The organism is Mycobacterium dioxanotrophicus (genome assembly GCF_002157835.1).
Lineage (GTDB): Bacteria > Actinomycetota > Actinomycetes > Mycobacteriales > Mycobacteriaceae > Mycobacterium > Mycobacterium dioxanotrophicus.
Genome location: NZ_CP020809.1, coordinates 458,084 through 515,754, shown reverse-complemented (window position 1 = coordinate 515,754; position 57,671 = coordinate 458,084). Strand labels below are relative to the sequence as shown.

Here is a 57,671-nt window from a genome sequence, read left to right as displayed (position 1 = left end):
CACAGCGGGCACCACGACGACCGCGACGGCCACTGCCACCGGCCGCTGGGCGATGAGTCGACTCACGGCGGAAGGTGCTGATGGCTCTGCGGTTTTCGCTGGCGCCGGGGCCTGCCGCGACGAGCACAGGAAGGCCGGTATGACGACGACGAGGTAGCCGACCCACGCCAGCACCTGCAGCACGGTCATCCGCGGGGTCAACTGCGTGATGCCGGTGATGATGGTGACCCCCCACGAATCGGCCGAGATGTGACCGCTGAGGTCGAACGCGTACCAGGACCGGCCCGGGAGCCAGCCCGCGGTCTGCAGATCGCCGATGCCGTAGGCGAGGATGCCCGCGGCGATGACGATGAGCACCACGGCCGTGCGGGTGAAGAAGGTCTTGAGGTTCATCCGGACCGAGCGCCGGTACAGCAACCAGCACAGCACGACGGCGATCGCGAGGCCCACGGCGCCGCCGATGATCGGGCCGATCGATTCTCCGGCGGCCTTGGCCGCGGTCCAGAAGAACAGCGTGGTCTCCAGGCCTTCGCGGGCGACCGCCAGGAAGGCCGTCAGCGCCAGCGCCCCGGACCCGAGCATCAGGGCCTCGGCAACCTTGCCGCTGAGCTCGCCGGACAGGTGGGCCGCCGTCCGCGACATCCAGAAGATCATCGCGGTGACCAGCACCACCGCCAGGATGCTCAGCAACCCGCCGACGATGTCCTGGCCCACGCCGCCCAGCGAGCTCGTCGTCGCGCTCAGCACTGCCGCAAAGCTGGCGGACACCGTCAGTGCCCCCAGCAAACCCAGCCAGACGGGCGCGGTGGGCCGCCTGGCACCGTCGGCAAGCGGGGATTTGTGCACGGCGGCCAGCAGGATGCTGACCACCAGGCCCGCTTCCAGGCCTTCCCGCAAACCGATCAGCAGGTTCGGCACGGCGTCGGATAGCACCACCTAATTAAGGTAAGGCACACCAACTGAGAGGCCGCTGTGGATGCGTCAGTGCGGCGGCCCCAGGTACGGGAACACCTGCAGCGTGTCGGTGTGCGGGCTCAGGCCCGAGGGCGGGCAGTCGCCCTTGGTCAGCGACGCCAGCCGGTAGTCGATGACGTCGTCGGTGAACACCCGCCCGTTCGGATACCTGGCCGGCTTCGACGGGTCGAACGTCAACATGTCGGGCAGGATGCCCTCGGCGTCGATGGCGGCGACCGCCTCGTCGTCCGAGTAGCCACCGGTGTGCCCCAGCAGGTGGACGAACTGGGCCATCCAGCGCTCCCGGTCATGGATCGGCACGCTGGCGTTGTACTCCAGCTTGGTGTCGTCGGTGTTGAAGAAGCTGCTCACCGACGGATGCCCGGCCCGGTCCACGTGCTGCAGCTCGCCGTCGACGCGCACGCTGCACCGACCCCAGATCCGGATGTCCGGGTTCGCTCCTAGCTGCTCGGTGGGCAACTCCAGGACCATCGAACACACATTGGCCTCGGTGTTGGAATCCACTCCCGTCCAAGGGTATTGGCCGCTGAGGTGCAGTGCGGTGAAGTTGCGGCCGCCGCGGATGTCGAACAGGTTCTTGATGCCGTCGAAGTCGAAGAAGAAGGCGTCGCTGCGCGCACCCGCGAAGAACGTGTAGGCATCCGTGCGGGCGATCACCGGTTCGCGCCCGAACGACACCTCGACGCCTCCGAAGATACGCTCCCCCACGGCCTCGGGCGATTCCGCGTCGTCACCGGAGGCCAGGTACACGTCCACGGTCTGGCGGCCGTCGACAGGCTCGGAGAACACGTAGCTGAACGCGATGTCATTGCGCAGGTCGCTGTTGTTGTCGATGGCCAGGCGGTAGATGGCGTCCGGGTGCAGGAAGTCGGCCTGGGGATTGGCGTTGAGGATCAGCACCGTGCGTGCCGGGTCCGCCGGTGACTGGAACGCATACAGATCGCACAGATCGAGTCGCTGATCGCCCAGCGGTGGCCCGAGGCTCAGCCCGGTGAAGTGGTTCGACATGGTGCCATCCAACCGCTATACCCGTGCGTAGACCACCCGAGTGCCCAAAACGATGTCCTGCAACGACCTTCGCCGTGCGTCGACGGCGACCCACAGCAGGCCGACGGGGAACAGCACATAGGCCACCGCTCGCAGCAGCGCCACCACCGGCCCGAGTCGCTCAGACCGCCGGCTGACCACCCGAAGCCCCATGACGACCGCGCCTGCCGTGCAACCCGACACCGCCCAGCAGCCCGCCAGGTACAGGATCGACACGACGAACATCACCAGCGACGAGAAGATCGCCGACAGGGTCGGCAGGCTGAATGTGGTGGGGCCGAACATCAATCGCGTCAGGATCAGGCCGACGTACAGCGCCGAAAGCACGATGCCGACGACGGCAAGGTCGATGACCGCGGCCACACCCCGGCTCACGATTCCGGCCGGGCGGGTGCCCTGACTCACGACTGGTCCCGGTCGCGGCCCAGTAACCGGTCGACGAAGCCGGACACCATGTCGTCGGCCCGCTCGCCCTGGCTGCGGACGTCGGTCATCACCTCGGCGGTCACGGAGTCGGTCGACTTGCGGATGATGGTCGGCAGGTCGATACCGTCGACCACCTCATTGGCCAGGCCGACCAGGTCGACGCGTTGGCGCACCAATTCGTTGAGGTCGAGTTCGTCCAGGACCATGTCGACGACCTGCACGGCGACGGCGGTCACGACGGCTTTCACCGGTTCGACGCCTGCGGCGATCACGCGCTCGCCGCGTGCGGACAGATCCCCGCGCACCTGCTTGAGCAGACCACCCAGCACGGGCAGTCGCTCGGCGCCGCGATAGACCGCGACCACGCCGCCGACAGCGGTTGCTGCCACGCCCGCGGCAACCGTCACCGCGGGATGCTCCTCGAGGCCTGACACGGTTCGAATGGTAACCGCGCAGTGGTTGGCCGAACTTGGGATCGGTAAGTGAGCGGGTGCACTCTACTGACGACCATGACGACACGATCCACGCTCATCGCGACAGCAGCAGCATTCGCCACCGTGTGCGTCGTCTCCCCCGCGGTCGCCGCGGCCGATACGCGGGTGCACCTGCAGACCCCGTCCGGCAACATCCGTTGCGTGCTTGACATCTCGTCCGCCACCGACGCGCCGGTGGCTCTCTGCCAGATCAGCGACCACACCTATGTCGCGGGGCCGGCGCGGGACGAGATCACCGGGGCGGCCTGCCCGTCCGGTAATGCGGGTCGCGACTTCCGGCTCGACACGGGCCGCCCCGGATTCCTCCGGTGCTCGTATGCCGCGCTCGACGGCGGCGCCGGTGGGTGGGAGACGGCCGACGACGGTCAGTCCACCTCTTTGGGCCCGATCACCTGTGTCAGTGAAGTCGCGCGCATGACGTGCACCGACACCGACAGCGGACACTTCTTCCGGGTGTCACGCGAGAGTTATCAGCTGGGCTGACCGGGCTCTCGGCAGGTTGATGGTGAACGTGGTCTGCCCGGGGACACTGTGCACAGAGACAGTTCCCTTGTGGGACTTGACAAGCGAGGAGACGATCGCCAGACCGAGACCTGTGCTGCCAGCGCGGCGGGACCGCGACGAGTCACCACGGGTGAAGCGTTCGAAGATCTCGGGCAGGTGGTGTTCGGGGATTCCGGGTCCGTTGTCGGTGACGGTCAGCACCGCCATCGCACCGCCGGGACACGTCAGCGTGGTGTTGACGTGGGTGCCCGGCGGGGTGTGAATCCTGGCGTTGGTCAGGAGATTGGCGAGCACCTGATGCAGCCGCAGGCTCTCCCCGGAGACGATGACGGGCTCGTCGGGCACGTTGACCGACCACTGGTGATCCGGTCCGGTGACCCGCGCATCCATGACGATGTCAGCGGTGAGCACACACAAGTCGACGTCGCTGCACTCCAGTGGGCGTCCGGCATCCAGCCGCGCCAACAACAACATGTCCCCGACGAGTTGCGTCATGCGCTTGGCTTCCGCGTCGACGCGTCCGATGGCGTACGCCAGGTCCTCCGGCAGCGTGGAAGGCGCACGCAGAGCGACCAATTCGGTGTAGCCGCCGATGCACGCCAGCGGTGTGCGGAGTTCATGACTGGCATCGGCGACGAACTGCCGTACGCGCATCTCGCTGGTATGCCGGGACGACAACGCATCTGCTATACGGTCCAGCATCTGGTCGAACGCCATGGCGAGCTGACCGACTTCGGTGTACGGGGACTGCGGCCCGGTGCCGACAAGCACTGTCGGGAAACGCACTTCACCTCGGTCGAGCTCAAGCTGCGCGATGCGTCGGGCCGCGAGGGCGACACGCGACAGCGGGGCGAACTGCCTGCGGATGACGACCACACCGGCCACCGTCGCCACGATCAAGGCCACCGCTGCGACACCCCAGAAGATGCCCATCAACGACACCAACGTCTGGTTCACGCCGTCGCGCGACAGACCGGCCACCACCAGGTTGCCGTCGGAAGCGCGGGTGGCGATCAGTTCGTATTCGCCGACACCGTCGAGGAATTTGCGCACCGGATGGCTGGTGGGCACATCGACGAGCTGACTTGCGGAATCCGCCGACAACTCGTTTCGCGAACCGTCGGTGGTGATGACCGCGGCCTCGGTGATACCACCTCCGACGACGACCGCGCCGACGGTGCCCGTCGATTGTCCAGGCGCGTCGAGGAATACCGGACCCGGTCCGGCGATGTGGACGCCCGGTGGCGGACCGAGGTCATAGAACGTCACCGAGCGTGAGGCCGCGTCGCGCACCTGGTTGTCGAGCTGGCACAGCAGGAATCGTTCTGTCGCCAGCAGGGTTCCCGCGCCGACGACCGCACACACGCAGGCCAGCAGCACCACCAGCACCACCACCAGCCGGGCCTGCAGCGACCAGGTACGCGGGCTGCGGACCCGGGCCAACAGCGGAAGGTCAGCGCGGCGGTTTGAGGACATAGCCGACTCCCCGGACGGTACGGATCAAGGGGGTGCGTCCCGCGTCGATCTTGCGGCGCAGGTAGGAGATGTACAGTTCGACGACGTTGGACCGCCCGTCGTCGTCATGATTCCAGACCCGTTGCAGGATCTGAGCTTTGGTCAGCACCCGGTGCGGGTTGCGCATCATGAACCGGAGCAGTTCGAATTCGGTTGCGGTCAATTGGATCTCGTCGTCACTGCGGGTCACCTCATGACTGTCCTCGTCGAGGATCAGGTCGGCGACGATCAGCCGGGCGTCGCCGGTGTCCGCCGCCACGCCACTGCGGCGCATGAGCGCACGCAACCGCAGCACCAACTCCTCGACGCTGAACGGTTTGGTCACATAGTCGTCGCCACCAGCCGCGAGCCCCGCGATGCGGTCCTCCAGCGCCTCCTTGGCCGTCAGCAGCAGCAACGGCAGGTCCGGACGCGTGCCGCGCAGCTTCTGCAGCACGTCAAGGCCGGACATGTCGGGCAGCATGACGTCGAGGACAACCACGTCGGGTGGGTCCTGCTGGGCCAGCCGGATCGCGGTGGCGCCGTCGCCGGCCGTCGTCACCTTCCAGCCTTCGTAGCGCAGCGCCATCGAGACCAGTTCAGCGAGCCCGGGCTCGTCGTCGACCACCAGGACGCGGATCGAACTACCGTCGGCACGCGTCATCACGGATCTGGCCGCTACGGAAGTCTGCACCATCCGATCGTCGTGGCACCTGTTAGCCGTCGCCTGTGGGGTCGATGTGCGCGAGCTATGGATTTGTTGCGGGGGGCGTGCGGTGCGCTGACCCGCACCGCACGCCCGACTGCACCCGTCAGCGTCCGGGACCGGGCGGGCCAGGTTGCGGTGCGGGAGGTCCGGGTTGGCACGGCTGCAACGGTGGGCACGGAGCCGGGGCGGGCCCGGGTGCTCCTGGGCCCGGCGGCGGTGGCGGCGGATCCGCGCTGGCGACTCCGGCACCAAAGCCCAACGCCGCCAACGACAAGCCGGCGGCGACCGCGAACGTTCCCATCAGGCTACGTGTGACAATGCTCGACAATCATCTCTCCCTTCATGACGAAATGTTCATTGCGGGAACGACGTTAGCGACGGACGTTATCCGAGTTCTGGCAAAAGAATATGCGTGAGCTATGTATCCTTTTCTGCGCGAGCAGACGCAAAAGTCCGCGACACGCCGCGTTTGGCGAACTTTCACGCCTGCTCGCGCAGGTTAACGGGCCAGATGCTGCAACGCGAGCTGCGCTGCGTTGGCGCCACACATGCCGTGCGCGCCCGGTCCGGGTGGCGTCGCCGCCGAGCAGACGTACATCCCGGGAACGCCAATCCGATAGGGCTGCAACGTCGTCCGTGGTCCGAACACCAGCTGCCGGATGTCCTTGGCACCCGTGCAGATATCGCCACCGACGTAGTTGGGGTTGTAGACCGACATCTCGGTGGTGGTGCGGACAGCCATCCCGACGACACGGTCCCGAAAGCCCGGCGCGAACCGTTCGAACTGGGCGATGACGGACTCGGTGGCGTCGCCGGTATATCCCTGCGGCACATGGGCATAGGAGTAGATGGGGTTGATGTCGCCGACCGATCGCTGCGGGTCGGCCAGATACTGCTGGCCCACCAGGACGAACGGTCGCTGCGGCATGCGCCCGGCGTGGATGTCCCGCTCGGTGCCCGCGATTTCGTCGAAGCTCCCACCCAGGTGCACGGTGCCGGCCTTGCCGACCTGGGGATTGCGCCACGGTACCGGGCCCTGCACGGCGAAATCCACCTTGAACGCGCCCGGACCGTACCGGAACCTGTTGAACTGCTTGGCGACTCGACGCGGCAGTCGGTCGCCGAGGATCTCGGCGATGGCCGTTGGCGCGAGATCGAACATGGTGATGTCGGCGGCGGGCAGCTGCGCAGCCGAGGTCACCCGGACCCCGGTCTGCACCTTGCCGCCGAGATCGGCGAGCACTGCGGCCAGCGCATCGGTGATCGACTGCGAGCCGCCCGCGGCCACCGGCCAGCCGTGCCGATGGCCTGCGGTGATGATGCCAAGGCCGATCGCCGAGGTCAGCGGGCGGTGCAGCGGCTGAAAGGTGTGTGCCGCAACGCCTCCGAACAGTGCCCTGGCCTGCGGGGTGCGGAACAGCCGGCTCAGCGCCGAAGCGGGCAGGACTGTCGGCGCCCCGAACCGGGCCAGCGCGATCGGGTGTTTGGGCACCCGCAGCAACGGGCCCATGATGTCCTGAGCGAGCGTGTCGAAGCGGGCCGACGGGCCGCCGAACAACGCCTTCCAGCGGCTGCCGTCGGCGCCCAGCCCGGCGGCGGTGTCCTCGACGCTGCGCCACAGCAGGCCCGCGCCACCGTCGTCCAGCGGGTGGGCGCAGTCGATTTCGGGCAGGCGCCACTCGACCGGCAGGTCCAGCCCGGACAGGAATGCCGAGCCGACGGCCATCGGGTGGATCGCGGCGCAATGGTCATGTATCAAGCCGGGCACGATCCCCTCGCCCGACCGCACGCCGCCGCCGATCTCGTCCTTGGCCTCCAACACCGTGACGTCGACGCCGCGGGCCGCCAGGGTGATGGCGGCCGCGAGCCCGTTGGGCCCGCTACCGACCACGACTGCGGTAGTCATGCCTGCACCCCGGCCCGGCGCCACGTCACGTTCAGCGGGATCGGGCCGTTGGGCAGCCACGGCTGCTCCTCGACCAAATCCGCGACGTTCCAGGTGCCTCGCTCGATGACTCCGAGGGCCGCGTCGATCACCTTGTACTCCTGGGTCTTCTTGTGGATCGGCTGCGACTCGACCCACGCGATCACGAACTCCCCGGGCTCGAACTGCGCTTCGCTCTGGATGGCCCGGATCAGATCCTCATTGTGCAGGTGCCCGTCACCGAAGTTGAACCCGATGATGGTGTTGCAAGACATCTCGCCTTCCCGCACGGTGCGGATGTCGATGTCGGGCAGGTTCTTCAGCAGCACCGAATACAGGCCGCGGCCCTGGCTGTGCATGGCCCGCCACGCCGTCACCTGCTGGGTGAACACCTCGGCGGCCACCGGGTCCCAGCCGAAGTTGATGTACTGGTCCACCGTGTTGGGCGCGGACCGGGTCACGCGGTTGAGCTTCTGTTCGGCGCCCGGGGTGAACGTCCACACCGCCGACGCCCAGTTGCCCGCGTACTGCCGCATGGCCGGCAGGAAGGACACCAGGTCGGGGCGCAGGTTGCCCAGGACCGGGAAGAAGCACAACCCGATGAGCAGCGCGATGGTGAGCCACGGTGAGGACATGTCCCAGATTGCATACCCGTTCCAGTTCGGGAAACCCACGAACAGGAACACGGTGACGTAGGCGAACAGCACGTTCCATTCCACCGGCACCGCGAGCGGGAACGTCGAGATGATGAACAGGTGGAAGCACACCATGACGGCGGCGGCGCAGAACGTCAGCCACGGCCACGGTGACAGCAGCAGCGCCAGCGGGGCGACGATCTCGACGAAGCTGCCGGGGCCGTGCGCCATGAACGTGGACAGGTGCGACGGGCGCAGATCGTGCGGGAAGTTGCGGTAGTGCGCACGTTTGAGCCACGTGAACGGAAGCGTCGGGCTGTTGCTCACCATGGGCGGGATGACGTTGGTGAAATGCAGGCCGAACTTCGAGATGCCTGCCCAGATCCACACCGTGCCGATCAGCAGCTTGCCCGCGATGATCATGTCGACGAACGGCAGCGTGGTGAAGAACAGCAGCGCAGGCAGATACTGTTCACCGCGGGCGGCCAGGAAGATCGTCTTGTCCCGCAGCCCGATCAGCACCAGCAGCACCATCGGTACGATCAGCAGGGCCGGACTGACCAATCCGGATGTGTTGTCCGGCAGCACTTTCGACAGTGAGGCCGTGGGCACGCCGGGCGCCACCAGCGCCACCGCCACGCTGATGATCAGCGCCAGGTAGACGGTGACGTCGAACCACGTGCGGCGATCACCGTCGGTGAACGGCACCGCTTTCCACGGCCGCAGCCGAATCGTGTTGACCTTGGCCCAGAATCGGTAGCCACCGGTCATCGGCTTGGTCTTGCCGGCCAGCGGGCCCCACGATCCGGCCAGCCCGATGAGCTCGAGCAGGATGGTCCACAGGATGACCTTCTGGTACATGATCGGTTGGTTCCACCAGGCCGACACGTGCCAGAACGCAGGCAGATGCGATGTGGCAGTGGCGATCACGACGCCGCCGAGGGCGTAGAAGAACACCAGCTTGACGATGTAGAGGACATGGATCATGCGGGGCACACCGAGACCGTGATCGGCCCACTTGGTGGTCATGATGCGGATGCGCTCCATCAGCGGCCGGCGCAGAAAGTCTTCCAGGTCGACGTCGGGCAGGGTTGGCGTGACGAATCCCACGATGAGCTCCTTCGCTGGGTCAGGTTAGTTTTGCGGGGCAGCGGCGGTGAGGGTTTTGCGCAGTGACGGCTTGTCGATCTTGCCGACGGGATTTTTGGGCAGCTCGTCGAGCATCGTGATCGACACCGGCAGTTTGTATTTCGAGAGGGACACGCGCAGGTGTGCGGCGATGTCGTCGGCACTGACGCCGGCCCCGGTGTGCAGTGAGGCGAACAGCACCGGCTCCTCGCCGTACAGTGCGCTGGCCCGCCCGACGACGGCGGCCTCGGCGATGCCGGGGAGCTGATAGACGACGGTCTCGATCTCCTTGGGGTAGATGTTTTCTCCACCGCGGATGATCATGTCCTTGGCCCGGTCGACCAGCACCAGGTAGCCGTCCTCGTCGAAACGGCCGACGTCGCCGGTGTACAGCCAGCCGTCGATGACGGTCTTGGCGGTCTCCTCCGGCCGGTTCCGGTAGCCCCGCATCACGTTCGGGCCCTTGATCACCACTTCGCCGACCTCGCCGTGCGGCAGCGTCGCACCCGACGCGTCGACGACACGAATCTCCTGCCCCGGCAACGGGATTCCGACGGTCCCCGGCTTGCGCCTGCCGTGCAGCGGGTTACCGGTGCTGGCGCACGAGCCCTCGGAGAGCCCGTAGCCCTCGATGAGCCCGATACCGAAGCGGCGTTCGAAGCGCTCCAGCAGTTCGACGCTGGCCGGGGCCGCGCCGCACACCGCGAACCGCACCGAGCTGGTGTCGGGCGTCACCTCGGCCGGCAGGCCGGCGAGCATGGTGTAGATGGTGGGCACCGCGGAGAAGTAGGTGGCCCGGCTGGCCTCGACGCGGTCGAAGAACGTGGTGGGGTTGAATCGTCCGGCGATGGTGGCCCGGCCACCCGCGATGAGCGGTGACAGGATGCTCACCACGATGCCGTTGACGTGAAAGAGCGGCAGGACCAGCAGGCTGTGGTCGGCCGGGGTCAGCTCGAAGCCCTCGATCACCATGGCGCACATGGCATTGACGTTGCCGTGATCGAGCATCACGCCTTTGGGCCTGCCCGTGGTGCCGCTGGTGTAGATCAGCAGCGCCAGCGCGTCGGCGGGGTTGTCGACCGGGTCTGCGTCGTCGGGTTCGCCGGTGAGGTCGTCCACGTGCAGCACCGGGATCTCGGCCTCGACGTCGCGGTCGGCAATCAGCACGACCGAACCGGCGTCGTCGGCCTGGTAGGCCACCTCCGCGGGCACCAGAGTGGGGCTGATCGGGGTGACGGCCGCCCCGAGCCGCCACGCTGCGAACAGCACGACGACGAATTCGGTACGGTTGGGCAGCATCTGGGCCACCACGCTGCCGGGGCCGACACCGTGGGCCCGCAGGGTTGCGGCGGCGCGGCGGACCGCGTCGAGAAACGCGGTGTTGTCCAGGTCGAGGTGGTCGTCGGCGACGGCGGGAGCGTGCGGCGCGGCGGCGGCACGCAGGTCGGGCAGCAGGGCGAGATTCATGTCATGACAGTAGAAATTTGTGGTCCCCACCACACCGTCGTGCGCCGATGAACTTGATTTGCCGGTTTGTTGTCCGGAAACAAATCCGCGTTCTACGGTCTAGGCATGAATCCGGCGGTCAGCGAGGCCACCGCACTCGTGATGACCCGGCTGATAAAACGCCAGGCCGAGGTCGCCCGCGCCGTCCAACGGCACCTGGCCAGCGATATCGCCGATCTGCGGGGCGACCCCGAGATCCTGGAACTGCTGGCGTCGAGCGTCGAGGGCAACGTCGACACCATCTTCCACGCGTTGCGTCACAACATATCGCTGGAGAACATCGAGGCACCGACCGCAGCGCTGGAGTACGCCCGGCGCATCGCCCAGCGCGGGGTGCCGATGAACGCATTGGTCCGCGCCTACCGACTGGGCCACGGCATGGTGCTCGACGTCGCGGCCGAGGAGATCAGCCGGGCCGGGCTGGACCCGGAGACCGGCTTTGCGGTGTTCGAACGGATGACCACGGTGACCTTCCGGTACATCGACTGGATCACCCAGCAAGTGGTGGTGGTCTACGAGGATGAACGCGATCGGTGGCTGACCAACCGCAACAGTGCCCGCGCGCTGCGGGTGCGGGAGGTGCTGGCCACCGATGCGGGCGCGCCGGATGCGTTGACCACCGCGCTCGGCTATCCCATGCGGCGCACGCATCTGGCGGTGGTGTTGTGGTGCCCGTCCGAGTCCGGTTCTGAGGACGGCCTGGCCCGCCTGGAGCAGTTCCTCCGCGAAGTCGCCGAAGCTGTTGGTGCGCAGGGCGATCCGTTGTTCGTCGCGGCCGACCGTACCACCGGCTGGGGGTGGATTCCCTTGTCCCCCAACACCGCAGCTGCTGTGGCCGGCAACGTCAAGCAGTTCGTCGCCGCGCATTCGACCGCGCCGCGGATCGCGCTGGGCACCCCGCTGCCCGGCGTCGACGGCTTCCGGCGCTCGCACCGGCAGGCCCGGCGCGCCCAGGATGTGGCGATCGCGGGCGACACCGACGGAGTCACAGCAGCCGGCGATCCCGGGCTCGCGGCCGCGGCCCTGCTCGGGGGCAACCTGGACGAGGCCCGCGACTGGGTCGCCGACGTGCTCGGGCCGCTGGGCTGCGACACCGACAACGACGCCCGGCTGCGCGACACGCTGCGGGTGTTCCTGCGGCACGGCAACAGCTACAAGTCCGCGGCCGAGGAACTCAACCTGCACTTCAACTCCGTCAAGTATCGCGTGCTGCGCGCGGAAGACCGCCGCGGGCGCCCGATCGGCGACGACCGGCTCGACGTGGAACTCGCTCTGCTGCTGTGCCATTGGTACGGCACGGCCGTGCTAACCCCGGGCTGACCGGGTCACCGTCACCGGGATCCCGTTGAGCGCCCCGTTGCCCGACGGCTCGTCGAGAAAGTCCGGCGGTGAGAGCACATTCGTGTTCACCCCCGGCGACGCGTTGGCCACCGACAGCTGCGTGCCGGGCACACCATGACCCCACCCGTGCGGCATCGACACCACGCCCGGCTTGATGGCGTCGGTGATCTCGACCGGCACCTCGATGCTGCCGCCGGCCGAGGTGACCGTCACGATGTCGCCGTCGGCGACCCCGTTGGCGTCGGCATCGGCGGGGTGGACCAGCAGCGTGCAGCGGTCCTTGCCCTTCATCAAGGCAGGCACGTTGTGCAGCCACGAGTTACACGAGCGCAGATGGCGCCGACTGACCAGCACCAGGTCGGCCGGGTCACGCCGCAGCCGCTCGGCGAGCCGGGGCAGGTCGTCGATCAGGTACTGCGGCGCCAGCCGCACCTTGCCCTCCGGCGTCGACACCACATCGGTCAGCCGTGACTGCATCGGCCCGAAGTTGATGCCGTTGGGCTGTGCCTTGAGCTGCTCGAGCGTGATACCGCCGGGGTTCTCGCCGTAACGGTCACCGAACGGTCCGGTACGCAGGGTCAGGTCGAGAATCCGTTCCGGACCGCCCTTTTCGTAATGCGTGCGGATCTCGGCGCCGTCGAGACCCTGCGTGAAGCACAGGTAGTCGAACCAGCCGTCGTCGATCGCGGTGACGTCGACGTCCTCGGCCGGGGTGCCCGTGCACAGGCCCGTCAAGCGGATCATGATCTCCCACTCCTCGGGACGATCCGGATCCTCGGGGGCGAACACCGGCGGTGAGTAGTTCGCGAAACTGTTGACCGCGTTGTTGAGCAGCAGATCGTCGTGGTGTGGCTGCTCGAACGGCGACAGCCCCGGCAGGATGACGTGCGCGTGGCGCGTGGTCTCGTTGAGCGCGTTGTCGATGCAGATCATGGCATCGAGGCCGGCGAGGGCCTCGCCGAGCTTGTGTCCGGCCGGGGTCGACAGCACCGGATTGCCCGCGACGGTGATCAGGGCCCGCACCTGGCCTTCACCGGGGGTGGCGATCTCTTCTGCCAGGCACGACACCGGGGCTTGTCCCAGAACCTCTTTGGCGCCGCGAACCCGGGTGCGCCACCGGCCGAACTCGGGCTTGCCGCCTTCCAGACCCGGCTGGGGTTGCACCGTCAGTGACCACGCCGCGGCCTGCGGGAACATGCTGCCGCCGCGGGTGTCGAAATGCCCGGTGAGGATGTTCACCACGTCGACGAGCCAACTGGCGAGGCTGCCGAATTCCTGGTTGCACGTGCCGATCCGGCCGTACACCACGGCCCGTTCGGTGCCGGACAGTTCGCGGGCCAGTTCGCGGATGCGCTCGGCGTCGATGCCGGTGGCGGCTGCGACGCGCTCAGGAGCCCACTGGGCGGCGATGGCGCCGACCGTCTGGACGCCGTCCACATACGGTTCGGTGTGCCCCAGCGTGACAAGGCCTTCCGCGAACAACGTGTGCACGACGCCCAGCAGAAGGGCCGCGTCGGTGCCCGGAGTGATGGCGAGCCATTCGTCGGCCTTGGCAGCGGTCGCGGTACGCACCGGGTCGATGACAATCACCTTGCCGCGCTGCCGGATTCGCGCAATGGCGCCCATGACGTCAGGGGCGCTGAGGACCGAACCCTGCGAGGCTGCCGGGTTGGCGCCCATCACCACCAGCAGGTCGGTGTGCTCGATGTCGGGCACCGGGAAACTCCACCAGCCGCCGTACATCAGGTGCGACGTCAGGTTTTTGGGCCACTGGTCGACAGTGCCCGACGAGTAACTGGTCGGGATACCCGAAAGCCCTAGCAGGACACCGATGTAGCGACCCAGCGAAAACGTGTGCGCACTCGGGTTGCCGATGTAGCTCGACACCGCGCCGATGCCGTACTGCTGGATGACGGGGGCCAACAATTCGGTGCACCGGCGAAATGCGGTGTCCCAGTCGACTTCCCGCCACTGCCCGGCCACCTTGATCATGGGTCTGCGGATGCGGTCCGGATCGTCGTGCAGGGCCGCCAGTGAGGCACCCTTGGGACAGATGTGTCCGCGACTCCAGACGTCGTTGCGGTTGCCCCGGATGTGCGCGACCCGGCCGTTCTCGACGTGAATTTCGAGGCCGCACATCGCCTCACACAGTGGACAGGTACGCAGGTGCAGGCCGTCTTCGCCGATGGCAGCCAGCGGCAGGGACACTCCAGCGGTCATCAGCCCACGCTAATGACAAATTTGACGTTTCGGACCGCATTGGCCCGCTCAGCGGGACGCCGTTCGGTGGGGCACGTTCGGTGGCCGCCAACCCTGCCGAACAGTCCCCCGCAAGCGGGAGGCTGGGGAACCTAGATGGGCAGCAATCCGTGCTTGCGCTGCACGCGGCCGTGCTTCTGCTTGTCGCGCAACAGGTGCAGCGATTTGCGCAGCAGCAACCGGGTCTCGTGCGGCTGGATGACCGCGTCGATGAACCCACGCTCGGCGGCGATCCACGGCGTGGCCATGTTCTCGTTGTAGCCCTGGATGAAGTCCGCGCGGATCTTCTGCACCTCGGGTGCGGTGGGGTCCGGGAAACGCTTCACGAGCAGCTGCGCGGCACCCTCGGCACCGATCACCGCGATACGTGCGGTCGGCCAGGCGAAGTTCAGGTCGGCCGAGAGCTGCTTGGAACCCATCACCGCGTAGGCGCCGCCGTAGGACTTGCGGATGGTGATGGTCACCTTCGGCACGTCGGCCTCCACGACGGCGTTGAGGAACCGGCCGCCGCGCTTGATGATGCCGCCCTTCTCCTGCTCGACGCCAGGCAGGAAGCCCGGGGTGTCGACCACGAAAACCAAAGGCAGGTTGTAGGAGTCGCAGAACCGGATGAACCCGGCCGCCTTGTCCGACGCCTCGTTGTCGATGGCGCCGGACATGTGCATCGGCTGGTTGGCGATGACGCCGACCGGATGCCCGTCGACGCGTGCGAACGCGGTGATCATCGCCTGCCCACGCTGCGCGGCCACGTCGAACACGTCACCGTCGTCGAAGATCCGCAGCAGGATCTCGTGCATGTCGTAGGCCGTGTTGTCGGCATCCGGCACGATGGCGTCGAGCTCGAGATCGTGCGGCGTGACCTCGGGCTCCATGCCCGGGTTGATGATCGGCGGATCGTCAAAAGTGTTGGCGGGCAAGAAGCTCAGGTAGTCCCGCACGTACTGGAACGCCGCGGCCTCGTCCTCGACCACCTGGTGGATGTTGCCGTAGCGGGCCTGCGCGTCGGCGCCGCCCAGCTCGTCGAGCGTCACATCCTCACCGGTGACGTCCTTGATGACGTCCGGGCCGGTGACGAACATGTAGCCCTGATCGCGCACCGCGACCACCAGATCGGTCTGGATCGGCGAATACACCGCACCACCGGCACACTTGCCGAGAATGATCGAGATCTCGGGGACCATGCCGCGCAGCAGCTCGTGGCGACGGCCGAGTTCGGCGTACCAGGCCAGCGAGGTCACGGCGTCCTGGATGCGGGCGCCACCGGAGTCGTTGATGCCGATCATCGGGCAGCCGACCATGGCCACCCACTCCATCAGCCGGGCCACCTTGCGGCCGAACATCTCACCGACCGTGCCCTGGAACACCGTCTGGTCGTGGCTGAACACACCCACCGGGCGGCCGTTGATGGTGCCGTGACCGGTCACCACGCCGTCGCCGAACAACGCGTTCGGGTCACCCGGTGTCTTGCACAGCGCACCGATCTCCAGGAAGCTGCCCGGGTCGAGCAGCGCATGGATGCGCGCACGGGCACTTGGGATGCCCTTCTTCTCTCGCTTGGCGATGGCCTTCTCGCCGCCGGGTTCCTTGGCGACCTCGAGCTTCTCGCGGAGGTCGGCCAGCAGCTCAGCGGTGGTCCTCGGTGGGTGGACGGGTGATGTTTCGGTCGTCACTTGCTCTCGCTCTCAGCTTCGATACGGTTGAGCGCCTCGCTCATGTGAGCACCCACTTTCGCAATGTACGGCTCATCGATGGCCTGGATGTGCTCGCCCCCGATGGGCACGACCTCGAGATCCTTGGCGAACTCGCCCCAGCCGCCGTCGGGCTTGCGGGTCGCGTACGCGGGCTCGAAGACGATCGCGTCATCGTGGTAGCGGTCGGCCATGTACAGCGTGACGTGCCCGTCGTACGGCTGGATCTCGATGGTGTCCAGCGCGCGGTTGTCCAGGTAGGACGTGCGCTGGTGCTCGATGATCCCGCCCGGGATCTGCACGCCGCTCTGTGCGACGACGTCCAGCACGAACTTCACCTGGCCCTCGTCGTCGAGCTTCTCGAGCTCCTCGTAGGGAATCTCGGGAACCTCCACGTTGAAGGTGCGCTCGGCGAACCGGGCGTAGCGGTCCCACCGGGCCCGCATCCCCGCCTGGCTCTGGTCGATGGGCTCACCGGGCCGCACGCAGTCGATCAGCCCGACGTAGCGAACATCGGCACCGGCTTGCTTGAGCCCGATGGCACACGCGTAGGCCAGGGCCCCGCCCAGCGACCAGCCCGCCAGCACGAACGGGCCCTTGTGCATCTCCAGCAGCTTGGGCACGTACTCGGCCGCGCGCTCTTCGATGGAACCCTCGACCCGTTCGAACCCGTAGATCGGGGTGTCGGCGGGCAGCCGCTTCATCAGCGGTTCGTAGACCACCGTGGAACCACCGGCCGGGTGGAACACGAACAAAGGTACGTGCGACGAGCCTTCCTTCGGAGCCCGCAAGGTGCGGACGAAACCGTCCACCACACCTTCCTCGAGCTGGTCGCGCACGATCGTGGACAGCGCCTCGATGGTCGTGGCCGTCTTGACGTCCTCGACGGTGATGGTGCCCTCGGCGCGTTCGGACAGCCGCTCGGCCACCTTGGTCGCCGTCGCATCGTCGATTGCGGGCAGCTCGTTGAAAATGCCGCCCGGTGACTTGCCGGTGACGATCGCCCACGTCGCGAACGTGACCCGTTCCGCGGCGTCGCGCGGCGGCACATCGGCACCGAGCGCCTCGGTCACGGCTTCCTGCGTGAGCACCTTGGCTGCCGCCGCGGCCGCGGTGGCCTTGGAAGGACCAGCAGGTCCGGCAGGGCCCGACGGATCCGTGGGCGGCGGCGGCACAGCCGGTCCGCTCGGATCGGTGGGCGGCGCGGGGACGTCCACGCTCGCCTCGGCCAACTTGGCTTCGAGCTCGGCAACCGTCGACGCCCCACCCAGCAGCTCGGACTGCTCCGCGGCGATCTCCTCGGCCGTCTTGCCCTTCTGGGACTCGGCGATCTGATCGACCTCGTCGCGGTGCTCGATCGCGTACTTGATGAGCTCCTCGACGTTGTACAGGTTGGCGTCGCGCACCGCGGTCAGCTGGATGGGCGGCAGGTCGAAGTCGTACTCGACGCGGTTCTTGATCCGCACCGCCATCAGCGAGTCGAGACCCAGCTCGATCAGCGGCACCTCCCACGGGAGATCCTCGGGCTCGTAACCCATTGCGGCGCCGACGATCGTGCCGAGACGTTGCGCGACGGTCTCACCGGACTCCGGCGACCACTTCTCGAAGCCGGCGCCCATGCCGGCGCCCTTGGTGAGATTGTCGGAAAGAATCTCCGCATCGTCCTCGGGCTCCGGCTCGGCCACGGCCGGCGCGGCCGAAACCTGCTCGGCCACAACACCGGTGCCCACGGCGGTCGGCAACGCGGTCGCGGCACCACCGCGGGTGACGATGGCGTCGTAGACCAACGTGAAGGACTCGTCGATCCTGGCGTGCACCTGCACCGAGGCACCCCCCGGATGCCGGGTCAGCGTGGTGACCAGCCGCGATCCCTCACCGGGCACCGCGCGCTGCTCGGATGCCGTCAGCTTGGCATCCGGAAGCACCTGTGCGGCAGCGGCTTTCACCAGAGCGGCCAGGTCGATGGCGCCCTTGGGCACGAACTCCCACACGTGCTTGCCGTCGGGGGTCGCGACATGGTTGCCGGGCATGACCGCCGAGCTGTCACCGGTGAAGTGCGCGTCGAGCCAGTGCTGCTTGCGCTTGAACCGGGTCGGCGGGATGTCGGCGAAGTCCAGTGCCCCGGCCAGACCGCTGGACTTGCGCGGGAACAGCGTCCGGATGTCCAGATCGTGCCCGTGCACGAACAGGTGCGCCATGGCCGTGACCATCGACGCGACCTCGTCCTGCTTGCGGGCGAGCGTCGGGATCAACTGGGCGTCATGAAGCCCGGCGGTAGCCGTCGTCAGACCAACCTGCATGAGCGCCACCGGATTCGGTGCGAGCTCCAGGAACGTGGTGTGCCCGTTGTCGACCGCGTTGCGGATGCCGTGGGTGAAGTAGACGCTGTGCCGCAGCCCCTTCTTCCAGTACTCCACGTCGTGGATCGGCTCGGCGCCGGCCCGGATGAACTTGCCCTCGTGCACGGTCGAGAAGTAACCCGTGGCGAGCGGATGGGGTTCGATGCCCTGGATCTCGGCAGAGAGCTCACCGAGCAGCGGGTCCATCTGCTGAGTGTGGCTGGCGCCCTTGGTCTGCAGCTTGCGGGCGAACTTGCCCTCGGCTTCGGCCCGGGCGATGATCGCGTCGATCTGCTCCGGCGGACCGCCGATGACGGTCTGGGTCGGGGCGGCGTAGACGCACACCTCGAGGCCCGGGAAGTCGGCGAAAACCGTCTTGATCTCGTCGGCCGAATACTCGACCAGCGCCATCAGCCGGATGTACTCACCGAACAGCATGGCCTCGCCCTCACCCATCAGGTGCGCGCGCGAGCAGATGGTCCTGGTGGCATCGGCCAGCGACAGACCGCCGGAGAAGTACGCGGCGGCCGCTTCACCGAGCGACTGTCCCACCACCGCACCAGGTTTGGCGCCGTGGGACTTGAGGAACTCACCGAGCGCGATCTGAATGGCGAAGATCACCGTCTGGACCACTTCGATGGGGTATTCGCAGGTCTCGTTGGTGTAGTCGATCGCGTCGTCGAGGATCAGCTCGACGACCGAATATCCACGCTCATCCTGGATGTGCGCGTCGACCTTGTTGATCCACTCGGCGAAGACCGGTTCCCGCAGGTACAGCTCTTTGCCCATCTTGCGGTGCTGGGCACCGAAGCCGGCCAGCACCCACACCGGCCCGTTGGTGACCGGGCCGTCGGCGGTGATCACGCTCGGATGCTGCTTGCCCTCGGCCACCGCGCGCAGGCCCTTGACGGCCTCGTCGTGGTCGTGCGCGAGAACGATTGCGCGGGACCGGCCGTGGTTGCGCCGGGACAGCGAGCGGCCGATCGATTCCAGCGACGACGCCCGGCCCTGCTCGCTGTCGATCCAATCCGCCAGCTCGGCCGCGGCGGCCTTCTTGCGCGACGTCAGGAACGCCGAGATCGCCAGCGGGACAAGCCTCTTGGTGGGCTCGGCAGCCTCTGCGGCGGCCAGCTCCTCGCGTGCTTTCTCGATCAGGCGCTTGGCCTCGTCGGTCAGGCCGGGCAGCTCGTGTGTGGCCTCGTCGTACGCCGGGTACTCATCGGCCCCGGATTCATCGTCGTGAACGAACTCGCCGTACTCGTCCATCCGGACACCACCCACGTAGACCGCGTTGGCATCGTCGGAGGCCGACTTGTCCTCGACGGCTTCAGGTTCCGGCTCGGGCTCGACGAGATCCGACGGCAGCACCTCACGCAGCACCAGGTGGGCGTTGGCGCCACCGAAGCCGAAGCCCGACACACCGGTGATGGCGTGCCCGCTGTAGCGGGGCCAGTCCGAGACGGTGTCGTTGACCTTGAGGTGTTCTTTGTCGAAGTCGATGTAGGGGTTCGGGCCCGCGTAGTTGATGGACGGCGGGATCTTGTCGTTGGCCAGCGCCAGCGTCATCTTGGCCAGGCTCGCCGCGCCGGCCGCCGACTCCAGGTGTCCCACATTGGATTTCACCGCGCCCAGCAGGGCGGGCTTGTCGGCGTCGCGGCCGCGGCCGACCACGCGGCCCAGCGCATCGGCCTCGATGGGGTCACCGAGGATGGTGCCGGTGCCGTGCGCCTCGATGTAGTCGACGGTCCGCGGGTTGACCCCGGCATCCTTGTACGCCTTGCGCAGCACCGCTTCCTGCGCATCGGGGTTCGGGGCGAGCAGGCCGTTGGAGCGCCCGTCGTGGTTGATGGCACTACCGGCGATGACCGCCAGGATGTGGTCGCCGTCGCGACGCGCGTCGGACACCCGCTTGAGCACGAGCATGCCGCCGCCCTCGGAGCGGGCGTAGCCGTCGGCGTCCGAGGAGAACGACTTGATGCGGCCGTCGGAGGCCAGCACGCCGCCGACCTCGTCGAATCCGACCGTCACCAGCGGGGTGATCAGCGCGTTGACGCCGCCCACCACCGCGACGTCGGCCTCACCCGACCGCAGCGCCTGCACACCGTGGTGCGCGGCAACCAACGAGCTCGAGCACGCGGTGTCCACCGCGACCGAGGGGCCGCGGAAATCGTAGAAGTACGAAACCCGGTTGGCGATGATGGAACTCGCCGTTCCGGTGATGGCGTATGGGTGCGCGACCGACGGATCGCTCATGGCCAGGAAGCTGTAGTCGTTGGTCGAACTGCCGATGTACACCCCGACGCTCGTGCCACGCAGGCTCGACGCAGGAATCCTGGCGTGCTCCAACGCTTCCCACGTGAGCTCCAGCGCCATGCGCTGCTGCGGGTCGATGTTGTCGGCTTCCATCTTCGACAGCGCGAAGAATTCGGAGTCGAAACCCTTGATGTCCTTGAGGTATCCGCCCCGGGTGCGGGCCTTGGCGACGCGCTCGGCGATGCGCGGCTCGCCGAGGAACTCTTCCCACCGGCCCTCGGGCAGATCGGTGATGGCGTCGCGGCCCTCCAGCAGCGCGGTCCACATCTCGTCGGGGGTGTTCATGTCCCCCGGGAAACGGGTCGCGACACCGACAATGGCGATGTCCTCGACGTCGCGGTCGCGCGACCAGTCCTCGTCGCCGGTGTCCTCCGGTTCGGGCTCACCTTCGATGATCACGGTCGCCAGCGACTCGATGGTCGGGTGGCGGAACAGCACCGTGGCCGTCAGGGTGACGCCGGTGAGATCCTCGATGTCGCTCGCCATCGCGACCGCGTCCCGCGAGGACAGGCCGAGCTCGATCAGCGGCGTGGTCTCGTCGATGGCGTCGGCCGACTGCCCCGTGGCCGTGGCGACGGCCTTGCGCAGCCATTCGCGCATTTCCGCGACGGTCATGTCAGGGCGCGACGCCGGCTGGCCGGCAGACTCGGTGCGGGCTGGAAGATTCGAATCGTTCTGTGTTTCATCCATTTTCAAGTCACCTTTGTCTCAGACCGGCCAGCAGTCGGCGGTATCGGTCGAAAGTCCGATCAGTGCCGTCTCTTCTTCGCGCGAGCGCTCATCAGTCTGTCTCGTCGGGGAACGCGTTGGCGATCTTGCCGCTGCGCAGGCTGCCGTCCAGGTAAGCAGCCCGGCAGGCGCGGCGGCCGATCTTGCCGCTGGAGGTGCGCGGGATCGCGCCGGCGGCGGTCAGCAGCACGTCGCGGACCGTGACGCCGTGCCGCACCGCGATGGCGGCGCGGATGTCGTCGGAGATGGGGCCGACCTCGAGCTTGTGGGCGCCGGGCGCGCGCTCGGCCACGATCACGAGCTGTTCGGAGGTGTCGTCGGCGTCGCGCTTGATGCCGGCGTGGGCGTTCTCGAAGACCTCGTCGGGCAGCTGGTTGGCCGGCACCGAGAAGGCTGCGACGTACCCGGTGCGCAGCGCCTTGCTGGCCTCCTGCGCCGAGTACTCCAGGTCCTGCGGGTAGTGGTTGCGGCCGTCGATGATGACCAGGTCCTTGACGCGACCGGTGATGTAGAGGTCACCGTCGTAGAAGGCGCCGTAGTCGCCGGTGCGCACCCAGGTGGCGTCGTCGGCCGCGCCCTCGGCGTGCGACGGGCTGGTGCGCGACTTGAGGGTGTTCTGAAAGGTCTCGCGGGTCTCGTCGACCTTGCCCCAGTAACCGGTGCCCATGTTCTGGCCGCTGATCCAGATCTCGCCGACCTGGCCGTCGGCCAGCTCGGTCGCGCTCTCGGCGTCGACGATGACCGCCCACTCGGCGATGCCGACCTTGCCCGCCGAGGCCTGGGCCACGGCCTTGGGTGAATCCTCGGGCACCTCGACGATGCGACCGCTGTTGAGCTCGTCGCGGTCGACGGTGATGATCTTGGGCTCCTCGGCCGACGGCGTGGTCGACACGAACAGCGTGGCCTCGGCCAGGCCGTACGAGGGCTTGATGGCCTTGGGAGGGAAGCCGAAGGGTTCGAACGCCTCGTTGAACCGGCGCACGGTGGCCGCCGAGATGGGCTCGCTGCCGTTGAGAATGGCCTTGACATTCGAGAGGTCGAGCGGCTCCGAGCCCTCCTTGGGCACGCCGCGGGCCGCCGCATGGTCGAATGCGAAGTTGGGGGCGACCGAGATGGTGCCGCCGGTGTCGCCCTCCTTGCGGGCGAGCTCGCGGATCCAGCGTTCGGGACGACGCACGAAGGCGGCAGGCGTCATGAAGGTGAAGTAGTAGCCGATCATCGGCGCGAGCAGCGCGGTGATCAGGCCCATGTCGTGGAAGAACGGCAGCCAGGACAGGCCACGGTCACCGTCTTCGCCTTCCAGCGCCTCGACCACCTGCACCACGTTGGTGGCCAGGTTGAGGTGGGTGATCTGCACGCCGGTGGGGATGCGAGTGGAGCCCGAGGTGTACTGCAGGTACGCGATGGTGGTCTCGTCGGGCTGATCGGGCTTGACCCATGTGGCGGCGACGTCATCCGGGACGGCGTCGACGGCGATCACGCGCGGCCGCTGGTTGGCGGGCCTGCTGCGGAAGAACTTGCGCACCCCCTCGGCCGCCTCGGTGGTGGTCAGGATGGCCGACGGGTGGCAGTTGTCCAGCACCGCGTGCAGGCGGCCGACGTGGCCCGGCTCGGACGGGTCGAACAGCGGCACCGCGATGCGGCCCGCGTAGAGGGCGCCGAAGAAGGCCACCAGGTAGTCGAGGTTCTGCGGGCAGAGGATCGCGACGCGGTCGCCCGGCTGGGTGACCTGCTGCAACCGGGCGGCGACGGCCTTGTTACGGGCACTGAACTGCGCCCACGTCAGGTCACGGGCCACGCCGTCACGTTCGGTGGAGAAGTCGAGAAACCGGTAGGCGAGCTTGTCGCCGCGCACCTTCGCCCAGCGCTCGACGTGTTCAACGATGCTTGCGCCGTCAGGAAACTTGATCTGTCCGTCCTTGATGAACGGATTGTGGAACGGCATATCTCTTCTCCCGTCAGAGCCGCACTCGTGGTGAAGCCTGTTATCGCACGTCATTCACGGTGCGCCTCAGCCAGTCCACCGACCGCGCGTACCCAAACCCCGAAGATCGTACGCGCGATCGGACTCGCGACTCACCTTCGTGAAGCCCTTACTTTTCTCTTAATATTAAGGGAGTCCAGCGGTCCCATCCAAATCCGGCACGCTCGTGGCCGAACCGTTATCCATGTGCCGGATGCGGCGCATTCTCGATGAGGTTCTGCGCCCACGCCAGGGTCCACTGCGTGGCCGTCTGACCATTGAGAACCCAGAACTGCGGAGTGTTGTAGAGGGCGTGGACCGGACCGGCGGCGCTACCCGACAAGGTCTCCAGCGTGGCAGGCAGGTTGACGATCGAGAACGCCCCCTGCGGGGCCGAACAGATCAGGTCACCCGTGCCACAGATCTCATTGGCGCGGTCGTTGAGGGCACCGAACCCGCCCGGGCGAGGTCCCGTCATCGTCAAACCCAGCGCTGAGAGCGTCGGCACCTCGTGCAAGGTCACTTCGGCGCCCTGGCCGACGGGGTTGGGGCCGACGTCCTGGCCCACACCCATCTGCCGGCGCCCGTCGGCGATCAACGTCACACCGAGCACCAGGTCCTCGTCCACCGGACCGCGGCCGTTGCCGATGTCGCTGGCGATGTCGCCGCCGATCACCGCGCCCTGCGAGAAGCCCATGATCACGTAGCTGGTCAGCGGGCAGCGGTTGTTCATGTCCGTCAACGCCTTCACCGCGACGCGGGTGCCCTCGGCGCGGCTGTCGTTGTAGGACATCTGCTTGTCCGCGGCGAACGGATTGTGGAACTGCGCGGTATAGGGAACCGTGTAGATCTCCATCCGCGAGCTGTCGAACTGCGCACGCAGCGGATTGGTCACGTTGAGCAGCAACGCCAGCGGGAACTGCACCGGGTTGGCCGGGTCCAGCTGCACCGAGGACTCCCAGGTGCCGGGGATCGACAGCACGAACACGTCCGGGCAGTCGGCGCTCTGGAACGCCGGGCGCGGCTTACGCGTCGTCGGCGGCACCTGCACCCCGGGGGACGGCTGGGCGCTGGGCGGGGCCGACGGCGTCTCCGGCCTGCGCATCACGATCACCACGATCGCCACCACCAGCACCACGACAAGTGCCATCGCACCGGCAGCGATGAGGGCCAGGATGCGATGCCGCTTCCGTCGAGAATTTTTCGCCATGTCTCCTGCTAGCAGAGTTGTTCGGTTGCGATGCGGATGTAATCGGAGGCCGCGGCGGCGACTTCACCGTTGGATTCGTCCCCGACTGACGCGCTGCCGTCCACCACGTGGTTGGCGCGCACATCGCTGCGCACCAGAGGTAGCACAAGATCCCACACCGCCTGATCATTCTGCTTCGCGGCCCGCGCCTGACAGACGTAAGACCCGATGGTCAGGGCTTGAAGATCGCTCGACGGCTTCACACCGGCAGCGGCCAACGCGTCGAGGTACGACCGCTGCGCAGCGGTGACGACCGGGGCGGTCGGTACCGGCACGAGGTCACCCGACTGGGCGTGTGCGTCGTTGATCTGCGATGTCGGCAACGCCAGTGGTTCCATCATGTCGCTGCCCGCGCCGCAGCCGGTCAGCAACGACGAAGCGGACACCGCGAGAACCAGGGTGGCCGACCGTACCGAGCGTTGCACGTCTCCACGGTACCGGCTGCCAAAAGTTGCCCCGGTACAACCGAATTGGCCGCAGCTACTTGATGGTGGCCACCAATTCACCGGACATCTGGGCCAGCTGCGGCGCCCAGCTGCCCCAGTCATGCTGGCCGCCACCCTGGAAGTCGAAGTGCCCGTTGCTGCCGCCCACGCCGCGGTAGTGCGAGTAGAACGCCCGGTTGCTGCCCTGCGCCTGGTCGCAGACACCGATCATCGCGGCCGGATCACTGCACGTCATGGTGTTGGGGGTGTACACCCACAGCCGGGTGTTGGCATCGGCGAGCAGCTGCACGTGCACGTCGGGATCGCGCCACTTCCAGCGGCCCAGCTGCGGCGCGCCCCACATGCCGTAGCTGTCGACGCCGCCGTACTGCGCAAGCCCGGCCGTGATCGCGCCGTTCAGCGTGGTGGCCGACGGCGTGAGGAAGCCCGACAGCGAACCCGCGAACCGGAAACGGTCCGGGTGAAATGCGGCGAGCGTCACTGCCGCGGTCCCGCCCTGCGAGACACCGACGATGCCGTGCCCGCCCGGGGCCAGGCCCTTGTTGGCGGCCAGCCAATTCGGCAGCTCGTCGGAGAGAAAGGTCTCCCACTGCTTACTGCCGTCCTGCTCCCAGTTGGTGTAGAGGCTCCACGCGCCACCGGCCGGGGCGGCGACCGAGATGCCGCGGCCCGCCAGCGTGCTCATGGCATGCCCGGCGTTGACCCAGTTGCTCACGTCGGGAGCGGCGTTGAAGGCGTCGAGGAGGAACACCGCGTGCGGCCCACCGCCCTGGAACGCCACGGGGATGTCGCGGCCCATTGCCGCCGAGGGCACCATCAGGTACTCGACCCCGTCAGCTCGGGCCGGGGTTCCGGAGAGGACCGACGAGGTCCACAGCCCGGCCGCCAGAACCGCGGTCAACAGCACCGCTCGCACGGCAATCAACCCACGCCTCATCCTCAAACCCCTCCTGTCGCCGGGAACTCCCGGAGAGCCATCGGACCCCGTTGCTGAAAAGTGCCCCCGCACAGACCCCCGCGCACGCGAGGAGCACAGAACCCGTTGTAGTGAACCACATCGGATGCACAGGTGGCGATGGAAACGGCTGACGGCGGCGACCCCAGAGGGATCGCCGCCGTCAGCGTCAATATCGTGTTCGGCCGCTACCGGCCGCCTGATCAGGCGGTCGGAGTGGCACCCAGCACGCGCTGCAGGTCAGGCTTCATGGCCTGCAGCTGCTGGCCCCAGTAGACCCACGCGTGGGTACCGCTCTGGGGGAAGTTGAACACCGCGTTCTGGCCGCCCGCGGCGAGGTACTTCTCCTGGAACGTGGTGTTGGTGCGGCACAGGAAGCCCTCGAGGAACTTCGCGGGGACGTCGGTGCCGCCGGACTCGTTCGGCTTGCCGTTACCGCAGTAGATCCACAGGCGGGTGCCCTGGGCGGCGATCTTGCCGACGTTCACGGTCGGGTCGTTGGCCTTCCAGGCGTTGTTCGGGTCGCCCGTCGAACCCCACATGTCGTCGGCCTTGTAGCCACCGGCGTCACCCATCGAGACGCTGATCAGCATGGGCCACCAGCCCTCGGAGGGGTTCAAGGTGCCGGACAGAGAAGCGGCGTAGATGAACTGCTCGGGGTGGTTCATCGACAGGATCAGCGCGGACGAACCGGCCATCGACAGACCGACGATGGCGCTACCGGTCGGCTTGACCTGCCGGTTGGCCTGCAGCCATGCCGGAAGCTCCGAGCTCAGGAAGGTTTCCCACTTGTAGGTCTTGCAGCCGCCGTCCTTGCTGCCACACGCCGGCTTGTACCAGTCGGTGTAGAAGCTGGACTGGCCGCCGACGGGCATCACGACGGAGATGCCGGAGTTCAGGAACCATTCGAACGTCGGGAGTTCGATGTCCCAGCCGTTCTGGTCGTCACGTGCGCGCATACCGTCGAGCAGGTACAGCGCAGGCGCACCCGGGCCACCGCTCTGGAACTCCACGCGGATGTCACGTCCCATCGCTGCCGACGGAACATCGAGATACTCGACCGGCAGACCCGGGCGAGAGAAAGCCCCAGCAGTCGCCGAGCCACCCGCGACGCCTACCAGGCCAGGCAGTAGGGCCGCTGCCGCGACCGCAACCGTCAGCCGGCGCGACAGACCTGCCGCTGCGCCGCGCATCTTCCCAACGAACTTCATACCGCTCCCTATCTCATCTGTCGTATGCCGCACGTCAATTCAGCGGACGTAACCGGCTCACGTGCCCGTGTAGTCAACCACACCAAGGCCATTTTCTTCTTTTCAGCAGATGTCTGCCCTGGTCACACTCAGTGGTCCGAAGTGCGATCAGGGCAGACCATCGGGCACACCGCAAGCGGACGCACGGCGGCCCAATTACGTATCGGGCCATGACGGCCTAGCGTTACCCAAACAGACCAACCCGCTGACAGCCAAATCCCAGGTTTGTGGTCTAACGCCGCGACACCGCCCCCGCGCAAACTACGGACCGGTTGCGGGCATGCCCGTGTACGGCGGCACCTTGGTCGGCGGCGGTTGCAGCCCACACCGGTTGATCTCGTACAACGGCACGCGGTCGATCCGGTATTTGGTGAATTCGTAGGCGTGCGTGAGGTTCGACAGGAACCGTCGCGGACCCATCTCGGCACGCACAGAATTCAGCATGGCGTCGGTGTCCGGACACGTCAGCGCCACCCCGGCTTCGGTGATCCAGTCCTCGTCCAGATACGGCGGGACATACGGGTGTTCCTTGAGGAACGGTCCCTCGGCCACCGCCCAGTCCGGGAACAGGTTCTTGTCGTGGCCGATGCGGCCGTCGGTCAGGCGTCGGGTGTGCATCGCCATGGGGTTTGCCAGCCCGATCTGATCGATGACCCGTACGTTGAGCCCGGTGTTCATGCTGACCATGCCGAGATTGGTGAAAAACACTGTGTGCGGCGTTGTCAGCGCCCTACGCTCCGACGGTGTGAGGCCCGCCGGCGGCGGGAGCGCGGGCACCACGTCCCACACGTCGTAGTTGCCGGACGGCAGCAGCAGGGCACCGTCGGGAGTGTTGTTGATGGCCGTGAGGACCGCCCGCATGCGGGGGTAGTCCAGATAGTCGGCAGCGGTCAGCGGATGCGCGTGACCGGTGGCCTGCGAGTAGAACCGCCGCTCGTCGACGATGCCGGAATAGGTGACCCGCGTGGCATCGGCGCCGAGCCCCGGCGAGTTGGCCGCCCAGACCGACCAGCCGACCACCGCAGCCCACAGCACGCTGGTGGCGGCGGCCAGCAGATAACCGGTCTCCCGGGTGAACTTGGTGCCGTCGGGCAGCACCACCGGGATCACCGCGACCGGGGCCAGCATGCAGAACACCGGAGCCAGCAGCACCCGGCCGTGCATGAAGTCACCGCCTTGGCGCACCCAGTACACCGCCTGCAGGAAGCCGCTGGCCACCATGAAAATGACGATGGCAGGCGGACTTTGGATGGTGCGCGGCAGCCAGCCATAGCCCCGCGGCACCTGCCGCCGGACCCACCACGGCCGAGTCCTGGTGGCCAACAACACCATTCCGAGCAGCACCAGCAGCACCGCAGGCACCCACAGCAGGTAGGGGTGGTTGAAGTTGGTCAGGTAGATGAAGCCCTGGGCCCATTTGGACCCCGAGGCGTCCTTGGCCACCGCGGTGCCGGGCACCAGCAGGCCGTAGTAGCCCATCCGGAAGATCTGGTAACCCACCGGCAGCAATCCACCCGCGACGAGGATCAACGTCCGGCGGCGCCAACCGCGGGCGGCCACCAGCATCATGACCAGCAGACCGCCGCCGAGCAGAGCCAGCTCCGGGCGCATCAGCACGCTCAGCCCCGCGACGAAGGCCAGCGACGCCTCGAACACCGAGCCGGTGATGTTTTGTTGTCCCCGCTGCTGATCGGGATGGGCCCGCAGCGCCTGCGACCAGCACACCATCATCCACCACAGCAACCCGAGATAGGCCAGCACCAAACCACTTTCGAGCCCCGAGGTGGCGAAGTCGCGGGCCGGTGGGATCGCGATGTAGACCAGCGCGCCTGCCGGCAGCAGCAGCGCGCGACGGCCCCGCAGGCTGGGCGCATAGAGGCGGCCGGTACCCAGCATGACCAGCGCCACGCCGAGCACGCTCAGCACCAGGGCCAGCGCCAGCACGACGTACTCCAGCCGCAGCGGGCCGCCGATCCAGGCGCCGAGGGTCACCAGGTAGGTCCACGCCGTCGAGGTGTTGGCCTCCACGCGCTCCCCGGCATTGAAGACCGGGCCGTTGCCCGCCAACAGGTTTCGCACCGTGCGCAGCACGATCAGGCCGTCGTCGGCGATCCACCGGCGTTGCCAGGCGCCCCAGCCGAACAGCCCGGCGATCACCACGACGCCGACCCACAGGCTGATGCGCACCGACGGGTGGTACGGGAAGGCAGGCCAGTTCTCGAACCGCTCGCCCAGGCCGCCGGCCCGCCTGCGCAGGTCGGTCACGCCGGGCCACCGGCGGGCGTTGACGGGGTCAGCTGAAAGCGATGGCAGCACCGATGGTCCCGATCCATGCCACAGCCAGCAGCTGCAGAACCCGGTCCCGCAGTGCGATCTCCTCGGGCTCGCCGGCGATGCCGCCATCGACGTCGACCGCATAGCGCAGGATGGCGATGGTGAACGGGATCATCGATATGGCGAACCACGACGAGCCGACCACCCGGTCACGCTCGAAGGCCCACAGTCCGTAGCAGACCACCACCGCGGTGGCCGCCAGCGTCCAGACGAAGCGCAGGTACGTGGTGGTGTAGCTCTCCAGCGACTTGCGGATCTTGGCGCCGGTGCGCTCGGCCAGCTGCAGTTCGGCGTACCGCTTGCCCGATGCCATGAACAGGGAACCGAACGCCATGACGAGCAGGAACCACTGTGACAGCGGGATGCCGGTGGCCACACCACCGGCGATGGCCCGGATCAGGAATCCGGACGACACGATGCAGATGTCCAGCACCGCTTGATGTTTCAGACCGAAGCAGTAGGCCAGCTGGATGGCCACGTAGATCGCCATCACCAGGGCCAGGTTCGGGGTGAGCGACCAGGAGATGCCCAGCGACGCCGCGGCGAGCACCACCGCCAGCAGATAGGCCAGCCACTCGGGCACGACGCCTGCCGCGATCGGCCGGAACCGCTTGGTCGGGTGCGCCCGGTCCGCCTCGACGTCGCGGGCGTCGTTGATCAGGTAGATCGACGACGACGCCAGGCAGAACACCACGAACGCGATCGAGACGTTGTAGGCCAGGTCGGCGTAGTTGTAGTGCACGCCGCCGCCCAGCGCCGCCATCGGCGCGGCCAGCACCAGCAGGTTCTTGACCCACTGGCGGGGGCGCATCGCCTTGATGGCACCGGTCACCACGTTCTTGGGCGGACCGGAAGTCGGCTGGGCTTCCTCACTCATCCGGGCTGTGCTCATCGCTCATCAGTCTCCTTCGACCCCAGAATCCCGGTTCACCGCTGTCCCGACCGCCTTTCCCACCAGGGCACCGACGGCCACGCCGGTGAGCACATCGGTCGGGTAGTGCACGCCGAGCACCAGGCGCGACAGCGCCATCGGCGGCACCAGGACCACGGGCAGCGGCAGACCGGTGGTCTGGGCCAGCAGCACCGCGGCCGCGGTGGTCGAGGTGGCGTGCGCGGACGGGAAACTCAGCCGGCTCGGGGTCCCCACGTTCACCGCGATGTCGGGGTGGTGTGGACGCTCGCGGCGTACCACCCGCTTGATCACCACCGCGGCGGCGTGTGCCAGGAAGGCACCGGCGCCCACCGCAAGCCAGGACCGGCGCTTGGACGGCTGCACCAGCGCACCCGCCGCGGCCAGGCCGACCCAGCCCAGGCTGTGCTCCCCGAAGTGGGACAGCGCACGCGCCCCGGCGAGTACGCCGGTGCGGCCTGCCAGTGCCGACTGAACGGCTACCAGCACGGCGTCCTCGCCGCGCGGGGCGTCGGCCATCTCAGGCCTTCTCGCCGGATTCGGCGAGCAGCACGGTCTCCCACTTCTGGGTGCTCGACAGGGTCGGCAACGCATCGCGGTACACCTTGCGCATGCGGTCGAACTGACGGGCCAACCGCAGCTGCTGGCGCAGCGAAGCACGCAGCAGCGCAAACATTTTCGCGCGGTCGCGCTGACGGTAGACGACACCGCGGCCGTCGGCGGTGGTGACGGTGACACCGTCGACCATGCACAGCGAGAACCACCGGGCGTCCTGGGTCGCCACGTTGATCTGCGGCCGGACGTGGGTTTCGGGATCGGCCTCGCGCAGCTGGTTGGCGACGCCGCGGGCCAGCCGGATCGCGATGGCGGCCTTGGAGACCGGGATGCGGACCTTCTTGCGCTTCAGGTCCGACGCCGGCGGCAACGCGGTGGCACCCGGGAGCACCACGGCGTCCGGGTACTGCGAGCGCAGGGCCCGGATGTCCGGCAGCGCCGATTCCAGCACGGAGAAGATGTGCTCCGGCCCGCCGAGGAAGTCCTCCATCGCCTGGTTCTGGATCGCCACCGTCGAATATTCAAGGCAGAGAAGGTGTTTGAACGTGGCCTTGAGGTGGCTGGCCAGCAGGCCGCGGACGTCGCCGTCCCAGTGCAGCGCGGCCACCACCAAGCGGTTGCGCAGGTGGAAGTAGGCCTGCCAGTCGATCGCGTCGTCCTTGTCGCTCCAGGCCATGTGCCAGATCGCCGCGCCCGGCAGGGTGACCGTGCGATAGCCGTGTTCCGCGGCGCGCAGCCCGTATTCGACGTCATCCCACTTGATGAACAGCGGTACCGGCTGGCCGACCTCTTCGGCGACCTGGCGCGGGATCATGCACATCCACCAGCCGTTGAAGTCGACGTCGATGCGGCGGTGCAGCAGCTTGCTGCGGTAGGCATCGACGTCGTCGAGGGCGTACTTGGCGAAATCGTGGTCGTATTCGGCGTTGGGCGCGGCCGACCACATGAAGTTCGCGCGGTCGACCATCTCACCCATGATGTGCAGGTGCGACGGCTCCTGCAGGTTGAGCATCTGGCCGCCGACCAGCGTCGGCTCCTTGGCGAACCGGTTCATCGCAAGGGCCCGCAGGATCGAGTCCGGCTCGATACGAATGTCGTCGTCCATGAACAGGATCTGCTCACAGTCGGTGTTCTTCAGCGCCTCGTACATCACGCGGCTGTATCCACCGGAACCGCCGAGGTTCGGCTGGTTGTGAATCGAGAGCCGGTTGCCCAGTGCCGCAGCGGCCTGCGTGAATCCGGGATGGTCCTTGGCCTTGCTGGTGCCCTGATCGGACACGATGACCGCGCAGATCACCTCGTCGACGAGCGGGTCGGAGGTGAGTGCGGCCAGCGCGTTGACGCAGTCTGCGGGCCGGTTGAAGGTCGGGATGCCGACGGCGACGTTGGCCCGGCCGGGGGCGGCGGTCGGCGCGTACCAGCCCGCGCTGTGCATGGTCACCTTGGAGTCGGTGGTGATGTCGAACCAGATCCAGCCGCCGTCTTCGAACGGGGTCAGGTCGATCTCGAACTCGACGCTCGCGGGCTCATCGGAGTCGCCGCTGGAGACGGGTGCGCCTCCGACGGTGATGCGCGCACCGGTGGCCTTGGAGCGGTACACGTCGACGCGGGCGCTCCCGGTCAGCTCGACGCGGAGCACCACAGATTTCAGCGTCGACCAGCGTCGCCAGTAGCTGGCCGGAAACGCGTTGAAGTAGGTCGCGAACGATATCCCGGATTCCGGGCCGATTTCCAGCGTCGTGCGGCTGGGCGCGTGTGCGCGACGCGCGTTGGTCGGATCCTCGTCGAGGTAGAGCTTGCGGACGTCGAGCGGCTCGCCCGGTCGCGGCAGGATCACGCGGGCCAGCAGACTGACGGCCCGGGATTCTCCGGCGTCGAGTGCGCCGGATGGGATGTCACTCATGCTTTGCTGCTTTCCTTTTCGGGTTCGGTGACGAGCGGCGCACCGTCGGCCAGATGCGGCGCCAGCGTGTTGTCGTACATGCTCAGTGCGCTGGCGATGGCCATGTGCATGTCCAGGTATTGGTAGGTGCCCAGGCGGCCACCGAAAAGCACCTTGGCCGAGGCTGTTTCGGCCTTGGCCAGGGACCGGTAGGTGGCCAGCAGGGCACGGTCGGCTTCGGTGTTGATCGGGTAGTACGGCTCGTCGTCGTTCTCGGCGAACCGGGAGTACTCGCGCATGATCACGGTCTTGTCGGCCGGGTACACCCGCTCGGGGTGGAAGTGCCGGAACTCATGGATGCGGGTGTATGGCACGTCGGCGTCGTTGTAGTTCATGACGGCGGTGCCCTGGAAGTCTCCGGTGTCCAGCACATCGACCTCGAAATCGAGTGTGCGCCAACCCAACCGGCCTTCGGAATAGTCGAAGTAGCGGTCCAGCGGCCCGGTGTAGACCACCGGCGCGTCCGGGTTCTGCGCCCGCAGGCTCTCGCGCACGTCGAACCAGTCGGTGTCGAGCACCACCTGGATACGGTCGTCGGCGGCCATCTTCTCCAGCCACGCGGTGTAGCCGTCGACCGGCAGCCCCTCGTAGGTGTCGTTGAAGTACCGGTTGTCGAACGTGTAGCGCACCGGCAGCCGGGTGATGTTGGCCGCGGGCAGTTCCTTCGGATCGGTCTGCCACTGCTTGGCGGTGTAGTGCTTGACGAACGCCTCGTAGAGCGGGCGGCCGATCAGCGAGATGGCCTTTTCCTCGAGGTTCTGGGCGTCCTTGGTGTCGATCTCGGCGGCCTGTTCGGCGATCAGCGCCCTGGCCTCGTCCGGCGTGAAGTAGCGGCCGAAGAACTGGGACACCAGGCCCAGGCCCATCGGGAACTGGTAGGCCTGCCCGTTGTGCAGGGCGAACACCCGGTGCTGATAGCCGGTGAAGTCGGTGAAGTTCCGGACGTAGTCCCATACCCGTTGATTGGAGGTGTGGAACAGATGGGCACCGTACTTGTGGACTTCGATACCGGTCTGCGGTTCGGGTTCGGAGTAGGCGTTACCGCCGATGTGCGGACGTCGCTCGATGACAAGTACGCGCTTGTCGAGTTGCGTCGCCACGCGCTCGGCGATCGTCAGGCCGAAGAAACCGGAACCAACGACAAAGAGGTCGAAATGACCTGTGGGCTGGACCGCGCCGACCCGGGGAGATAAGGACGTCATCGGCAGCCAGGGTATCCGACCGGCCCGCTACAGCCCGAATTCGATAGCGGGCGTAGGTCGCAATTCGCTCACAATTCAATATCGTCACTCTAGACCCATTAGTCACACAAGTACCATCGATCACGTTGGCACTCATGGGCTTCGCACGTTTCGTCCTTAGCTGCTGACAGACCTGAGCAGTACAGATATGCAGTCCAATTTGAGGAGACTTCCGTGCCGAACCGACGTCGACGCAAGCTCTCGACAGCCATGCGTGCAGTCGCTGCAGTGGCAGTCGCAAGTCCAGCAGCATTGGTTGCGGTCACCCAGCTTTCCCCTGAGCCTCAGCAGCGCGAATTCACCCAGGCCGCCATGATCACCGACCTGCCCACCGAGCTGATGTCCGCGCTGTCCCAGGGGCTCTCCCAGTTCGGCATCAACCTGCCGGGCGGGTTGCTCGGCGGCACCGGGGCGTCGCCCTCGCTCGCCTCGCCGACGCTGACCTCCCCCGGCCTGGGCGCGCCCGGGCTGACCAGCCCTGGCCTCACCTCCCCCGGCCTGACCAGTCCCGGCCTCACCTCACCTGGGCTCACCAGCCCCGGGCTCACCAGCCCCGGGCTCACCAATCCGGGACTGACCAGCCCCGGTCTGACGGCGCCCGGTGGTGCCGGCCTGCCCGGTGCCGCTCCGGGGGCGACGCCGAGCCTGACCGCGCCGGGTGCGCTGACCGATCCCGCGCTGAGCAACCCGGCCCTGAGCAACCCGGCGTTGACCAACCCTGCGGGCGCCCTGCCCGGTGGGCTGACCAACCCGGCCGGAGCCGTGCCCGGTGGGCTGACCACGCCGAGCCTCGGCGCTCCCGCCACGCCGGGCCTGACCACGCCCGGTCTGGGCACCGACCCGTCGCTGATGCCGATCTCCAACGGCGGCGCCCTGCCCGCCCCGGGTGAGGTTCCGATCGCCGGCGACCCGGGCCTGGGTGGCACCTACCCGATCCTCGGTGGCCCGCTGGGGACCGACCCGTCGCTGAGTGCGATGCCCGCCACCAGCAGCACTGGTGGGGGTGGCCTCTTCGGCGACCTGTCCAGCGCAGCCCAACAGCTCGGCGCCGGCCAGGCGATCGATCTGCTCAAGGGCATGGTGATGCCTGCCATCACCTCGGCGATGAAACAGGGCATGCCTGCGGCCGCACCCGCGGTGCCGGCACCGCCCGTACCGGCACCGCCGCTGCCGACGCCCTGACGGGCCCAGGCAGGAAAGGCTTGTTACGAAACGGCACCGCAGAAGCCAGTGGAGGCTCTGCGGTGCCGTTGCGTGCCGGCTGAGAATCGCGTGTCGAAACATTCGTAACAACAGACACATACGTAACATCAGTCCGTGCTGTCCCGCCGTACCGCGCCGCCACTACTCTTCACTGCGCTCGCGGCAACGGTCGTCATCCTGCCCTGGGCGGTCGACGGCGTGCCCGGTAGCAATCGCACCGATCCAGTCGACGCTGCACCGATACTCACTCAGCAACCGCTGGACAATCTGAGCGGCGGCGACAGCGTCCGGGAGGTCCACCAAGACACCCCGTTCTCGATGGTCGCGCTCACCGCACAGGACCTCAGCGGCACCTCGGCCAAGGTCCGGGCGCAGAAAGCCGACGGCTCCTGGGGACCCTGGTACGAGGCGGAGAACCTCGACGGGGTGGGCAACGAGGGCGGCTCCGGGCCGCGCGGCACCGAACCGGTGTTCGTCGGGCGCACCACCACCGTGCAGATCGCCGTCAGCCACGCCGCGACACCCAGACCCCCCGGACCCCGGCAGCCCGGCCTCGGCTACCGGCCCGCGTCCGTCGAACAGCCCCTCCCCCAGACGGTCACCGCGGTCCTCATCGCCCCGCCCAAGGCCCCGGTGGACACCGGACCGCTGCCCACCGCCGCCACTCCGCCCGGCGTGCCGCCCAACGTCATCACGCGCGCCCAGTGGGGCGCCGACGAGTCGATGCGATGCGGAAACCCGGTGTACGACAGGAGTGTTCGCGCCGCCGTCGTGCACCACACGGCCGGCAGCAACGACTACGCACCGGAAGACTCAGCCGGGATCGTCCGGTCGATCTACGAGTACCACGCCCGCACGCTCGGCTGGTGCGACATCGCCTACAACGCGCTGGTCGACAAGTACGGCCAGGTCTTCGAGGGCCGGGCAGGCGGCATCAACCGGGCCGTCGAGGGCTCGCACACCGGTGGGTTCAACCGCGACACCTGGGGTGTGGCGATGATCGGCGACTTCAACGATGTGCCACCCACCGAGATTCAGCTGAACACGGTAGGACGGCTGCTGGGCTGGCGGCTCGGCCTCGACCACGTCGACCCCAAGGGCACCGTGGTGCTCACCTCCGCCGGCGGCTCGTTCACCCACTTCCCGCTCGGTGCCACCCCCACCCTGCCGACGATCTTCACCCACCGCGACGTCGGCAACACCGAGTGCCCCGGCAATGCCGCCTACGCCGAGATGGACCGCCTCCGCGACATCGCCGCCCGGTTCAACCAGCCGCCGGGCCCGGCGGACCTGGCCGAACAGATGCGAGGCGGGGCCATCTACGCCCGCTGGGAATCCCTCGGAGCCTCCGGCGGGCTGCTCGGCAACCCGACTTCGCCGGAGACCGCGGCGGAAGGGTCCGCGCGTTACGCCACCTTCGAGCGCGGCGCGATCTACTGGTCACCGGAGAGCGGGGCCCAGCCCGTCACCGGAGCCATCTACGAAGCCTGGGGCTCGCTCGGCTTCGAACGCGGCATCCTCGGACTGCCGACCAGCGGCGAGATCCCCGAACCGCTGTGGATCGGGCAGAACTTCCAGCACGGCACGCTGAACTTCGACCGCGAGAAGGGCACCGTGACCCGCGTGGTCGACGGGGTTCCGCAGGAACTCCCGCCGCCGCCGGCCGACCAGCAGCCAGTTCAGCTGGAGCGGTTCACCCCGATCACCTAGTGATCACCTAACGATCGCCCCACCAGCGTTCCAGCACCCGCGCCACGCCGTCGTCGGCGTTGGTCACGGTCACCTCGTCGGCAGCCGCCAAGGCCTCGGGGTGGGCATTGCCCATGGCCACGCCGCGCCCGGCCCAGCTCAGCATCGGCACGTCGTTGGGCATGTCGCCGAACGCGACGACGTCGACGGCGCTGAGCCCGAGCGGGCCTGCGAGCTGCTCCACCCCGGTGGCCTTGCTGATGCCCACCGGCACCACCTCGATCAGACCGTTGTTGGTCGAGTAGGTGATGTCGCCGAGCAGGCCGACGTGCTCGACGAGCGCGGCTGCCATGTCGGAGCTGCGTGCACCCGCCTTGCGGACCAGCAGTTTCACGGCGGGCTGGGACAACAGGTCCTCGACGGACACCTCGGTGTTGTCGGGGTTGAGCCACGCGTGCTCGTAACCCGGCGAGCTGACGAACTGCGGGGTGGCCGCATCGTGCGCCGAGGTGCCCACGCGCTCGACCGCCAGACCCGCGCCGGGGATCACCCGGTTCGCGATCTCGGCGAGTTCACCGAGGGCATCGGGCAGCAGCGTGTTCGCCGAGACGATCCGGTCGGTCTGCGGGTCGTAGATCACCGCGCCGTTGGCGCACACCGCGAGCGGCGCCAGCCCCAGCCCCTCGACCACGGGCGTGATCCAACGCGGCGGCCGGCCCGTCGCCAGTACGAACACCGCGCCAGACGCGACGGCGGCCTGCACGGCTGCGCGCGTGCGGGGGGTCACCTTCTCGTCTTCGTCGAGCAGCGTTCCGTCAACGTCCGTGGCGATCAGCCGCGGTCTCGGATCGATCGCCATCAAATATGTTTTCCTGTCGATTTGCCCGCGCGCTTACGCGCGCGCTCGGCCAACTCGGCCTCATCGAGGCGCTTGGCCTCCTCCGGTGTCGGCGCCGACCCGCCCAGTCGGCGCGGCACCCAGTACTCTCCCGGGGGCGCCGGGTACTCGCGCTGCACCCGGTCCAGCAGATCCGTCATCGAGGTGCGCAGCCGCGCATCCAGTTGCTCGACCGTGCCGGCCGGCGCGATGGGCGGGCCCAGCTCGACGGTCACGGGAAACTTCTTGCGCCCCAACGTCCTCGGATGGTCCTTGGTCCAAATCCGGTGTACGCCCCAGACGATCAGCGGGACGATCGGCACGTCAGCCTCCAAGGCCATGCGCACCGCCCCGGTCTTGAAGCCCTTGAGTTCGAAGCTGCGGCTGATGGTGGCTTCCGGGTATACGCCGACCAGTTCGCCGTGGCGCAACGATTGCACCGCGAGGGCATAGGCCCCGGCCCCGGCCTCGCGATGCACGGGAATCGTCCTGGTGTGCCTGATCAGGAAATTGACCGGCTTCACCTGCTGCATCTCGGCCTTGATCATGAAGCGCATCCGGCGGCCGCGTTCCTTCGCGGCCAGGGCGGCGGGCAGAAAGTCCACATAGCTGGTGTGGTTGATCGCGACGACGGCGCCGCCCGTCGCCGGCAGATTCTCCACGCCGCGGAAGGTGATCCTGGTTCCGGTAGCCCGAACCGCCAACTCGGCTGCGATTTCCAAACTTCGGAAAACGGGTTCCATCCGGACCTACCCCGACGCACCAGTCGGCTCGGCCGGCCCGGTCTGTTCCCCCAACGCCCGCCGCCGGGCCGCCTTCTCCGCGGCCTCCTCGGCATCCATCCGGTTGGCCTCGGCCAGTGACGGCGCGCCGCCGCCTAGGCGATGCGGCACCCAGAACTCGCCGGGAGGGTACGGCCCATACGCGTCCTGCACCTGTTCGAGCAGGTGCTGCATCCGGGAATGCAGCAGCGCCGTCAGCTCGGCGGCAGGCAGCGTCGGCTGAATCGGCTCACCGACAGTGATGAAGATCGGCACCTTGGGCCGGTAGAGCTTCTTCGGATGTCCCTTGGTCCAGATTCGCTGGGCACCCCAGACGATGTGCGGAACGATCGGCACATCGGCCTGGATCGCCATCCGCGCCGCGCCGGACTTGAACCCCTTGATCTCGAAACTGCGGCTGATGGTGGCCTCGGGATACACCCCGACCAGCTCACCGGCTTTGAGGTACTCGACAGCCGCATCGTAGGAGGATGCGCCGTTGTCCCGGTCCACCTCGATATGGCGCAGGCTGCGCATGATCGGCCCGGTGATCTTGTTGTCGAACACCTCTTTTTTGGCCATGAACCGCACCTTGCGGCCCCGCTTCTGCTTGTACGCAGGCAGGCCGGCGAAGGTGAAGTCGAAGTAGCTGGTGTGGTTGATGGCCACCACCGCTCCGCCGGTGACGGGCAGGTTCTCCACCCCGGTCACAGTGAACTTCAGCCCCTGTAGCCGCCACGCCAGCCGGGCGAGCTGGATGACAGTCCCGTACACCGGTTCCACAGCCGCAAGCGTAGTGCGCAGCCATCACGGTCGGACCGCCGGACCGATCCCGATGCGGCCCTGGCCAGCAGCGCTTCGGCGCGTCGCCGGATTCCGGCTAGGCTGGCTGGCGCTCCATGTTCTGAATCGAAAGGCTATTCGTGCAGGTCACAAGCGTCGGACATGCCGGCTTCCGGATCGATACCAGGGCCGGCAGCATCTTGTGCGATCCGTGGGTCAACCCGGCGTACTTCGCATCGTGGTTCCCGTTCCCGGACAACAGCCAGCTCGACTGGACGGCGCTGGGAGACGTCGATTACCTCTATGTCTCCCATCTGCACAAGGACCACTTCGACCCGGAGAACCTGAGCCGCCACGTCAACAAGGACGCCGTGGTGCTGCTGCCGGACTATCCCGTGCCGGACCTGCGCCGCGAGTTGGAGAAGCTCGGCTTCCACACGTTCTTCGAGACCACGGATTCGGTCAAGCACACCGTCAGCGGGCCCAAGGGCGACCTCGACGTGATGATCATCGCGTTGCGGGCCCCCGCGGACGGCCCGATCGGCGACTCCGGGCTGGTGGTGTCCGACGGTGTCACGACGGCCTTCAACATGAACGACGCACGGCCCGTCGACCTGGATGTGCTGCATGCCGACTTCGGCCAGGTCGACGTGCACATGCTGCAGTACTCCGGCGCCATCTGGTACCCGATGGTCTACGACATGCCCGAGCGGGCCAAGGAGGCCTTCGGCATCCAGAAGCGCCAGCGCCAGATGGACCGCTGCCGCCAGTACATCGCCCAGGTCGGGGCCACCTGGGTGATCCCCTCGGCCGGTCCGCCCTGCTTCCTGGACCCGGAGCTGCGTGACCTCAACGACGACCATGGTGACCCGGCCAACATCTTCCCCGACCAGGTGGTGTTCCTCGATCAGATGCGCCGCCACGGCCATGATCGCGGCCTGCTCATGGTGCCCGGGTCGGTCGCCGATTTCACCGGCTCGGAGCTGAACGGCCTCAGCCATCCGATCGAAGACCCCGAGGCTGTGTTCACCACCGGCAAGGCCGCCTACATCGAGGACTACGCCCAGCGGATGGCCCCCGTGCTGGCCGCCGAGAAGGCCGGCTGGGCGCCCGCGGCGGGAGAACCGCTGCTGGAACCGTTGCGTGCGGTCTTCGAACCGATCATGCTGCAGTCCGACCAGATCTGCGACGGCATCGGCTATCCCGTCGAGCTGCGCCTCGGCGCCGAGACGGTGGTGCTGGACTTCCCCAAACGCACTGTGCGCGAACCGATTGCCGACGAGAAGTTCCGCTACGGGTTCGAGATCGCGCCCGAGTTGGTCCGCACGGTGCTGCGCGACAACGAACCGGACTGGGTCAACACCATCTTCCTGTCCACCCGCTTCCGGGCCTGGCGGGTCGGCGGTTACAACGAGTACCTCTACACATTCTTCAAGTGCCTGACCGACGAGCGGATCGCCTACGCCGACGGCTGGTTCGCCGAGGCGCACGACGACACCGCGACCATCACCCTCGACGGCTGGGAGATCCAGCGGCGCTGCCCCCACCTGAAGGCGGACCTGTCGAAATTTGGTGTGGTGGAAGGCAATACCCTCACCTGCAACCTGCACGGCTGGCAGTGGAACCTGCAGAACGGCAAGTGCCTGACCACCAAGGGACACGAGCTGAGGTGCGCCCAATTGTGAGCGCACCGCACCAGTACTACGACGACGGTCTGATCCAGCTGGACCGTGAGGCAATCACGTTGCGGCGCTACCACTTTCCGTCGGGCACGGCGAAGGTCATCCCGCTGCGCGACATCCGCACCTACAAGACCGAGTCGCTGAACGTGCTGCACCGCTTCCGGTTGTGGGGCAGTTCGGATCTGCGCCGATGGCTGCCGTTGGATGTCGGACGTCCACTGCGCTCGACCCTGGTGACCCTCGAGGTCGACGGTTCCTACTGGCGGCCGGCGTTCACCCCGGCCGATCCCGAGAAGTTCACCCAGATGCTCGCCGAGGTGCTGCCAAGACCCTGAGTGCAACCGCCGTCAGCTTTCCGAAACCACCTGTCGCAGTTCGGATGACGCGTCTGTCACGGTGTCGTACACCCGCACGATGGCCTCGTCGCCCGGCTTGAGGAAGGTCGACTCTCCCAGCGGCGTGTAGCGGGTCGCGCCGATACCGATCAGCACGTTGCGCGGATGCCCGCTGGCCACCATCAGTGCACCGACATCCTCCAACGGCGTGTCCGCCGAACCCTTCTGGTTGGCCAGCCGCTCGACGATCCAGTCCAGCAGCACCTCGCCGTAGTACGAATAACCGACCAGCGGGGAGTCGACGCCGTAGGCGTGCTTCTCACCGTCCCCGTCCTGCAGGAAGCAGACCAACCGCATGGTGGCGGTCGGACCGTCGGGGGTCAGATCACTGATGTCGAAGAACTGCGGCGCAACACCTTTCGACGCCGGACCCCAGTTCTTCTTGTAGCTGATCTTGGGGGCGCCGGGGCGCCGGATCGAGCAGTCGTTGAACGCGCCGAGCGCGAACGGCTCCAACCGCACCACGGTGTCGCCGTTCCACACCACCCGGCAGGCGACCCCGACCTCGGGTTCGATCTGCAGGTTCAGCGGCCCGTCGCTCTCACCGGCCTCGGGCAGCACGATGGCGTCGTTGGACAGCGGGAACTCGCCGAGGAAATCGTCGCGACCGGGTGCGTACCACGGGAAAATACCTTTGGGCGCATAGCCTTCGGTGACGACCTTGACGAAATCGCCGGCCTCCCCCGCTTGCTCGAGATGGCCGGCGAAGTTACCCGCCACGCCGAACCCAAACCAATTCCGCAGCTCGGCAAGGTCGATATCGATCATGGCTGCAACCCTACTGTGGGCGCGACAAGCCGGTGACAAGTCGTGCTTAAGTGGCCGCCACCAGGCTGTACTCCGACATCACATCCCGTCCGAGCATCCAGTCCGAGGAGTACCGCCGTGCCCACCACCGTCACCGTCGAACCCCGCCGCGCGGGGGACCCCGAACCGGACCTGCTGGGCATCACCCTGGCCCACCGCGCCATGCTGGCGGACCTGACCCGCCTGACCGACCTGGCCGTCGCGGTCCGCGACCGCGACGTGATCTGTACGCCCGGCCGGGCCCGCGCCATCTCCCGCTACGTGGAGATGCTGTGCGATTCGATCCATCACCACCACAGCACCGAGGACAGCGTGCTGTGGCCGGTCATCCAGGCCAGCGTGGGCAACCACCTGGACCTCAGCGAGCTGACCGACGACCACGCCGCGCTGGATCCACGGCTGGACCAACTGCGCGCCCGGGCCGCGGCGTTCCGGCTTTCGATGGGCGACCGCCGGGTCGCCGGTCTGATGGCCATCGAGCTCGCTGAGCTCTCGACACTGCTGACCGACCACATCAACGACGAAGAGATGGAAGTGTTTCCACTGATCAGCGAGCACGTCTCGGTTGCGGACTGGACAGCTGTGGAGGCCGCCGCCCGCGACGGCGCACGGATGTCGTTCGACGGGCCCCGCTCGCTGGCGGTGATGACCGACGACGAGCGGACCGAGCTCGCGCAGCACGCGAGCCTCGGGCTGCGGATCCTGCTCGCCGTGCTGGGGGTGCGGCACCGTCGGCTGGAACGGGCCGTCTTCGGCCGGTGACGCTCAGTCGATGAAGCGCCGGGCCTCGGCCGCCAGCCGGTCCCGCAACACCGCGGCGGATTCGCGGTAGCCGCGGGCCTCATCGGGCCGACCCAGCGCATCGGCGGCCGCGGCGAGGGCGTCGTCGACCGGGCCGACCATCAACCCGTCGACCCCGAGCCCGGCGATCCGGCCGGAGTAGGGAGCCAGTTCCGCCGCCCGCGCCCGGATTTCGTCGACGTCGCCCAGCGCCACCGCGGCGTTGACGCGCAGCACGGTGAACGGCAGCCAGAAATAGGCCCGCTCGATGGGCCCGCGGTCCTGCCACAGCCGGCGGGCCTCGGCCTCGCGATCGCGGGCCACGAGCGCCAGTACCGCCGCATCCAGCGCGGCGACCGACACCTCGCGATAGAAGAACACCAGCTCGTCGGCCAGCAGGCCCAGATCGCCGAGGCAGAATTCACCGGTCACCCGGCCCACCATCGCCAGCTTGGCCCCGTTGGCGGCGCCGTTCTCCACCATGCGTGCCGCCAGGTCGGTGTAGGCACTCACCGCCTCGTCCAGGCGCCCCGCCAGCAGGTACATGCGGGCGCGGAACAGGCCGAGCACGCCGAGCAGGTGGACCAGCTGGCCGGTACCGGCCCTCGCCACCGCGAGGTCGACGTGCCGTTTGGCGGCTTCCAGATCGCAGCGATTCCCGGCCGCCAGCGACAGCAGCCAGTGCGCGACCGCTTGATAGTCGGCCTGTTCGGCGGCTTCCGCGGTCCGCAGCAGCTCGGCGGCGATCGCTTCGCGCTCGGCGTCGAGATCCGGCCCCAGCGAGCAGTAGGCCCGGACGTTGAGCGCCGTGCAGAGCAGCCGGCCCGACGACTCGGGCTGCTCGGCATACGCGCGGCGCGCCAGTTCCAGCAGTTCGGTGCTGGCCGCCAGCGCTCCATCGGGGTCGGTGCCCTCCAGCTCCACGAACAGCGCCTTGAGCAGCTTGATCCGGTCGACCGTGCTGACCTCGCCCGCAAGCATCCGGCGCAGCCGCCCGATCATCTGTTCGTCGGACTCGTCGTATTCGCGGTCGCGCCACACCAGCGGGGTGTCCCATGCGGTGAGGACGCGCACCGTCAGGTCGTCGCGGGACTTGTCGGACAGCAACTGCAGCGCGGCCTTCATCTCCACGCGCGCCGCGACGGCGTCACCTGACTGCGCCAAGGCGGAGATCAACCCACAGCGGGCGTCGATCTCGCGCTCCACGGCGGCGGGATCGGCCTGCAAGCGGCGGCTCGCGGCCAGTTCGAGCATCTGCACCGCCGCGCGCCACTGTCGGGCACCCTCGGCGTGAGCACCGACCGAATCCGCCTCGCCGGCCGCTTCGGTCGCGAAAGCCGCAGCAGCCAAAGCGGTTTGAGCGGTCGCAGAGGCGACGGCATGATGCGCCAGGGCCGCCGGGTCTGCCGAGCGACCGGGCGCGGTGAGCAAATCCAGTGCGGCGGCGTGCAACCGGGACCGGCGCAGCTTCGAGGTGTCTTCGTAGAGCGTGTCCCGAACCAGGGCGTGGGCGAACCGCAGCCGGCCCGGGACGGGTTCGTCGAGCAGACCGAGCAGCACGGCAGGCTCCAACGCGTCGAGCAGATCATCGGGATCGCCGCGGCCGAGTTCGGCAAGCAGGTCGACGTCGATGTCACGTCCCAGCACGGCGGCTTGCCGCAGCGCCGTCACACTCGAGCCGGGTAACCGGGCGAGCCTGCGGCGCAACACATCTCGAACCCCTACCGGCACGGAGGCCCGGACCGCATCGGATCCCTCGGCGGCCATCAGCCGGGCCAGTTCCCGAACGAACAGCGGGTTGCCGTCGGTACGCTCACGCAGCAGCCGCAGGGCCTCTCCGCTGACGGCGGCCAGCCCGCAGTCGGCGGCCAGCGTGGCCGTGGCCGCGGCGTCCAGCCCGCCCAGCATCAGATGCGCCGCGGTGTGGACCGTCAGCGCCGCGCGCGCCACCTGCAGTTCGCCGCGATCCTCCGACGGGCGATAGGTGCCGATCAGCAGCACCCGGCAACCCTTGATCCGGTCGGTCACCAGCCGCAGCAGTTCCAGCGTCAGACCGTCGGTGCGATGCAGGTCGTCGAGCACGACGGCCAGCGGCCGGCCGTCAGCGACCCCGCTCACCACGTCGGCAACCGCCTGCCCCAACCAGAACGTGCCCGCCTCGGTTGCCGCGCCGTCGTGCAGCAGCGGGGCCAGCACGTGCCGGTCGTCCACATGCACAGCGGGATCGACCAATTCGCGCAGCACCTCGGTCCACGCCCAGCCTGCCGGTGCGCCGTCGACCTCAGGGCAACGGCCGTGCACCGTGCGCCATCCCGCCGCACGCAACCGCGCCGCCGCGGCCTCGGCCAGGGTGGTCTTGCCGGAGCCCGCCTCACCCCCGATCCACAACACCGCGCGCTCGCCCGCCGCAACGGCCCGCGCCGCGTCATCGATGGCCGCCAGCTCCTCGGCGCGGCCGTAGGCCGACCGGTCCGGCCGATCGGGTGCCGCGAACTGCAATGCCGGTTGCGGGCGCGGCTGCGGGCGCGACGGTTCCAGATGGTCGGCGTGGCGCAGGATGTCGCGCTCGAGATCACGCAGCGCGCGGCCCGGCTCCAGCCCCAGCTCGTCGATCAGATGTTCCCGGGTGCGGCGCAGCGCCTCCAGCGCGTCGGTCTGGCGTCCGGCCCGGTACAGCGCGGTGGCCAGCACGGCGGCGGCATTCTCGCGCCCCGGGCAATCACCCACATGGCGCTCCAGCGCCGCGATCGCGGTGCCGTACCGGCCGAGCTCGACCAAGGCGGCGGCGTGGCATTCCACCGCGGCCAGCCGCAGTTCGTTCAGCCGGGCCACTTCCGGGGCGGCCCACAGCGCGTCGCCGGCGCCCGCGAACGGGTCACCCGCCCAGTCGGCCAATGCCTCGTCGAGCAGGCACGCCCGCTGCTGTGGGTCTGATTCTTCATATGCCGCAGTGACTTTCGCTTCGAACCGCCACGAGTCGACGGCGTCGACCGGAAGCCGCAGGCAGTACCCGGGCGCGGCGCTGACCAGGATGCTGGCCGGGGCCCGGCGCTGCCGTCCCGGTTCGAGGGCACGCCGCAGATGCGACACGTAGACCTGCAGCGCCGACAACGCCTTGGGCGGCGGCTCGCCCTCCCAGAGGTCGTCGATGAGCCGGTCGACGGACACGGTGTGGCCGTGTGCCGTGACCAACCGGGCCAGCAGCGCGCGCTGCAGCCGTGCCCCCAGATCGACCGGTGCGTCACCGACCCAGGCTTGTACCGGGCCGAGCACGCTCACCCGCACGGGGTCCACCGCAGTCATGGCCGCGGTGTGACTACTTCGCCGGCTCCAGCACCGCGGTGCCGACGAACGGCACCAGGGCTTCGGGGACCCGCACGCTGCCGTCGGGCTGCTGGTGGTTCTCCAGGATCGCCACCAGCCAGCGGGTGGTGGCCAGCGTCCCGTTGAGCGTGGCGGCGATCTGCGGCTTGCCGTTCTCGTCGCGGTACCGGGTGGACAGCCGCCGGGCCTGGAACGTCGTGCAGTTGGACGTCGAGGTGAGCTCCCGGTAGGTCTGCTGGGTGGGCACCCAGGCCTCGCAGTCGTACTTGCGTGCCGCTGACGAGCCGAGATCGCCTGCGGCGACGTCGATCACGCGGTAGGGCACACCGATGGCGGCCAGCATCTGGCGCTGCCAGCCCAGCAGCCGCTGATGTTCGGCCTCGGCGTCCTCGGGCTTGCAGTAGACGAAGCCTTCGACCTTGTCGAACTGATGCACCCGGATGATGCCGCGGGTGTCCTTGCCGTAGCTGCCCGCCTCGCGGCGGAAGCACGACGACCAGCCGGCGTAGCGCCGCGGGCCGGCCGACAAGTCGAGGATCTCGTCGGAGTGATAACCCGCGAGCGGCACCTCGGAGGTGCCGACCAGGTAGAGGTCGTCGGCCTCCAGCCGGTACACCTCGTCGGCGTGCGCACCGAGAAAACCGGTGCCCGCCATGACCTCCGGGCGCACCAGAACCGGCGGGATCATCAGCGTGAACCCGTTGGCCACCGCAAGCTGGGCGGCCAACTGCAGCAAGCCGAGCTGCAGCAGGGCGCCGTGCCCGGTGAGGAAGTAGAAGCGCGAGCCCGAAACCTTGGCGCCGCGTTCCATGTCGATGAGGCCGAGGGCCTCGCCCAGTTCCAGATGGTCCTTGGGGTTCTCGATGGCCCGAGGTTCGCCGACCGTTTCGAGCAGCGCGAAATCGTCCTCGCCGCCGGACGGCACACCGTCGATGACGACGTTGGCGATCGCCATGTGGGCAGCGGTGAAGGCCGTGTCGGCGTCAGCCTGCGCCACCTCGGCCGCTTTCACCTGCTCGGCCAAATCCTTGGCCTTCTGCAGCAGGGCCGGGCGCTCCTCGGGGGAGGCCTTGCCGACCAGCTTGCTGGCCGCCTTTTGTTCGGCGCGCAGATTGTCGGCGGCCGACACGGCCGCCCGCCGGGAGGCGTCTGCTTCCAGGAGCGCGTCAACGAGGGCGGGATCTTCACCGCGGGCCCGTTGCGAAGCGCGAACGATGTCCGGGTTCTCGCGCAGCAGCTTGAGGTCGATCACGGGCGCAACCATACTTTTCTATGGCGCCGGGTGTGCATCCGAGGTGGCTGATGCGTGGTCCTCAGCCGTCGGCAAGCACAACCACATAACGTTACAACCGCATCACTTGTCACATGGCCTGACACGCCTGTCACAATGGACGCGATGTTGGAGGCACCCGAGCAAGACGATCTGCTCCCCTACCGGACCGATGACGATCGGAAGTGGGGGAAGTGGTGGAACAGTTTGCACGCCGCGTCGGCGCGACGTGTGCTGTTGCTGACGGCGCTGGGTGGCCTTCTGATCGCCGGACTCATCACGGCGTTCTCGCACGGCACGGGCTCTGAGGCCGGGCTCAGCGCTGGCTCGATCTCGCTGGGCCCCCGCGGCAACGACACGTTCGATCACGTCAAGCCCGGCGACTGCCTGAACTGGCCGGGCACCAACCCCGACGCCGCCCACATCGTGGCCTGCAAGGACGAGCACCGGTTCGAGGTCGCCGAGTCCATCGACATGAAGACGTTCCCCGGCACCGAATACGGCCCCAACGCCGCTCCGCCGTCGAAGGAACGCGTCGCCCAGATCAGCCAGGAGCAGTGCACGCCGGCGCTGCGGTCGTACCTGGGTCCCAAGTTCGACCCGAACGGAAAGTTCACCATCGGCCTGCTGTGGTCCGGTGAGAAGGCCTGGAAGCAGTCCGGTGAGCGACGCATGCTGTGCGGCCTGCAGTTGCTCGGTCCCGGCGACACCCAGCTGCCGTTCCGGGGCAACGTCGCCGACATCGACCAGTCGAAGGTGTGGGCCGCGGGCACCTGCCTGGGCATCGACCCTGCCACCAACCAGCCCACCGATGTTCCGGTCGACTGCGCGGCGCCGCACGCCATGGAGGTCACCGGCGCGGTGAACCTGGCGGAGAAGTTCCCCGGCGCCCTGCCTGCGGACCCTGATCAGGACTCGTTCATCAAGGACACCTGCACCAAGCTGACCGACGCCTACCTTGCGCCGGTGCAGCTGCGTGCCACCACCTTGGCACTGAGCTACAGCACCATCTCGCTGCCCAGCTGGTCGGCGGGCAGTCATCAGGTGTCGTGCAACATCGGCGCCACCCTCGGCAACGGCGGCTGGTCCACCCTGGTGAACAGCGCCAAGGGCCAGCTGTTGATCAACGGGCAACCGCCCGTCGCGCCGCCGGACATTCCCGAGGAACGGCTCAACCTGCCGCCCATCCCCATGCCCGACACCTCGTCGTCCTCCGGCTCGCAGTCGTCGAGCTCGCAGTCGGGGTCGTCGAGCTCGGGCTCGTCGTCCAGTTCGTCGAGCTCGTCGGGTTCCTCGTCGAGCAATCAGACCCAGCACATGCCTCAGCAGCCGGCATCCAGCACGGCCGCACCGGCACCGGCGTCGAACACCAACCCGCCGCCGCCTGCCGCACCGCCCGCAGGCGACCAGCCCGCACCGGCACCTGCTCCGGCAGGCGACGCACCGCCACCGGCTCCCGCGGGTGATCAGCCCGCGCCTGGGCCGGCACCCGGACCGGCGCCCGAGATTCCGCCCGCACCGCCGGGACCGTGACCCGTGGCCGCGCGGATGCGCCCGCAACGGTTTGACGAGCTGGTTTCCGACGCACTGGATCTCATCCCACCCCAGCTGGCGGCCGCGATCGACAACGTCGTGGTGCTGGTCGAGGACCGCAATCCCGACGAGCCCGACATCCTCGGTCTGTACCAGGGCATCGCGCTCACCGAACGGGACTCCTGGTACGCCGGTTCACTGCCGGACACCATCACGATCTACCGCGACGCGATCCTGGACATCTGCAGCACCGAGGACGAGGTCGTCGACGAGGTGGCGATCACGGTGATCCACGAGATCGCGCATCATTTCGGGATTGATGACGAGAGGCTCCACCAACTCGGGTGGGGATGACCCGCGCGGCAACCACGCAGTGTCGGCCCACGGTGCTATGAACGGGCCATGAGCATCCAGTGCCGAGATTGCCTGGCCGGGCTGGAGCACTGCCACGGCACGGTCATCCACCACGTCCGATACCGCGCGGAGTGCACCGACGACGGCTGCACCACACCGGAATCCGTACACACTTTCAGCATCGACTGCGAGTCCGCCGGCTGCCCCTGCGGCCGCGACATCGCGGTGGCGATCTAGCTCCGCTCAGCCCATCGGGTCGGGTGCGCGCAGCGCCTCTTCCGTCGGCCGCACGGCCGGTTCGGGGTAGAACGGCGGGGTCAGCTGGGCCCATTGCACGCAACTCCACCGCCCCTCGGTGACGGGCGCCAGGACCACCGACTCGGTGTTGCCCAGGTGATGGTCGAGCGCGAATCCGCCGTCGACACCTGCGAGCACCGCGGCCACCAAGCGGATGGCCGCGCCGTGGCTGACCAGGACGATGTCGCCGGTGAAGGCGTCGTCGTCGAGGTAGCGCAGCCGCAGCTGGGTGAGCACGGGAACGTATCGGTCGAGCACGTCGCTGGCGCTTTCACCGCCGGGCATGGCCAGGTTCAGCTCGCCCCGATGCCAGCGCTGGTAGATGTCGTTGAACTCGGCGATGGCCGCGTCGTCGTTGCGGTTCTCCAGTTCGCCGACCTGGACCTCGTGGACGCCTTCGAACTCGTGGGGTGAGAGCCCCACTTCGCCCGCGATGCCAGCCGCGGTCTGAGCGGCCCGGCGCGCCACCGAGTGGGCGACGATGTGCGGGCGGTTGCCGAGCGCTCCGGCGAATTGCCGCGCCTGGTCACGGCCGAGGTCGGTGAGCTCGGCGCCGGGCGGGCGGGTGTCCAGGCGTCGGTCGACGTTGCCGAGCGACTGGCCGTGCCGGACGAGTATCAGTCGTCCACTCATGCCGTTCCTCCACGCAGCCGCGTCAGCCACTGCGACGCCTCGTCGAGTTGCGGGGGCAGCGCGCCCGCCGCCGATCCAGTCGGCCAGGAACCCAGATATCGCACATCTGCACAACGACGGAAGAGCGCTTTGAGTGCCTCGGCGACCGAATCGTCGTCGATGTGCCCGACGCAGTCGAGGAAGAACATGTACGTGCCCAACTCTGTTCTGGTGGGGCGGGATTCGATTCGGGTCAGGTCGATGTCGCGGATCGAGAGCTCGGTCATCGCCGCGACGAGCGCGCCCGGCACGTTGTCGAGCCGCAGCACCACCGAGGTCCGGTCGGCGCCGGTTGCGGGCGGCGGCGGGCCCGGCTGTCCGGCGAGCACGAATCGGGTGCGGGCATTGGCCTCGTCGACGACCCGGTCGGCCAGCACGTCGAGCCCGCAGCGCTGCGCGGCCAGTCGGGTGCTCACGCCGGCGTCGACGCGACCTTCGGCGACGTCATGGGCGGCCGCCGCGTTGGAGGTGGTCGGGACCACGTCGGCGTCGGGAAGGTTGGCCGCGAGCCAGCGACGCACCTGCGCGAGCGCGACCGGGAAAGCGGCCACCGTCCGGATCGGGCCGCTGTGACCCGGGCGGGTGACGATGGTGAAGGCGACGTCGAGGGTGAACTCGGCGTAGATCTGCAAGGGGCTGCCCGCCGCGAGGCTGTCCATGGTCTGCAGCACCGAACCCTCGATGGAGTTCTCGATCGGGACGCACGCGTAGTCGGCCGCGCCGTTGCGCACCGCGGCCAGCGCACCGGGTGTGGTGTCGGTCAGGACGGGCGTGAACTCGGCTTCGCCGTCAGGGATCCCGGGGATCAGCCCGGCGGTCACCATCTGCAGTAACGCCGCTTCGGTGAAGGTTCCTTCGGGGCCGAGGTAGGCGATGCGCAGCACGTCGCCAACCCTATCGGTTCGGCCACCGTGACCCGGCCGGCGAAGGGGTAAGGCTTGCGCTTTCGCGATCGCCAGTTAAGTTAGGCTTACCTCACTAACGCTGACAAGTAGCGACGAAAGGCGGCGAGATGGCCACAGCGGCACCGACGACAGCTGAACGAATCCGCAGCGCCTGCGCACGAGGCGGGGGCGCCATGCTCGCCGTCGAGGGCATCGAGCCGGTCGCGTCTCCCGTGCACCACCTGCTCGACGACGGTTCGTTCGCCATCACCGTGCCTGCCACCGGCCCGGTGAGCTCCCTGCTGATCTCGTCCGGCTCGGCTGGTGTGCAAGCCGTTCTCGAGCTCACCGACTACGCGCCGCTGCCCCTGCGCGAACCCGTCCGCTCACTGGTGTGGGTCCGCGGCCGCCTGCAGCAGGTGCCCACCGAGACCGTCGCGCCCCTGTTGGACCTCATCGCCACCCAGGATCCGAATCCTGCCCTGCTGCAGGTGAACACCGGGCCCGAGACGGCAGACGACAGCTATGCGCTGCTGCGCCTGGAGATCGAATCGGTGGTGGTGGCCGATTCGACCGGCGCCGAGTCGGTCGCTCTGGGCGCGCTTCTGCAGGCCCGCCCTGACCCGTTCTGCACGATGGAGTCCTGCTGGCTGCAGCACATGGAAGCGGCACACCGCGATGTCGTCGAACGCCTGGCCACCCGGCTGCCGATGGCCCTACGCCAGGGCCGCGTGCGGCCACTGGGCCTGGACCGCTACGGCGTGCAACTGCGCATCGAGAACGCCGACGGCGACCACGACGTGCGCCTGCCGTTCGCCAAACCGGTCGACGACGTCACCGGTTTGAACCAGGCGATCCGGATCCTCATGGGCTGCCCGTTCCTCAACGGATTGCGCGCCCGACGCGTCTGACCCTGCAGGGGGCACGGCTACCGTTGCTCCGGTGACCGCGGCCCCGTCCACCGACCCCCAGCGTCGCGGCCTGCGCATCGAGGTCGCCGTCGTCCTGGCGGTCACGTTCGGACTCAGCGCCTACACCGCGCTGCTGAAGCTCACCGAGGCCGTGCTCCTCGGGCTCTCCGGCCAGAAGATCACCCTCAACCCGAAACGCTCCCCGTTCGACCTCATCGACCTTGGCCTGCACCTCGCAGGCATCGTGCAGCTGCTGGCCTGGGGTGCGCTGGCGCTGTATCTGTTGTGGCGCAGCGGTTTCAGCCCACGATCGATCGGCCTCGGCCGGCCGCGGTGGCGCGCCGACGGGCTGGGCGGCCTCGGGCTGGCAGCCCTGATCGGCCTTCCCGGGCTGGCGTTGTACGCCGCGGCGCGGCTGCTCGGCCTGTCCGCGACGGTGGAACCGGCCGAGCTCTACGACACCTGGTGGCGCATCCCGGTGCTGATCGGCGCGGCCTTCGCCAACGGCTGGGCCGAAGAGATCATCGTGGTGGGATTCCTGCTGACGCGGCTGCGCCAGCTCGACATCAGCCCCGGCCGCGCCCTGGTGATCTCCAGCCTGCTGCGCGGCGCCTACCACCTCTACCAGGGCTACAGCGCCGGAGTCGGCAACGTCATCATGGGCGTGGTGTTCGGTTATGCCTGGCAGCGCACCGGCCGGCTGTGGCCGCTGATCATCGCGCACACCCTCATCGACACCGTCGCGTTCGTCGGTTACGCCCTCGTCGCACACCATCTGGGCTGGTTGCAGTAACCGAAGGCGTCAGGCACGTACATTTTTTCTGTGGACGACAACCGGCAACCGCCCCCACGGCCCCGCCGTGAGCCGTCGCAGGTGATCCGCCGCGATCCACACCATCGGCCCGCCTGGCCGCCCAATCCACCCACCCCGTCGCAGCGCCGCCAACCGCCGCCGCCGCCTCCGCCACCGCGGATGCCCCCGCGCCTGCCGCCGGGGCGCATGTCACCGCCGCCCCTCGACCCGCCCGCCACCACCGCCGCGCCGCCCGCCGCCTGGGCGGCACCGCCGCCGTCGCCCGCCGCGCCCAAGCGCCGCCGCAAACGGCATTGGGGCAAGATCCTGCTGGCGCTGCTACTGGTCGGCGTCCTGGCCGTGGTCGGGCTCGGAGTGTGGGTCGACACATCACTGCACCGCATCACGGCGTTCACCGCCTACCCGGACCGTCCGGCCCCGGGCCGCGGCACCAACTGGCTGTTGGTGGGCTCCGACAGCCGCCAGGACCTCACACCCGAACAGCAGGCCGCGCTCGCCACCGGCGGCGACATCGGCAACGGCCGGACCGACACCATCCTGCTGGTGCACATCCCTGCGCTCGGGTCGAGCACGCCACCGACCATGGTCAGCATTCCCCGCGACTCGTATGTGCCGATACCCGACAACGGCAAGGACAAGATCAACGCCGCGTTCTCGCTGGGTGGCGCGCCGCTGCTGGCGCAGACCGTCGAGTCGGCGACCGGGCTGCATCTGGACCACTACGCCGAGATCGGCTTCGGCGGGTTCGCCGATCTGGTCGACGCCGTCGGTGGCGTCACCGTGTGCCCCGCCGAACCGATCAGTGACCCGCTGGCCGGCATCGACCTGCCCGCGGGCTGCCAGCAGCTCGACGGACGCAACGCGCTGGGCTTCGTCCGATCCCGCGCCACACCCCGCGCAGACCTCGACCGCATGGTCCATCAGCGACAGTTCATGTCGGCCCTGCTGCACCGCGCGACCAGCCCGGGCGTGTTGCTCAATCCTCTGCGCTGGGCGCCGATGGCCCATGCGGCCGCGAACACGGTCACGGTCGACCAGGACGCCCACGTGTGGGATCTGGCCCGGCTGGGCTGGGCATTGCACGGCGATCCGGTCACCACCACCGTGCCCATCGGCGATTTCAGCGCGGGCGACGCAGGTTCGGTGGTGGTGTGGGACCACGACGCCGCGAGCCGTTTGTTCGACGCTTTAGCATCCGATTCGCCACCGCCGGCCGACACTCTCAATGTCAACGAACCAAAAGGTTAGCCAAAGCTAAAACCGTCGAACAGCAAATTCGAACCAGCGCATGTAAGCACCGTCACACGGGTTAGGCAATGCTGACCTCAATGAGGCTGACCTTCGCTGACAATGCCTTCTGACCTGCTATATCCTCGCTGCCATGACGGCTACCGGCGCAATCGACACGAAATTCCACGCCCTTGTGCAGGATCAAATTCGAAACGAATTCACGGCTTCTCAGCAATACATCGCGATCGCCGTGTATTTCGATGGCGCCGATCTGCCGCAGCTCGCCAAGCACTTCTACAACCAGTCGCTCGAAGAGCGCAATCACGCCATGATGCTGGTGCAGTACCTGCTCGACCGGGACATCGAGGTCGAGATCCCCGGCATCGACGCGGTGTGCAACCAGTTCGACGAGCCCCGCGACGCGCTGCTGCTCTCGCTCAAACAGGAGCGCACGGTCACCGAGCAGATCAGCCGGCTGGCCAGCGTGGCGCGCGAAGAGGGCGACTATCTGGGCGAGCAGTTCATGCAGTGGTTCCTCAAGGAGCAGGTGGAGGAGGTGGCGTCGATGTCGACGCTGGTCCGCATCGCCGAGCGCGCCGGTGACAACCTGTTCCACCTGGAGGACTTCGTCGCACGCGAACTCGCCGCCGCGGCGGGCGCCGACCCGTCGGCCCCGAAGGCCGCCGGGGGCAATATCTAGGCGCTCGTCCCGCCGGTCCCGCCCGCACCGGTCAGGCCGTTCTGCAGCCAGTCCTTGGTGCGGCCGGGATGGTTGGTGGCCACCCAGGCCACCCCGATGTCCCGGCAGAAGTTCACGTCCTCGTAGTGGTCGACGGTCCAGCAGTACAGCGCGCGACCCTGCGCCGCTGCCCGGTCGACCAATTCGGGATGCTCGCGCAGCGTCGTGATGGACGGCCCGACGGCCGTAGCGCCGACCGTCGTCGCCGCACTCCCGCCCAGATAGCGCGAGGTCTCCCCCAGCAATACCGTCGGCAGCATCGGTGCCGCGCGCCGGATCCGCCACACCGCGGCCGCGGAGAACGACATCACCACCGCCCGGGACAGGTCCGCCGACGCCGGTGAGGCAATGCCGTAGCGGTGCAACAGCGCCAGCACCTTGTTCTCGACCAATGCTCCGTACCGCACCGGGTGCTTGGTCTCGATGAACAGCTTCACCGGCCGGTTCCAGTCGAGCACCATCGAGACCAGCGCATCGAGGGTCAGCAGCCCGGTGTCGCCCTGGCCGCCCTCGGCGTCCTTGCTGGCATGCCATGATCCGTAGTCGAGGTCACGGAGTTCGGCCAGTGTCATCTCACTGACCAGCCCGGTACCCGTCGACGTCCGGTCGACCCGACGGTCATGCACACACACCAGATGCCCGTCGCGGGTGAGCCGCACATCGCATTCGACGCCGTCGGCCCCCTCACGCAACGCCAGATCGTAGGCGGCAATGGTGTGTTCGGGCCGGTCCGCAGATGCCCCGCGATGCGCCACCACGAACGGATGAGATGGACCCGGTGTCACTGACTCGTCGGCAGCGGCTTCGCCCGCGTTCATACCGCTAATGCTGCCGGGTTCTGCCCTTGGCTCTCAACCGGAACCGCCGGTTCGGGCTCATCCGCGGAGCCGGCGGGCTGCTCCGGACGGCCCGATTCCGCCCCCACCACGACCCAGCGGTGGCTGCGGTGTTCGGCCGGCGCACCTTCGAAGCCGAGATAGACCCGCCAGGCCAGCAACACGGCGGCCAGCGCTAGGAGATACCCGATGGCGACGGTCACGTTGTTGTCAGCGAGGTGCTGCGTGCTGTTGGCAAAGAACGTGACGACGACGGTGCCGATGATCGACCACAACGCGACGACGGCACTGAGCGCCCAGACGATCCACCACACCACGATGGGCCGCCGCAGCCGCGTCAGGCTGCCTTCCACGGTCGCCAACTCGAGGACATAGACCGGTGTGAACAACACGTTGATCCCGGGAATCAGCGAGAGCAGCCACACCTGCCGCGCGGAGTGGGGGTCGGTCTGCCCGTGCTGGGAGTAGGCCGCCGCACGTCGAGCGATGAGCCATCTGATCATGATCACCACGGTCACGCCGAGGATCACCAGCGCCACCAGGCTGGCCACCACACCGAACGCCACGGCCGCGTCGGCGATCAACGGATGCAGCAGGACGCTGCGGTTGATCAGCATGAGCACGTACCGCAGCACATGGGCGAACGCCGCGACACCGAGCGCCACCATCGTCACGACGAGCATGGTGCGCACCGTTGCCGGCGGAGGTCCGTCGTGTTCGCGGTCACCTTCCTCGGCGGCGACGTCGAAATGCTGTTGCAGCCCCCATCGCGGGATGACCGGGTAGCGCGGAGTCGGTCCCAGCGGGCCGCGGCGGATCCGGCGGCGCGGCGGGGCGCCCGGGCGCAACGCGACCCAGCGGTAGCCCGGCGCCAACCGCGGTGTTCCCGCCTGCGGCGGACGTCCTGCGGGCGACGGTGCGGGCTGCTGCGACGGTCGCGGAGCCGCCTGCGGCGGCGCAGCTGCCGGCGGGGGCGGTAGTGCCGGGCGGCCCTGCTGGGGCGACCACTGCGGCGCGGACGGCGCGAGCAGCGTGCCACCACACCGCGGGCACCACGACCGTTGCCGGTCACGCACGTTCCAGCGCGTTCCGCACTGCGAACACACCTGGATCATCGGCCCAGCCTAGCGACGGTTGCGCAGCGGTCGCTCACACGCTGCCGGGGCTGCCGTCGTCGGTGATCACGGGCCGGCCCGCCCCCACCCAGGCCAGCATTCCGCCATCCACGTTGGTGGGCGTGTATCCGTTGCGCGCGAGGTAGTTGGCGACGCGCAGCGACCGCCCACCGGCATGGCACACCACGAAAAGTTCGGCATCGGGATCGATCTCGGCCATCCGCGCCGGCACATCGCCCATGGGGATGTGTTGGGCGCCGGCTGCGTGGCCACGCTGCCACTCGTCGTCCTCGCGCACATCGAGCAGCACCACCGTGTCGCCGAAAACCGTCGGAACTGCGGCGATATCGGCCTGCGCG

General features: G+C 68.1%; 47 protein-coding genes (2 of these 47 running past the window's edge). 14 read left to right on the top strand and 33 right to left on the bottom strand.

Annotated features, from left to right (window positions below; genetic code table 11):
• The 4 genes in view from efeU to BTO20_RS02325 are tightly spaced (at most 45 nt apart) and all read right to left on the bottom strand, a layout consistent with a single transcriptional unit that may run on beyond the window.
• Positions 1–936 carry the 5' portion of an iron uptake transporter permease EfeU gene (gene efeU / locus BTO20_RS02340; protein WP_087073039.1) on the bottom strand. The gene continues 1,101 nt to the left of window position 1, outside the view, so the window shows 936 of its 2,037 coding nt (coding positions 1–936); its start codon is at positions 934–936; its stop codon lies off the left edge, out of view.
• A gap of 45 nt (positions 937–981) precedes the next feature.
• The gene (locus BTO20_RS02335; RefSeq protein ID WP_087073037.1) at positions 982–1,983 is read right to left on the bottom strand and encodes a DUF4331 family protein; all 1,002 of its coding nucleotides are present in this window, start codon (positions 1,981–1,983) and stop codon (positions 982–984) included.
• 15 nt (positions 1,984–1,998) lie between these two features.
• On the bottom strand, positions 1,999–2,427 hold the full coding sequence (locus tag BTO20_RS02330) for an RDD family protein (protein ID WP_087073035.1): 429 nt from the start codon (positions 2,425–2,427) through the stop codon (positions 1,999–2,001).
• Positions 2,424–2,882 carry a hypothetical protein gene (locus tag BTO20_RS02325; RefSeq protein WP_232491015.1) on the bottom strand — a complete coding sequence of 153 codons (459 nt, stop codon included), beginning with the start codon at positions 2,880–2,882 and terminating at the stop codon, positions 2,424–2,426. The genes BTO20_RS02330 and BTO20_RS02325 overlap by 4 nt, the downstream gene beginning before the upstream one ends.
• A gap of 75 nt (positions 2,883–2,957) precedes the next feature.
• Between BTO20_RS02325 and BTO20_RS02320 the strand changes: the two genes are divergently transcribed.
• Positions 2,958–3,425, top strand: a complete 468-nt coding sequence (locus tag BTO20_RS02320) for a hypothetical protein (protein ID WP_087073033.1) — start codon at positions 2,958–2,960, stop codon at positions 3,423–3,425.
• Here the strand turns inward: BTO20_RS02320 and BTO20_RS02315 are convergent.
• The 5 genes from BTO20_RS02315 to BTO20_RS02290 form a co-directional block, all read right to left on the bottom strand.
• Positions 3,399–4,922: a sensor histidine kinase gene (locus tag BTO20_RS02315; protein ID WP_087073031.1), complete on the bottom strand. Its 1,524-nt coding sequence runs from the start codon at positions 4,920–4,922 to the stop codon at positions 3,399–3,401. The genes BTO20_RS02320 and BTO20_RS02315 overlap by 27 nt on opposite strands.
• Positions 4,900–5,637: a response regulator transcription factor gene (locus BTO20_RS02310; protein WP_269770321.1), complete on the bottom strand. Its 738-nt coding sequence runs from the start codon at positions 5,635–5,637 to the stop codon at positions 4,900–4,902. Before BTO20_RS02310 ends, BTO20_RS02315 begins: the two co-directional genes overlap by 23 nt.
• Positions 5,638–6,148: 511 nt before the next feature.
• Positions 6,149–7,555, bottom strand: coding sequence for a phytoene desaturase family protein (locus BTO20_RS02300; protein WP_087081497.1), 1,407 nt, complete (start codon positions 7,553–7,555; stop codon positions 6,149–6,151).
• Positions 7,552–9,318: a DUF3556 domain-containing protein gene (locus tag BTO20_RS02295; RefSeq protein ID WP_087073025.1), complete on the bottom strand. Its 1,767-nt coding sequence runs from the start codon at positions 9,316–9,318 to the stop codon at positions 7,552–7,554. Before BTO20_RS02295 ends, BTO20_RS02300 begins: the two co-directional genes overlap by 4 nt.
• Positions 9,319–9,342: 24 nt before the next feature.
• Complete coding sequence (locus BTO20_RS02290) at positions 9,343–10,803, bottom strand: class I adenylate-forming enzyme family protein (protein ID WP_087073023.1); 1,461 nt, start codon at positions 10,801–10,803, stop codon at positions 9,343–9,345.
• 105 nt (positions 10,804–10,908) lie between these two features.
• On the opposite strand from BTO20_RS02290, the gene BTO20_RS02285 reads away from it, so the two are divergent.
• A complete protein-coding gene (locus BTO20_RS02285) occupies positions 10,909–12,162 on the top strand; it encodes a PucR family transcriptional regulator (RefSeq protein WP_087073021.1) in 1,254 nt (417 codons plus the stop codon).
• Here BTO20_RS02285 and BTO20_RS02280 read toward each other — a convergent pair.
• From BTO20_RS02280 to glf, 13 genes are all read right to left on the bottom strand, one after another.
• The gene (locus BTO20_RS02280; protein ID WP_087073019.1) at positions 12,148–14,403 is read right to left on the bottom strand and encodes a molybdopterin-dependent oxidoreductase; all 2,256 of its coding nucleotides are present in this window, start codon (positions 14,401–14,403) and stop codon (positions 12,148–12,150) included. The two genes, BTO20_RS02285 and BTO20_RS02280, sit on opposite strands and share 15 nt — an antisense overlap.
• A 131-nt stretch (positions 14,404–14,534) precedes the next feature.
• Positions 14,535–16,112 carry an acyl-CoA carboxylase subunit beta gene (locus BTO20_RS02275; protein ID WP_087073017.1) on the bottom strand — a complete coding sequence of 526 codons (1,578 nt, stop codon included), beginning with the start codon at positions 16,110–16,112 and terminating at the stop codon, positions 14,535–14,537.
• Positions 16,109–21,472, bottom strand: a complete 5,364-nt coding sequence (gene pks13, locus BTO20_RS02270) for a polyketide synthase Pks13 (RefSeq protein WP_198344226.1) — start codon at positions 21,470–21,472, stop codon at positions 16,109–16,111. Before pks13 ends, BTO20_RS02275 begins: the two co-directional genes overlap by 4 nt.
• Before the next feature lie 91 nt (positions 21,473–21,563).
• A complete protein-coding gene (fadD32, locus tag BTO20_RS02265) occupies positions 21,564–23,456 on the bottom strand; it encodes a long-chain-fatty-acid--AMP ligase FadD32 (protein WP_087073015.1) in 1,893 nt (630 codons plus the stop codon).
• Between the two features lie 217 nt (positions 23,457–23,673).
• Positions 23,674–24,684, bottom strand: coding sequence for a carboxylesterase Culp6 (culp6, locus tag BTO20_RS02260; protein WP_087073013.1), 1,011 nt, complete (start codon positions 24,682–24,684; stop codon positions 23,674–23,676).
• 8 nt (positions 24,685–24,692) lie between these two features.
• Complete coding sequence (locus BTO20_RS02255) at positions 24,693–25,148, bottom strand: hypothetical protein (RefSeq protein WP_087073011.1); 456 nt, start codon at positions 25,146–25,148, stop codon at positions 24,693–24,695.
• A 55-nt stretch (positions 25,149–25,203) separates the two neighbouring features.
• Positions 25,204–26,106 carry an alpha/beta hydrolase-fold protein gene (locus BTO20_RS02250; protein WP_087073009.1) on the bottom strand — a complete coding sequence of 301 codons (903 nt, stop codon included), beginning with the start codon at positions 26,104–26,106 and terminating at the stop codon, positions 25,204–25,206.
• Positions 26,107–26,327: 221 nt separating this feature from the next.
• Positions 26,328–27,335, bottom strand: a complete 1,008-nt coding sequence (locus tag BTO20_RS02245) for an esterase family protein (protein ID WP_064946002.1) — start codon at positions 27,333–27,335, stop codon at positions 26,328–26,330.
• A gap of 300 nt (positions 27,336–27,635) precedes the next feature.
• On the bottom strand, positions 27,636–29,690 hold the full coding sequence (zomB, locus tag BTO20_RS02240) for a flagellar motor control protein ZomB (RefSeq protein WP_408632149.1): 2,055 nt from the start codon (positions 29,688–29,690) through the stop codon (positions 27,636–27,638).
• Positions 29,668–30,585 (bottom strand): decaprenyl-phosphate phosphoribosyltransferase, encoded by a 918-nt coding sequence (locus BTO20_RS02235; RefSeq protein WP_029370830.1) that lies wholly within the window; start codon positions 30,583–30,585, stop codon positions 29,668–29,670. Before BTO20_RS02235 ends, zomB begins: the two co-directional genes overlap by 23 nt.
• A 21-nt stretch (positions 30,586–30,606) precedes the next feature.
• Positions 30,607–31,137: a phosphatase PAP2 family protein gene (locus BTO20_RS02230; RefSeq protein WP_087073007.1), complete on the bottom strand. Its 531-nt coding sequence runs from the start codon at positions 31,135–31,137 to the stop codon at positions 30,607–30,609.
• Between the two features lies 1 nt (position 31,138).
• Complete coding sequence (locus BTO20_RS02225) at positions 31,139–33,076, bottom strand: glycosyltransferase (RefSeq protein ID WP_087073005.1); 1,938 nt, start codon at positions 33,074–33,076, stop codon at positions 31,139–31,141.
• Positions 33,073–34,317, bottom strand: coding sequence for a UDP-galactopyranose mutase (gene glf / locus BTO20_RS02220; protein ID WP_087073003.1), 1,245 nt, complete (start codon positions 34,315–34,317; stop codon positions 33,073–33,075). Before glf ends, BTO20_RS02225 begins: the two co-directional genes overlap by 4 nt.
• A 213-nt stretch (positions 34,318–34,530) precedes the next feature.
• Between glf and BTO20_RS02215 the strand changes: the two genes are divergently transcribed.
• Together BTO20_RS02215 and BTO20_RS02210 are read left to right on the top strand one after the other, a co-directional pair.
• Positions 34,531–35,538, top strand: coding sequence for a hypothetical protein (locus BTO20_RS02215; protein ID WP_087073001.1), 1,008 nt, complete (start codon positions 34,531–34,533; stop codon positions 35,536–35,538).
• Positions 35,539–35,673: 135 nt separating this feature from the next.
• A complete protein-coding gene (locus tag BTO20_RS02210; RefSeq protein ID WP_087072999.1) occupies positions 35,674–37,269 on the top strand; it encodes an N-acetylmuramoyl-L-alanine amidase in 1,596 nt (531 codons plus the stop codon).
• Between the two features lie 7 nt (positions 37,270–37,276).
• Here the strand turns inward: BTO20_RS02210 and BTO20_RS02205 are convergent, their stop codons facing one another.
• Genes BTO20_RS02205 through BTO20_RS02195 form a run of 3 tightly spaced genes read right to left on the bottom strand, consistent with a single transcriptional unit; the run spans position 37,277 to position 39,669 of the window.
• Entirely contained in the window at positions 37,277–38,107 is an 831-nt protein-coding gene (locus BTO20_RS02205; protein ID WP_087072997.1) for a Cof-type HAD-IIB family hydrolase, read from the bottom strand.
• On the bottom strand, positions 38,107–38,868 hold the full coding sequence (locus BTO20_RS02200; RefSeq protein WP_087072995.1) for a lysophospholipid acyltransferase family protein: 762 nt from the start codon (positions 38,866–38,868) through the stop codon (positions 38,107–38,109). The genes BTO20_RS02205 and BTO20_RS02200 overlap by 1 nt, the downstream gene beginning before the upstream one ends.
• Positions 38,869–38,874: 6 nt before the next feature.
• Complete coding sequence (locus BTO20_RS02195; RefSeq protein WP_087072994.1) at positions 38,875–39,669, bottom strand: lysophospholipid acyltransferase family protein; 795 nt, start codon at positions 39,667–39,669, stop codon at positions 38,875–38,877.
• Positions 39,670–39,809: 140 nt separating this feature from the next.
• Here BTO20_RS02195 and BTO20_RS02190 point away from each other — a divergent pair, with 140 nt between their 5' ends.
• Together BTO20_RS02190 and BTO20_RS02185 are read left to right on the top strand one after the other, a co-directional pair.
• The gene (locus BTO20_RS02190; RefSeq protein ID WP_087072992.1) at positions 39,810–41,354 is read left to right on the top strand and encodes an MBL fold metallo-hydrolase; all 1,545 of its coding nucleotides are present in this window, start codon (positions 39,810–39,812) and stop codon (positions 41,352–41,354) included.
• Positions 41,351–41,686 carry a PH domain-containing protein gene (locus BTO20_RS02185; protein ID WP_087072989.1) on the top strand — a complete coding sequence of 112 codons (336 nt, stop codon included), beginning with the start codon at positions 41,351–41,353 and terminating at the stop codon, positions 41,684–41,686. The genes BTO20_RS02190 and BTO20_RS02185 overlap by 4 nt, the downstream gene beginning before the upstream one ends.
• 12 nt (positions 41,687–41,698) lie before the next feature.
• Here the strand turns inward: BTO20_RS02185 and BTO20_RS02180 are convergent, their stop codons facing one another.
• Entirely contained in the window at positions 41,699–42,514 is an 816-nt protein-coding gene (locus BTO20_RS02180) for a DUF5718 family protein (protein ID WP_087072987.1), read from the bottom strand.
• A gap of 117 nt (positions 42,515–42,631) precedes the next feature.
• Here BTO20_RS02180 and BTO20_RS02175 point away from each other — a divergent pair, with 117 nt between their 5' ends.
• Complete coding sequence (locus BTO20_RS02175; protein ID WP_087072985.1) at positions 42,632–43,315, top strand: hemerythrin domain-containing protein; 684 nt, start codon at positions 42,632–42,634, stop codon at positions 43,313–43,315.
• A 3-nt stretch (positions 43,316–43,318) separates the two neighbouring features.
• On the opposite strand, the gene BTO20_RS02170 is transcribed toward BTO20_RS02175, so the two are convergent.
• Together BTO20_RS02170 and serS are read right to left on the bottom strand one after the other, a co-directional pair.
• On the bottom strand, positions 43,319–46,636 hold the full coding sequence (locus BTO20_RS02170; protein WP_087072983.1) for a BTAD domain-containing putative transcriptional regulator: 3,318 nt from the start codon (positions 46,634–46,636) through the stop codon (positions 43,319–43,321).
• A gap of 13 nt (positions 46,637–46,649) precedes the next feature.
• Positions 46,650–47,909 carry a serine--tRNA ligase gene (gene serS, locus BTO20_RS02165; protein WP_087081490.1) on the bottom strand — a complete coding sequence of 420 codons (1,260 nt, stop codon included), beginning with the start codon at positions 47,907–47,909 and terminating at the stop codon, positions 46,650–46,652.
• Between the two features lie 135 nt (positions 47,910–48,044).
• On the opposite strand from serS, the gene BTO20_RS02160 reads away from it, so the two are divergent.
• From BTO20_RS02160 to BTO20_RS02150, 3 genes are read left to right on the top strand one after another with little or no spacing between them, the layout of a single operon-like run.
• Positions 48,045–49,460 (top strand): septum formation family protein, encoded by a 1,416-nt coding sequence (locus BTO20_RS02160; RefSeq protein ID WP_087072981.1) that lies wholly within the window; start codon positions 48,045–48,047, stop codon positions 49,458–49,460.
• A 3-nt stretch (positions 49,461–49,463) separates the two neighbouring features.
• The gene (locus BTO20_RS02155) at positions 49,464–49,814 is read left to right on the top strand and encodes a metallopeptidase family protein (RefSeq protein WP_198344225.1); all 351 of its coding nucleotides are present in this window, start codon (positions 49,464–49,466) and stop codon (positions 49,812–49,814) included.
• Positions 49,815–49,862: 48 nt separating this feature from the next.
• Positions 49,863–50,051, top strand: a complete 189-nt coding sequence (locus tag BTO20_RS02150) for a hypothetical protein (RefSeq protein ID WP_087072979.1) — start codon at positions 49,863–49,865, stop codon at positions 50,049–50,051.
• 6 nt (positions 50,052–50,057) lie between these two features.
• Here BTO20_RS02150 and BTO20_RS02145 read toward each other — a convergent pair whose 3' ends face one another.
• Both BTO20_RS02145 and pheA read right to left on the bottom strand, forming a co-directional pair.
• Positions 50,058–50,744: a histidine phosphatase family protein gene (locus BTO20_RS02145; RefSeq protein WP_087072977.1), complete on the bottom strand. Its 687-nt coding sequence runs from the start codon at positions 50,742–50,744 to the stop codon at positions 50,058–50,060.
• Positions 50,741–51,667: a prephenate dehydratase gene (pheA, locus tag BTO20_RS02140; protein ID WP_087072975.1), complete on the bottom strand. Its 927-nt coding sequence runs from the start codon at positions 51,665–51,667 to the stop codon at positions 50,741–50,743. Before pheA ends, BTO20_RS02145 begins: the two co-directional genes overlap by 4 nt.
• A 128-nt stretch (positions 51,668–51,795) precedes the next feature.
• Between pheA and BTO20_RS02135 the strand changes: the two genes are divergently transcribed.
• From BTO20_RS02135 to BTO20_RS02120, 4 genes are all read left to right on the top strand, one after another.
• Positions 51,796–52,578, top strand: a complete 783-nt coding sequence (locus tag BTO20_RS02135) for a DUF2470 domain-containing protein (RefSeq protein WP_087072973.1) — start codon at positions 51,796–51,798, stop codon at positions 52,576–52,578.
• 31 nt (positions 52,579–52,609) lie between these two features.
• Positions 52,610–53,371: a CPBP family intramembrane glutamic endopeptidase gene (locus BTO20_RS02130; protein ID WP_087072971.1), complete on the top strand. Its 762-nt coding sequence runs from the start codon at positions 52,610–52,612 to the stop codon at positions 53,369–53,371.
• A 30-nt stretch (positions 53,372–53,401) separates the two neighbouring features.
• Positions 53,402–54,640: an LCP family protein gene (locus BTO20_RS02125; protein ID WP_232491014.1), complete on the top strand. Its 1,239-nt coding sequence runs from the start codon at positions 53,402–53,404 to the stop codon at positions 54,638–54,640.
• Between the two features lie 133 nt (positions 54,641–54,773).
• Entirely contained in the window at positions 54,774–55,322 is a 549-nt protein-coding gene (locus BTO20_RS02120; RefSeq protein WP_087072969.1) for a ferritin, read from the top strand.
• Here the strand turns inward: BTO20_RS02120 and BTO20_RS02115 are convergent.
• The 3 genes in view from BTO20_RS02115 to BTO20_RS02105 are tightly spaced (at most 34 nt apart) and all read right to left on the bottom strand, a layout consistent with a single transcriptional unit that may run on beyond the window.
• Positions 55,319–56,179 (bottom strand): glycerophosphodiester phosphodiesterase, encoded by an 861-nt coding sequence (locus tag BTO20_RS02115; protein ID WP_087072967.1) that lies wholly within the window; start codon positions 56,177–56,179, stop codon positions 55,319–55,321. The two genes, BTO20_RS02120 and BTO20_RS02115, sit on opposite strands and share 4 nt — an antisense overlap.
• Positions 56,176–57,312, bottom strand: a complete 1,137-nt coding sequence (locus BTO20_RS02110) for a DUF4328 domain-containing protein (protein ID WP_087072965.1) — start codon at positions 57,310–57,312, stop codon at positions 56,176–56,178. Before BTO20_RS02110 ends, BTO20_RS02115 begins: the two co-directional genes overlap by 4 nt.
• Positions 57,313–57,346: 34 nt before the next feature.
• Positions 57,347–57,671 carry the 3' portion of a rhodanese-like domain-containing protein gene (locus BTO20_RS02105; protein ID WP_087072963.1) on the bottom strand. It continues 17 nt past the right edge of the window, so 325 of the gene's 342 nt are visible here — the last part of the coding sequence; its start codon lies off the right edge, out of view; it ends in the stop codon at positions 57,347–57,349.

Coding starts and splice junctions, on each gene's coding strand:
- BTO20_RS02135 (WP_087072973.1), top strand. CDS start 51,796: ATGGCCACAGCGGCACCGACGACAGCTGAACGAATCCGCAGCGCCTGC.
- BTO20_RS02335 (WP_087073037.1), bottom strand. CDS start 1,983: ATGTCGAACCACTTCACCGGGCTGAGCCTCGGGCCACCGCTGGGCGAT.
- BTO20_RS02230 (WP_087073007.1), bottom strand. CDS start 31,137: ATGGCCGACGCCCCGCGCGGCGAGGACGCCGTGCTGGTAGCCGTTCAG.
- BTO20_RS02290 (WP_087073023.1), bottom strand. CDS start 10,803: ATGAATCTCGCCCTGCTGCCCGACCTGCGTGCCGCCGCCGCGCCGCAC.
- BTO20_RS02145 (WP_087072977.1), bottom strand. CDS start 50,744: ATGAGTGGACGACTGATACTCGTCCGGCACGGCCAGTCGCTCGGCAAC.
- BTO20_RS02110 (WP_087072965.1), bottom strand. CDS start 57,312: ATGATCCAGGTGTGTTCGCAGTGCGGAACGCGCTGGAACGTGCGTGAC.
- BTO20_RS02245 (WP_064946002.1), bottom strand. CDS start 27,335: ATGAAGTTCGTTGGGAAGATGCGCGGCGCAGCGGCAGGTCTGTCGCGC.
- BTO20_RS02250 (WP_087073009.1), bottom strand. CDS start 26,106: ATGAGGCGTGGGTTGATTGCCGTGCGAGCGGTGCTGTTGACCGCGGTT.
- glf (WP_087073003.1), bottom strand. CDS start 34,317: ATGACGTCCTTATCTCCCCGGGTCGGCGCGGTCCAGCCCACAGGTCAT.
- BTO20_RS02315 (WP_087073031.1), bottom strand. CDS start 4,922: ATGTCCTCAAACCGCCGCGCTGACCTTCCGCTGTTGGCCCGGGTCCGC.
- BTO20_RS02235 (WP_029370830.1), bottom strand. CDS start 30,585: ATGAGTGAGGAAGCCCAGCCGACTTCCGGTCCGCCCAAGAACGTGGTG.
- BTO20_RS02200 (WP_087072995.1), bottom strand. CDS start 38,868: ATGGAACCCGTTTTCCGAAGTTTGGAAATCGCAGCCGAGTTGGCGGTT.
- BTO20_RS02300 (WP_087081497.1), bottom strand. CDS start 7,555: ATGACTACCGCAGTCGTGGTCGGTAGCGGGCCCAACGGGCTCGCGGCC.
- BTO20_RS02150 (WP_087072979.1), top strand. CDS start 49,863: ATGAGCATCCAGTGCCGAGATTGCCTGGCCGGGCTGGAGCACTGCCAC.
- BTO20_RS02115 (WP_087072967.1), bottom strand. CDS start 56,179: ATGAACGCGGGCGAAGCCGCTGCCGACGAGTCAGTGACACCGGGTCCA.
- BTO20_RS02285 (WP_087073021.1), top strand. CDS start 10,909: ATGAATCCGGCGGTCAGCGAGGCCACCGCACTCGTGATGACCCGGCTG.
- BTO20_RS02280 (WP_087073019.1), bottom strand. CDS start 14,403: ATGACCGCTGGAGTGTCCCTGCCGCTGGCTGCCATCGGCGAAGACGGC.
- culp6 (WP_087073013.1), bottom strand. CDS start 24,684: ATGGCGAAAAATTCTCGACGGAAGCGGCATCGCATCCTGGCCCTCATC.
- BTO20_RS02120 (WP_087072969.1), top strand. CDS start 54,774: ATGACGGCTACCGGCGCAATCGACACGAAATTCCACGCCCTTGTGCAG.
- BTO20_RS02180 (WP_087072987.1), bottom strand. CDS start 42,514: ATGATCGATATCGACCTTGCCGAGCTGCGGAATTGGTTTGGGTTCGGC.
- BTO20_RS02310 (WP_269770321.1), bottom strand. CDS start 5,637: ATGGTGCAGACTTCCGTAGCGGCCAGATCCGTGATGACGCGTGCCGAC.
- BTO20_RS02205 (WP_087072997.1), bottom strand. CDS start 38,107: ATGGCGATCGATCCGAGACCGCGGCTGATCGCCACGGACGTTGACGGA.
- fadD32 (WP_087073015.1), bottom strand. CDS start 23,456: ATGCCGTTCCACAATCCGTTCATCAAGGACGGACAGATCAAGTTTCCT.
- BTO20_RS02160 (WP_087072981.1), top strand. CDS start 48,045: ATGGACGCGATGTTGGAGGCACCCGAGCAAGACGATCTGCTCCCCTAC.
- BTO20_RS02320 (WP_087073033.1), top strand. CDS start 2,958: ATGACGACACGATCCACGCTCATCGCGACAGCAGCAGCATTCGCCACC.
- BTO20_RS02170 (WP_087072983.1), bottom strand. CDS start 46,636: ATGACTGCGGTGGACCCCGTGCGGGTGAGCGTGCTCGGCCCGGTACAA.
- pks13 (WP_198344226.1), bottom strand. CDS start 21,472: ATGGATGAAACACAGAACGATTCGAATCTTCCAGCCCGCACCGAGTCT.
- BTO20_RS02225 (WP_087073005.1), bottom strand. CDS start 33,076: ATGAGTGACATCCCATCCGGCGCACTCGACGCCGGAGAATCCCGGGCC.